This is a genomic window from Pseudoponticoccus marisrubri (assembly GCF_001482405.1).
Classification (GTDB): Bacteria; Pseudomonadota; Alphaproteobacteria; order Rhodobacterales; family Rhodobacteraceae; genus Pseudoponticoccus; species Pseudoponticoccus marisrubri.
On the sequence record NZ_LPXO01000009.1, the window covers coordinates 56066 to 112011 of the forward strand.

Sequence of the window (55946 nt, forward strand, 5' to 3'; positions counted from 1 at the left end):
GTTGCCCTGCGCATCCACCGCGACCACCCCGCCCGAGCCGTCATTGGGCGCGAGGTCCTGCATCACCACGTGGTGCGCCGCCTGGTCCAGCGTCTCGCCCAGGTGGCGCATCCGCGCGCCGATCTCGGCCCCGGCGCTCCAGCGGATGAAAACCTCGCCATGGCCCGTGCCCGAGACCGCGCAGGTGGCGTTGTCGGCGAATGTGCCCGCGCCGGGGATCGGCGTGTCGCCCACCCGGCCCGGCAGCTTGGCGGTCATCCCGCCGGTCGAGGTCGCCGCCGCGAGGTTGCCCGCCCGGTCACAGGCCACCGCGCCCACGGTGCCGTGGCGCCGCGCGGGGTCGTCGTCATCCTCGCCGCGGGCGCGCATCTCCAGCGTGCGCTGCAACGAATCCCAGCGCGGCTGAGTGAAGAAATAGTCGCGGTCGCCGAACGCCAGCCCGGCCTCGCGCGCCAGCTCCAGCGCGTTGGGACCGATCAGGCAGACATGCGGCGTACGCTCCATCACCGCGCGGGCCAGCCGGATCGGGTTCTTCGGCCCGAAGATGCCGGCCACGGCGCCTGCGCGCCGATCGGACCCGTCCATCACGCAGGCATCCATCTCTTGCTGGCCCTCGGTGGTGTAGACCGCACCGCGCCCCGCGTTGAACAGCGGCTCGTCCTCCAACGCGCAGACCGCTTCCGTCACCGCGTCCATCGCGGCGCCGCCGGCGCGCAGCACCGCCTCGCCCGCCTCAAGCGCGCGGGCGAGGCCGTCGTGATAGGCCGCCTCGCGCTCGGGCGTCATCTTGGATTTCAGGATGGTTCCGGCGCCGCCATGCAGGGCCAGCGCGTAGGGTCTGTCGGTCATGTCCGCCTTTCCGCCCGCTTGGTCGCGCGGGGTCGTTTCAAGATGTCCCTGTCTCCGATCATGCGTGGCCGCCGTCAACCGACAGCACCTGTCCGCTGATCCAGCCCGCCTGCGGCGCGGCCAGGAAGCAGACCGCCGCCGCGATGTCGGCGGGCGTGCCCAGCCGGCGCATGTGGATGCCCTGCAGCACGGCCTGCTGTTTCTCGGGGCCGAAGGCCTCCCACTGTTTCGCGGTGGAGGGGTTCGAGATGACGAAGCCCGGCGCGACCGAGTTCACCGTGATCCCCGCCGGGCCCAGCTCCAGCGCCAGCTGCCGGGTCAGCCCGACCAGCGCGTGCTTGGCCGCGGCATAGGCCTGGATGCCGGTCAGGCTGGGCCGCAGACCCGCCCCGGACGAGATGGTGACGATGCGCCCCGCGCCGCGGGTCTTCATGCCCGGCGCCACGGCCTGCGCGCACCACATGGCGGCATCGACATTGGCCTGAAAGATCGCCTGCCAGTCGGGCGTGTCGATCTCTTCGATCGGGCGGCCCACCTGCCCGCGCACGCCGCCGGCCGAGCAGACCAGCCCGTCGATCCGGCCATGCGCGCCGATCACGTCGGCCATGGCGGCATGGGCGCCCTCGCGGCTGCCCAGATCGGCCACGTGCCGCGTGACACCGCCCAGCCCGGCCATGCCGTCCGCGTCGATATCCACCGCGCCCACCGTGGCGCCCGAGGCGACGAGCCGCGCGCAGATCGCCGCGCCGATGCCCTGCGCGGCCCCGGTCACGGCAAATACCTGTCCCGAAAGATCTAGCTGCATACCGCCACCAATTCGTCGACCAGGTCGGCGGATTGCGCGCTCCGTCCCGCCTCGATGTCGTGGATCAGTTCGATCATGCGCACCAGCACCGGCACCTGCAGCCCGTGGCGCTCGGCGATCTCGACCATGATGCCCATCTGCGCATCGACCTCGGTCTTGCGTTTGCGCACGGCGAGGTCGCGCCAGATGCCGGAATGCGTCTTGGCGGTCTTGCGATTGTGCGCGATCATCCGCTCCATCGCCACCTGCATGCCCTGCGCGTCGCGCAGGCGGAAGGCGTCGGGGTCGAACCCGTTGAAGCCCAGCGGCGACACGCCCTCGGCCGCGGCCAGCGCCATCACCTCATGCCCCAGCGCCAGGTAGGCGGCGCGATGCTCGGGGCGGGCCATGGCGTCGGACATGCTGTCAGGCGTCAGCGCGGTGCAGAAGAGCAGCGCGCCATAGCCCATCTTGCCCCAGAGATAGCCCCAGATATTGTCGGTCAGCACGGCGTCGGGTTCGACCACGCGCAACATCGCGTGGATCTCGCGCGCGCGCTCGGTCAGCGTTCCGTCCAGCTCGCCCACCGCGACGGCGGCGCGGTTGCCATAAAGGATGCGGCCCGGCTCCAGCCAGTCGGCGCCGTAATTGACGAAGCAGCCGACGGTCTTCTCGGCCCCGATCCGCGCGGCGATCACCTTCTCATTCAGCCCGTTCTGGGCCGAGACAACATGCCCGCCGGGGGCGAGATGGGGCAGCAGCTGGTCCAGTGCGGCCTCGGTGTGATGCGCCTTGACGGCAAGGATGATGCGGTCGAATTGCCCGCGCAGCGTGTCCGGGGTCGAGGCCGGCAGGACCTGGGTGAATGCCTCGACCGGGCCCTCGATCTGCAGGCCGGGGCCGGACATGGCGGCGACATGTTCGGCCACGATGTCGACCATGTGCACGTCGTGCCCCGCCCGGGCAAGATAGGCGCCGAGGATGCCGCCGATCGCGCCGGCGCCCCAGATCAGCGTGGTCATGCCCAGTCGCCTTCCAGCAGGGCGCGGGTCTCGGCCACGGCGGTGGACCACAGCCGGTCCATCACCTCGTCGGGCTTCTGGTAGTCGCCGCCATAATTGCCGTCGCCCACCAACTGCCGCACCGCGGCGGCATTGCGGTCGCGCAGCCGGTCGAAGGGCACGAAGGGCTTCTGCTCATCGGGCTGCGTCCGGCCGGGCAGCCGCGTCCAGGGGAAGTTCTCCATCCAGCTGGCATGGCTGGCCACCGGGTCGATCTCCTGCACGCAGGCCCAGGTCTGCGGCGCGCGCCACCAGTCGTGAAAGCGGCAGCGGGCGCCGGGATTGTCCTCCATCCACTCCATCGTGGCGGGTTGCACTGGGCTGTTGCCGCCATGGCCGTTGACGATCAGCACCCGGCGGAACCCGGTCTTGTAGAGCGAATCCAGCACGTCGCGCACCAGCGCCGCATAGGTGGTCAGCCGCAGCGAGACGCTGCCGGGGAAATCCATGAAATAGGGGGTCAGCCCGTAGGGTATGGCCGGGAACACCGGCACGCCCAGCGGGTCGGCCGCATCGGCGCCGACCTTCTCGGACAGGATCGAATCCACCGAGAGCGAGAGATAGGCATGCTGCTCGGTCGAGCCCAGCGGCAGAACGCAGCGGTCGTCGGTCTCGAGGTAGCGCTCCACCTCGAACCAGTTCATCTCGGCAATTCTCACGTCACGGGTTCCTTCTTCTTCAGCTTGGCGCGGGCCACCTCGATGGCGGGCAGCAGGTCGCGCCGGACGGACTGGTTGTCGGGGGTGTGGCGGTACTCGAAGGCGGTCAGCCCCTCGGGGATGTCGCGCAGCAGGTACTCGGCCCCGGTGGCGTAGATCAGCACGTCGGCCCGGGCCAGCGCGCGCTCGGCCCCCTCCTCGCCGCGCACCACCATGGCCACCTCGGGCACATGTGGGGCGAAGCGCATGATGCCCGCCTTCATGATGGTCAGGAATTCGGGGAAATAGGTATAGCCCACCACCCGCGCCTCGGTCGGGATCGAGGCCAGCGCGACGCGCGTCGCCTCGTTCGGGATCAGGGTCAGGTCGAAAACCGGGCGGTCGGGAAACAGCGCCTGCACCTGCGGGCGCAGCGTGTGCGGCGCGACGATCATCTCGACATCCTCGGGCGGTGCCTCGGCGATCTCGGACAGGGTGGCGGCCCGGATCGTGTCGCCCTCGTCCAGGCAGGGGCGGATCGCGGCGGCATAGGCTTCGGTCGCGTCGTGGAAATTGCCCACCATCAGCAGCCGCATCGGCGCGCCGCTTTCGGGCCGGGCCATGGACAGGCGCAGCGCGAGCTCGGCCGGGCCGATGCCGCATTCGCGCCCCAACCTGACCAGCTCGGCGATCTTGCGGTCGAGCAGGCGCAACCGTGCACCGCCAGCCGCGCGCGCCGGCGCGGCGCCGCTGACGAAGGTGCCCGAACCGACCCGCGCCTCGATATGGCCGGCCTCCTGCAGGGTGGAATAGACGCCGCTGACGGTGACGGGCGACAGCCCGCAGCGCGCCGCCATGCCGCGCACCGAGGGCAGGCGCGCGCCCGCGGGCAGGTCGCCATTGGCGATGCCGAACTCGATCGCGCCGCGCAGCTGCACCGAAACGGACACGGAACTGCCCCGGTCGATCGCCGTGACGATCCGGTCCAATGCCTGTTCCAACTGTGCCTGCGTATCGGTCATGCTGTAACACTTGCCGAAAAATTCGGGGCTGCCAAGGGAAATTTGCGCTGATTTTCCGGGCGCTGTATCAGATGTTGCAAGGAAAGGTGGAAAACCGTTTCAAAACTGTCTTGACCGATTCAAATTTTCGGCCCTAGTGTTTCATCATAATGTAACACAGGGAGACCAAGATGACATTCACCCCCCTTCGCGGTGCCGTTGCCGCCGTGGCGCTGATCGCCGCCATGCCCGCCGCGGCCGAGGATCTGGTGATCGGCCTGCGCGCCGGCCCCGATTCCATCGACCCGCACTGGTCCACGCTGGGCAGCCAGGCCGAGGCGCTGCGCCATGTCTATGACACGCTGGTGGACGTGGACGACAAGCTGCAGCTCAAGCCCGGGCTGGCCGTCTCGTGGGAGCCGATCGACGACACGACCTGGGATTTCAAGCTGCGCGAAGGCGTGAAATTCCATGACGGCACGGATTTCACCGCCGAGGATGCCAAGTTCTCGATCGAGCGCATCCCCGAGGTGACCGGCCCGATGTCGATGACGCTCTACACCAAGTACGTGGACAGCGTGGAGATCATCGACGACTACACGCTGCGCGTGCACACGAAGGGCATCGCCCCGGCCCTGCCCAACGACTTCACCCGCCTCTTCGTGGTGCCCTCGGAAACCGGCATGGAGGCCGGCAACGAAGAGTTCAACTCGGGCGAGAAGGCGATCGGCACCGGCCCGTTCACCTTCGTGTCGTGGCAGCCCAAGGGCGACCTGGTGCTCGAGAAGTTCGACGGCTGGTGGGGCGGCGAGGTCGCCTGGGACACCGTGACCCGCAAGGAGATCCCCGATGACGCCGCCCGCGTCGCCGCGCTGCGCTCGGGACAGGTGGACCTGATCAACTACGTGCCGGCTTCGGACTACCTGTCGATGCAGAACGACAGCGACCTCGAAACCTTCGTGTCGGATTCGGTCTACATCCTGAACGTCCAGCCCAGCCAGGCACAGCCGCTGCCGCAGAAGGTGCGCGTCAACGGCGAGGAGATCGACGACAACCCGCTGGCCGACCTGCGCGTGCGCAAGGCGCTGGACCTGGCCATCAACCGTGACGTGCTGGTCAATGTCGTGCTGGAAGGGCTGGGCACGCCCGCCAACCAGCTGATGCCCGAGGGCTTCTTCGGCTATACCGACGAGATCGGCGCCAAGCCCTATGACATCGAGCAGGCCAAGGAACTGCTGGCCGAGGCGGGCTATCCCGACGGGTTCGAGATCGACTTCACCTGCACCAACAACCGCGTGCCCGGCGATGCTGTGGTCTGCGAAGCGCTGGCGCAGATGTGGTCCCGGCTGGGCCTGACGGTGAACGCGCAGGCGCTGAACGGCACGGTCTTCTTCCCGGCGGCGGCGCGCAAGGAATACTCAATGGCGATGTCGGCCTGGGGCACGCTGACCGGCGAGGCCGCCTATACCTACGGCGCCATGATCCGCACGCCGGATGCCGAGAAGGGCTTTGGCAACTTCAACCGCACCGACTACTCGAACCCCGAGTTCGACGCGGTGTTCGACGAGGGCGCGCAGACCCTCGACGCCGAGGAGCGCCGCGCGCTCTATGAAGAGGCCTCGCTGATCGCGATGGAAGACCGCGCGCTGATCCCCACGGTGATCCTGCAGACCGTCTGGGCCGCCGATGCCGACACGCTGGATTTCACCGCCCGTGTCGACCAGGAGACCCGCGCCTACGAGATCATGCCCGCAGAGTGATCCAGTGACGGGGGGGCCGGGCGATCCGGCCCCCCTGCCTTCTTCCCCCGCCGTCGCCAGAATAGGGAGTGACATGCTCGGTTATCTCATCCGCAGGCTCGCCCAGGCGGTGGTCGTGGTCTTTGCCATGTCGATCATCGTCTTTGTCGGCGTCTATGCCATCGGCAACCCGATCGACGTGCTGATCGACCCCGGCGCCACGCAGGAGATCCGCGCCAAGCTGATCGCCCAGTACGGGCTGGACCAGCCGCTGTGGCGGCAGTATTTCACCTTCCTTGCCAACGTGGCCCAGGGCGACATGGGCACCTCGATGGTCTACAACATCCCCGTGGTGGACCTGGTGTTCTCGCGCCTGCCCGCCACGCTGGAGCTGGTCCTCGTGTCGATCATGATCGCCACCTGCATCGGCATCCCGGCCGGGCTCTATGCCGGATACCGCCCCGACAGCATCGCCGCCAAGGCGATCATGGCCCTGTCCGTGCTGGGCTTTTCCGTGCCGACCTTCTGGATCGGAATGCTGCTGATCATGACCTTCGCGGTGAATCTCGGCGTGCTGCCCTCGGGTGGGCGCGGCGACGTGGGCAGCTTTCTGGGCATCAACACCTCGCTGGCCACGCTGGATGGCTGGAGCCACGTGATCCTGCCCGCCATCAACTTGTCGCTGTTCAAGATGGGGCTGATGATCCGCCTGACCCGCGCCGGCATGGTCGAGGCGATGCGCACCGATTACGTGAAATTCGCCCGCGCGCAGGGGCTGACCGACCGCGAGATCATCTTCAGCCACGTGCTGCGCAACATCTCGATCCCGATCGTCACCGTCTTCGGGCTGGAGCTGGGATCGACCCTGGCCTTTGCCGTGGTCACCGAGAGCGTCTTCACCTGGCCCGGCGTCGGCAAGCTGATCATCGACTCGATCCTGCAGCTCGACCGGCCGGTGATGGTCACCTACCTCGTGCTGGTGGTGATCCTCTTCGTGCTGATCAACCTCGTGGTCGACCTTGTCTATGCCCGTCTCGACCCTCGCGTGCGCCTGAAAGGAGGGGCCTGATGTCCGACACCCTGAGCCCCGAAAGCGCGACCCTGGCCACCCCGGCCGCGGCGCGCACCGACAGCCGCGCCACGCGGCTGCGCAACTTCTGGTCGGATTTCCGCCGCTCGCCGGTGGCGGTGGTGTCGCTGGTCGTGATCGTCGTGCTGGCCGCGCTGTCCTTCGGCGCGCCCTGGGTGGTGCCGCAGAACCCCTATGACATGGCCAGCCTCGACTGGCTGGACGCCTTCCTCGCCCCCGGCACGGTGGGCTCGGGCGGCTACACCCACCTTCTGGGCACCGACAATGCCGGGCGCGACATGCTGTCGGCGATCTTCTACGGGCTGCGCACCAGTTTCGTCATCGGGCTGAGCGCCGGGGCGCTGGCGCTGATGGTGGGCATCTGCGTGGGCCTCAGCGCGGCCTATTTCGGCGGCCGGGTGGAAAGCCTGCTGATGCGCATCGTCGATCTGCAGCTGTCGATGCCGGCGATCCTGCTGGCGCTGGTGCTGGTCGCCATGCTGGGCCAGGGCGTGGCGCAGATCATCCTGGCGCTGGTCGTCGCGCAATACGCCTATTTCGCCCGCACCACCCATGGCGCCGCCACGGTGGAGCGCGGCAAGGACTATATCGAGGCCGCCCGCTCGACCCCGCTGCCCACGCGCCGGGTGCTGTTCCGCCACCTGCTGCCCAACGTGCTGCCGCCGCTGATCGTGGTGGCCACGGTGCAGGTGGCCAGCGCCATCGCGCTGGAGGCGACGCTGTCCTTCCTGGGCGTGGGCCTGCCGCTGACCGAACCCTCGTTGGGCTCGCTGATCTCGAACGGGTTCAAGTACATCCACACGGACCGCACATGGCTGTCCATCTACCCGGGGATTTTCCTGATGATCACCGTCGTTGCCATCAACCTCGTGGGCGACCAGGTGCGCCACGTGCTGGACCCGAGGAACCAGCGATGAGCGGCGCCGCGCTGGAGGTCCGGGGCCTGACCACCCGGTTCGAGACCCGCGGCGGCATGGTGACCGCGGTGAACGATGTCAGCTTTTCGGTCCAGCCGGGCCGGATCATGGGGCTGGTGGGCGAGAGCGGCTCGGGCAAGAGTGTCACCGGCTTCTCGATCCTCGGCCTGATCGACAAGCCCGGCGAGATCTCGGGCGGCGAGGTGCTGATCGACGGCGAGGACCTGCGCCGCATGACGCCCGACGCGCTGCGCCGGATGCGCGGGCGGCGCGTGTCGATGGTCTTCCAGGACCCGATGATGACGCTGAACCCGGTGCTGCGGGTGGGCGACCAGATGGCCATGGCGGTGCGCGTGCATGACCGCGTGTCCAAGCGCGCCGCCTGGGAGCGCGCCCGCGCCGCGCTGGAGACCGTGGGCATCCCCGCCCCGGCCGAGCGGCTGCGCGCCTATCCGCACCAGCTGTCGGGGGGGATGCGCCAGCGCGTGGCCATCGCCACCGCGCTGCTGCACCGCCCCTCGGTCATCATCGCCGACGAGCCGACCACCGCTCTGGATGTCTCGATCCAGGGCCAGATCCTGGCCGAGGTGCGCCGGCTGGCCGACGAGACCGGCACCGCCATCGTCTGGGTCACGCATGACCTGGCCGTGGTCTCCTCGCTCGCCGACGACATCTGCGTGATGTATGCCGGGCGCATCGTGGAGAGCGGCACCGCCGAGGCGGTGATCGGCGCGCCGCGCCATCCCTATACGCGCGGTCTGATCGACAGCGTGCCTTCGCTGCACCCGCCGGGCCAGCCGCTGCCGCAGATCCCCGGCGCCACGCCGCAGCTGTCGCACCTGCCGGCGGGCTGCCCGTTCCGGCCGCGCTGCCCCAAGGCCAGCGATCTCTGCCGGACCGATCCGCCGCGCTTCGGCCGCGACCACCCGGTGCTGTGCCACCATCCCCTGACCGAGGAGCCCGCATGACCCTGCTGTCCGTCGAGCGCGTGTCCAAGCGCTTTGCCAAGACGCCCGGCCTGCTGGGCCGCGCCATCGACCGGCTGACGGGCGAAAGCTCGGCCGAGACGGTGCATGCCCTGACCGGGATCGACCTGTCGGTCGCCCGCGGCGAGGTACTGGGCCTTGTGGGCGAATCCGGCTGCGGCAAGTCCACGCTGGGTCGCATCGTGGCGGGCATCCACACCCCGACCGAGGGGCGCGTGACGCTGGACGGCCAGCCCGTCGCCCGCGACCGCGGCAGCAACGTGCAGAAGCTGACCACCGCGGTACAGATGATCCACCAGGACCCGTTCGCCAGCCTCGATCCGCGCATGAAGGTGGGCGAGACGATCTCCGAGGGGCCGCGCCTGCACGGCATCTGGAGCGCCGCCGAGACGCCGGCCCGCGTGCAGGCCCTGCTGGAGCAGGTCGGGCTGGAGGGCGCTTATGCCAACCGGCTGCCACACCAGTTCTCGGGCGGGCAGCGCCAGCGTATCGCGATTGCCCGCGCGCTGGCCATGGCGCCGGAACTCTTGGTGCTGGACGAGGCGGTCGCCTCGCTCGACGTGTCGATCCAGGCGCAGGTGCTGAACCTGTTCATGGACCTGCGCAAGCGGCTTGACCTGACCGCGCTGTTCATCAGCCACGACCTGTCGGTGGTACGCCATGTCTGCGACCGGGTGGCGATCATGTATCTGGGCCGGGTGGTGGAACTGGCCGGGGCCGAGGATCTCTATGCCGCGCCGGCCCATCCCTATACCCGCGCGCTCTTTGCCTCGGTGCCGACGCTGGGCACCGGCCGCGCCGCCTTCCAGCCGATCAAGGGCGAGATCCCCTCGCCACTCGACCCGCCCTCGGGCTGCGCCTTCCACCCGCGCTGCCCCTTTGCCGGGCCGCGCTGCCGCGCGGAAGTGCCCGCGCTGACCTCCAGCGAGACGGGCCAGGTGGCCTGCCATCTCAACGATGGTGGCACCGGCGCGGAAAGGGACGCGGCATGAGCACCTTCGAGACGCTGACCGGCCGGGTGAACGACGTGCTCTGCGCGGTGAACGCGCTGCAATGGGATGCCCGCGTGATGATGCCGCCGGGCGGGGCCGAGACGCGCGGCCAGCAGATCGCCACGCTGAAGGGCCTGGCGCGGCAGATGATCCTGGCCCCCGAGATGGGCGACGCAGCCGAGGCCGCGCTGGAGGCCGCCACGACCGAGACTGACCACCGCGCGGCGCAGGCCGTGCTGGAGGCGCGCGCCTACCATGCCCGCCTGCCCGCGTCGCTGTTGCAGGCGCAGGCCGAGAGCGCCGCCATCGCCAATGCCGCCTGGGTCGAGGCACGGGCGCGCTCGGATTTCGCGATCTTCCGCCCGCACCTGGAACGCTCGGTCGCGCTGGCCCGGCAACAGGCCGAGGCGCTGGGATATGACGGCCACCCCTACGATCCCATGGTCGACCTGTTCGAACCGGGCGAAACCGCGGCCTCGCTGAGTGCGCTCTTCGACGAGCTGCGCGCGGGGCTGCGGCCGATCCTCGATGCCGCGCTGGGGCGCCCTGCCCCGCGGCGCGACTTCCTGTTCCGCGACTTCCCCGTCGCCGAGCAGCAGCGCTTCTGCCACGAGATCGCCGGCGCCATGGGGTTCGATTTCGACCGCGGCCGCCTGGACACCACGGTGCACCCGTTCGAGATCAGCCAGACGCGCAACGATGTGCGCATCACCTCGCGCTGGACCCCCGGCTACCTGCCCATGGCGATTTTCGGCAGTCTGCACGAAACCGGCCACGGTTTGTACGAACTGGGCGTCGACCCGGGGCTGACCCGCTCGGTCCATGCCACCGACCTACGCGGGCTCTACGCGGTGGGCGGCACCAGTTTCGGCATGCATGAAAGCCAGTCGCGGTTGATCGAGAACCATGTCGGCCGGTCGCCCGCCTTCTGGGCGCGGCATTTCGGCCGGCTGCGCGATACCTTCCCCGAGCAGTTGGGCGACGTCACGCTCGAGGATTGGCTGGCCGCGATCAACTGCGCGCAGCCCGGCTTCATCCGGATCGAGGCGGACGAGCTGACCTATGACCTGCACATCATGCTGCGGGTGCGCATCGAGATGGCGCTGATGGATGGCAGCCTTGAGGTGGCCGAGGTGCCCGGCGTCTGGGCCGAGGCGATGGCGCAGGATCTTGGCCTGAAGGTGCCCGACGATGCCCGTGGCTGCCTGCAGGACGTGCATTGGTCGCACAACTACTTCGGCTCCTTCCCGACCTACACGATCGGCAACCTGACCGCCGCGCGGCTCTTTGCGCAGCTGCAGCAGGACCCGGCCATCGCCACCGGCCTCGCACAGGGCGACTACGCGCCGCTGCGCAGCGCGTTGCAGGCACAGGTCTGGAGACATGGCCGCGCGCGCAGCCGGCGCGAGCTGCTGGAGACCGCCGCGCCCGAGATCGGCGAGACCGAGGCCTATCTCGCACACCTGCACGACAGGTTCGCCGCCTGAGCCGCCTTATGGCCGATTTCCGCGCCCCCCTTGGGCGCGGGCACAGCTCTAGGGGCCATGGCGTCGCGGATCACCAGATCCGAACCGCACGCCCGCAGAGCGGAAATCCCCATCGTTTCAGCGCATTGAAAGACGGGCTTTGCGCGCTGCGCGAAGGGCCCTGCCAGGCTACTTCGCCCCGGGTGCCATGCCCCCATCACGGCGTTCACGCGGTCAGATCCACACCATGTCAAAGGGCGTTGCTGGTCTTGGCATGCAGACGTAGAGGGTGACCGCGGCCAGACCTCAGGCGGCCGCAACTGAACAACAACACGAACGAGCAGATCTTGACCGTCAATCGTTTCCTCGTTTCGGCTGCCTTTGGGCTGAGCATTCTGGCACATCATGGCGCGGCGGAGGGGCGGGAGAACCCGGCCAACCGCTACCTGGACGCCTTCACGCCCCATCAATCCGCCTCTTGTCCCGTTGTCACGGACCAGATCGCGCATTTTGTCCATTTCGCCCGGGACAGGGCAGGCATCGAAGGGCATCCCTTGTTGGATCACGAGGCCTTCGGGGGGCACAGATCATGTACTCCTGGCGCGATCTCGAGCCTGAGCGCGGGGTTTACGACTTCTCGATCATCGCCGAGGATCTGGCCTATCTCGACAGCCATGACAAAGGGCTTTGGGTGCAGTTGCAGGATGCCTCGTTCATGCCGACCCATCGGCCCGTCCCCGACTATCTGTTGACGGATGAATTCGGCGGAGGCGTTGCCGCTCAGCTGACCGAGGACGGCGATTTTCAAGGCTGGGTTGCGCGACGTTGGGACCTAGCTGTCGCGGAACGGTTCGACGCGCTGATTGCGGAACTGGGCAAGGAATTCGACGGGCGCAGCGCGGGAATCAATCTCCAGGAAACCGCCATCGGGGTGGCCGGCAACGCCCCCGGTTTCGCGCCCGAACACTACGCGGCGGCCATCCGGGCGCGGATGGATGTGCTCGGGGCGGCTTTCGAGCGTTCACCGGCGATCATCTACGCGAAATTCATGCCCGACGAATGGCTGCCGTGGCAGGACGAAGGGTATCTGCGCAGCATCTACACTCTCGCGGCGGATGCGGGCGTGGGTCTTGGCGCGCCCGACCTGCTTCCCACGCGCAAAGGCCAACTGAACCACGCCCTTGGTCTGCTGCACGAACTCGCACCTCCGGTGCCGCGCGGCATTGCCGTGCAGGACGGCAACTATATCGGAGAGACGGGCTCCAAGGCCATTCAGGACAAGAGGCCAAACATCGTGCCGGCCCTGGTGAGTTTTGCAGATGACTTCCTTGACCTCGATTACATGTTCTGTGTCAATCAGCCGCCCTATTTCGAAGAGGACGTGCTGGGGTGCTTCCCGGCCGATCCGTAGCGCGGGCACAAATGACGGAGGTGATGGGTGCGATGAGCGAGTGTTCTCCACAAGAATGAGAGCCAAGCGATGACACGCCCAACCCACAATGCCGATAATTGGGCGCGGAAAACGGATACCCTTTACCCGAAATAATCAGGCGGCTCCCTCGGAAGAGCAGCAATAGAGACCCGTTGCGATGCCGCTGCGTCGACAGGTTCAAGCGAGCGTCAGCTCGTCTCCTATAGCCCCAAGCGCGACCATCGCCATGAACTCGACGGCAAAACCCTTCACTCCCCCGCCACGCCGTTTTTTCCGCCATCCTTGACGGCAGGCGTGACAGGATGCCTTGCTCTCGAGGATCGCCTCACTCACCGACCCCCGCGGCGCGGCCGCCATGTCAGCTCAGGGAAACGAGCACCCGTGATACGGCTTCTACGTCGTAGATGCCTTTTCGCGTGTCCCGGAGTGGCAGGCGCAGGCAGGGGATGCCGTGGTGCCTTGTCACCGCGTCGCAGTCGGCGTGAGACACGGAGCGGTCGCAGAGCACGTGGGTCATCAGCGTCTCGGTGCCCGCATCCGGACCTGCATCGCGCTGCATCGGATCGAGGATCGCCCGGACCTGTTCGGACAGCGTCAGGCCGGGGGCTTCCGGGTCGGGGCCGAGGCTGGGCAGGTAGACCTTGGGGATGCGGCACCGTGCCACCGTGCGCCCGACGCCGGTGGGCAGAAGATTCGCGATGACGGAAGAATAGAGGCTGCCCGGAGGGTAGCAGATCAGCTCTGCCTGTTCGATCAGGCGACGGTTGCGTTTTGGCAGGGCGACCTCCACCGGGGCGCCCGTGCCGACATCTTCGACCAGGAACAGCTCGGCAACGGGCGCGTCAATCGGCGCAAGCTCCTTGCCGGTCAGCGCCCGCTGCCCCAGCACCGTCTGACCGGTCTCGAGCGTGGCGCCGAGATGCAGGTTCTCGTCGACGATGGCACGCACGATCCCGCGCACATCGACCATCTTGGACATCATGAACAGCACCGGCTCCAACGCACGCCCGTGGCTCAGGTAGCCGCCGGCGAGGATCAGGTTGCCGATGCTGGCGTTGCGATAGTCGAACCCCTCGGGCACGGCATCGAGAAAGCTGTCGAGCTGGGCACAGACAAGCTGGCGCATCGGCCTGGCGATGGCGGACATCAGCGGGTGCTTGCCGCGCCGGAGCCTGTCGACCATGTCGCGCAGTTCGGCCCGCGACGCGTCCGCCGGCAGCCGGCAGCTGAAGAGCGCGTAGACATCCGGCTGACCCAGCACCGTCTCGTCCGCCAGTGCCATCAGCCGCGACCGCAGATCCCCCACCGCCGGCATGTCGAAGGCCAGCCGCAATTCCTGCGAGCTGCCGCCGCTGTCGAAGGGCGTGATCAGGTGCATCGTGTTGTAGCTGTAGCGCTTCAGCCGCCGGGCGATGCCGTTCAACGCGCTGCCGCCGCTGAAGAACAGGATGCGCGGCCCGAGATGCGGTGCGCTTTGCGCACGTGCGACGCGCAGATCGTCGGGCAGCATCACCTGTCGCGTCAGCGTGATCGGGCTTGGTTTCATGGTCCTGCCTGGCATTGGCCCCTTTGCAACGGACGCGCGTTGGGCCATAGGACCGTTGGACACGCCGCTCCTCAATACGACAGCCGCGCGGCGCTGTCATCCGTGCCCGAGGAGCCATCACGACGTGCCCCGATCCGATGCCCGGCCCGACGCCATCACGGAGAACATGTCCTTCCTGCTCGCCGAGCTGGACGGTCAGCTGGCCCGCCTGGTCACCTATTTCGGCGCGCCGCAAAGTGCGGTGGCGGCGCAGCTGATCCAGCGCGCCGGGTATTCGAGCAACCTTGCCGGGCGGGTGCGCAAGGCCTGCCTTGCCGCGATGCTGCGCAAGAAATCCGACGAGGCGCGGCGCCTGCGCCTGCAGGGCATCGACACGGTGGCGCGCAACCTCGACCTTTTGTCACGGCTCGGGCGGCGGGCCGTGGACCAGGCCGAGAAGACCCGGAAGATCAAGCTGCTGCGCGCCGACACCTACGTGGCGCCGCTGACGCTGGTGCGCAAGACGGTCGCCTGCATCCAGGAGGCGCTTGACGGCCAGGACAGCCGGCTGGCGGTCCGGATCGGACAGGCGCGCGGCGAGATCGACACGTTCCACGACCGGCTGTTCCGCACCTACACCCGCGACATGGCCGAGACGAAGCACACCGAGGATCTCGCCTATGCGCTGCTTGCGCTGAACGAGGTCTCGCGCATGGGCGAGGCGCTGGAGGCGATCTCCGAGGCGCTTCTGTCGATCAATATCGGCCAGACCGTGCAGTTCGAGCGCTACTTCACCCTGCGCAGCGTGCTGGCCGGTGTCGCGGGCGACGAGGATGACGAGATCAGCCTGAAGCCGCTGGCCGAGACCCGCTCCGGCTCGGCCATCTCCAGCGTCGAGATGCGCGATCGCAAGGGGCGCTCGGTGGCGGCGGTCTTCAAGGATGGCGACAAGCGCAAGGTCAAGGAAGAGCGCGTCGGCGTGAAAAGCTGGAACTCGGTCTATCCCGGTCTCGCGCCGGAGATCCTGTCCTATGAAAAGAACGGCCAGTCCGCCGCGCTGCTGATCGAACATCTCGATGGCGAGACCTTCGAGGATATCGTTCTGGGGGGCAGCGACGCGGCGCTCGCCACTGCGCAGAAGGCGCTGCACAAGACCGTGCGCGATATCTGGCGGACGACGCTGACGGACGAGCCCGCGCAGATGGCCGCGATGGAGCAGCTGGCGAAGCGGATGAAGGATGTCATCCGGTTGCACCCCCGGCTGGTGCCCGGCGCGCAGACGATCAATGGCGTGCTACTGCCGGGCCTGCCCGCGCTGATCGACCGCGCCCAGGCCCGCGAAGCCGCGCTGCCCGCGCCCTTCTCGGTCTACATCCACGGCGATTTCAACCTCGACAACGTGATCTACGATCCGGTCGCCGCGAAGATCCGGTTCATCGACCTGCACCGCTCGCGCTACATGGATTACGTGCAGGACGTGTCGGTTTTCATGGTGTCCAATTACCGGTTGCAGGTGCTGGACGCCGCCACGCGCGCGCGCATTGCCGGGGTTGCCGTGGCCATGCACGAGATGGCCGAGAAATTTGCAAGGCGGCAGAAGGACGGCACCTATCACTATCGCCTCGCACTGGGGCTGGCCCGCAGCTTTGCCAGCTCGACCCGCTTCGTGGTCGATGCGGATCATGCGCGCCGGATGCTCCTGCGCGCACGGTATATCCTCGAAACCGCGCTGGCCGTGCCCGAGGGGCGCGAGGCGCGGTTCAAGCTTCCCGTGAAGGACCTGTTTCATGACTAGACGTATCGGGGTGATCGGCACCCCGGGAAAATGGTCGACCGAGACCCTTGCCGACGCTTTTGCCGACCGCACCGGATACCGCCAGGTGATCGACATGGGGCGGGCCATGCTCGACCTTGATCAGGGGCGGCTGCTCTGTGACGGTGTGGATCTGTGCCAGCTTGACGGGCTGGTGCTGAAAAAGGCGGCCGAAGAATACAGTGCTGATGCGCTCGACCGGCTGGAGATGCTGCGCGTGGCCGAGGCCGCCGGGGTGCGCGTCTTCTCGCCGGCCGAAGCCGTCATCCGGCTGATGGACCGCCTCGCCTGCACGGTGACCCTGCGCAACGCGGGCATCCCGATGCCCAGGACCGTCATCACCGAGGATGTGGGCGCGGCGCGCGAGGCGCTGGAGCGTTTCGGGGCAGCGGTGTTCAAGCCGCTCTTCTCCACCAAGGCGCGCGGCATGGTGCTGCTCGAGGCCGGGGCGCCGGACGCCGAGACGCAGATCGCCGCCTTCAAGGCCGCGAACCCGGTGATGTATGTCCAGCAGAAGGCCGACCTGTCGGGCGAGGATCTGGGCATGGTCTTCCTGGATGGCGACTATGTCTGCACCTATGCCCGCGTCAGCCAGACCGGCGCGTGGAACACGACGATTCATTCGGGGGGAAAATACGCGCCCTTCGACCCCTCGCCGGAGCTGATCGACCTGGGCCGCCGTGCGCAGGCGCCCTTCGGTCTGACCTTCACCACGGTGGACATCGCGCTGACACCCGACGGGCCCATCGTCTTCGAGGTGTCCGCCTTTGGCGGCTATTCCGGTGCGCAGAAGGGCTGCGGCATCGACGCGGCGGCGCTGGTGGCCAATCACGTTCTGACGCAGGTCTCGACATGACGCTGTCCGACATACTCGACCATCTTGACCTCTCGGCGGCCGGCGATGCGCCGTTCGGCCTGCGCGTGGGCCATGTGGCGCTGAGCATCCACGCGCCCGAGCCGCTGCGCAGCCGCCTGATCGCCTATTTTGGCGAGACGGTCGGTGCGCCGGAAGGCGGCGCACGGGTTCACCTGCTGGAAGGCCAGTGCCTGCCCGGGAACCTGTCCTGGACGGATTGGCAACGTGAAGGGGGCAAGAGCGGGCGCAAGGATGCGATTGTCGATCTCGACACTGCGCGGCTGATCCGCAAGGTCCGGAGCGGCGTGACCTTCGTGCAGGCGCCGGGCGTGGCCATTGCGCTGGGTCCGCTGGAAGCGAATGAGAGCACCGTCATCAACTTCATCAACACGCAGGTGTTGAACGCCTGCCTGCGCGCGGGCTGGCAGCTGGCCCATGCCGCGGCGGTGACGGACGGGGCGCGCACGCTTGCGATCTCGGGCCTGTCGGGCGGGGGCAAGTCCACCTCGATCCTGCGCATGATGGAGCTGCCCGGCACGCGGTTCCTGTCCAATGACCGGGTTCTGATCAAGGGCGACCCGGCCCGCGCGCTTGGCATCCCCAAGCATCCGCGCATCAACCCCGGCACGATCCTCGGCAATCCGCGCCTGCACGGAATGCTCTCCGAGACCCGCAAGGCGGAGCTGCGCGCCCTGCCGCCGGACGAGCTCTGGGCGCTGGAGGACAAGCACGACCTGATCATCCCCGAGATCTACGGCCCCGGCCGGATGCGCCTTGACGGGCCGTTGACCGATTTCTGGGTGCTGAACTGGTCGCATGACACCAAGCAGGCCACGCGCGTGACCCCGGTCACGCTGGCCGACCGGCCGGATCTTCTGAGCGCGATCATGAAAAGCCCCGGCCCGTTCTACCAACACCCTTCCGGTGCGTTCGAGCCGAACGGCAACACGCCGGATCCCGCGCCCTACCGTGCCGCGCTGTCTGACGTGACCGTGTGCGAGGTGTCTGGCCGGATCGACTTTGACGCCATCGCGAAGGCCGGCGCGGGGCTGTTTCATGACTGAGCGCTACCATGCCGTCTTCCGCCACGGGGCGTATCACCAACAGGCGGGCGTGCCCTCGGCCCGCCAGCCCTGGGCCCTGACCGATGCAGGTTTGCAGCAGGCGCGGGACGGGGCGCAGCTCCTGCACGACATGCTGCAGGACCATGGGCTGGCCCTGGCGCCGGTGATCCATAGCTCGCGCCAGCTTCGGGCGTGGCAGACGGCGCAAGCCCTTGCCGAGGGTCTGCGCGCCCTTGGCCACGAGATCGCCGAACTGCGCCAGACCTCTGCCCTGGCCGAGCGGGGGCTGGGCTCTGCCGCGAACCTGACCGTGGCGCAGATCGAGGAGGCGCTGGCCGCGGATCCGCGCCATGCGCCGCCGCCCGTTGGCTGGAAGTCCGACAGCGACTACTGCCTGCCCCTCGAAGGGGCCGAGAGCCTGATGATGGCCGGGGCGCGGGTCGCGACCCATCTGGAGCAGGCCGGCCAGCCGGGCAGCGTGACGATCCATGTCGGCCATGGCGCGTCCTTCCGCCATGCCTGCTACCACCTCGGGCTGCTGACCCGCGATCAGATCGCGCGGTTTTCCATGTTTCATGCCCGACCGTCACTGATCTGTCATGGAGCGGATGGTAGATGGCGCCACATGGCAGGTGCGTGGAAAATCAGGGAACCGCAATCCGACCCGAAGGATTGACCCTGCAAGCGTCATGGGGGAGCCGGCATGGACGATCTTGGAAACCTCACCGCGACGGATCCCGTGCTGCCCCCGATCCTCGACAGCGATGCCGGCACCGCGAACCTGCCCCGGGCGCTTGAGCCCTGGGCAGACGCCACCGCCCGTCCCGTGGCAGAGTGCCTGACGCGCGCCCGCAGCCATGGCGGCTGGCATTGGCCCGAGCGTCCGGTGGTCTTCGTCTCGGATCCCCATGCCGATGCCGAGGGCTTCCTGCGCTCGCTCATCGCCGCAGGGGCCATCCATCGTAACCACGGGCGGATCGCGCTCACCCCGTTCGGCCGCAAGGCGCGGATCGTGCTGGGCGGCGACACGCTGGACAAGGGGCCAAGCAACCTCGCGCTTCTGGATGCCATTGCCGAGGTGCTGAACACGGGGGCAGAGGTCACCATCCTGGCGGGCAATCATGACCTGCGCATGCGCCTGGCGATCGGGTCCGTCCGCGGGTCGCGCACGGCGCTCACCGAACATCTTTTCGTGCGCATGGGCCGCAAGATCTTGCCTGCCCTGCGCGAGGTCCTGCACCGTTTCGTCACGCCCGATCACATGGCCGCCCTGCCGTCGGAGGCCGCCTGCAAGGCCCGCCTCATGCCGGGCCCGGACTGGTCCGACCGCTTTGCCAGGGCCGCGCGCAAGGAGCTGCGTCCCGAGGTCATCGCCCGGGAAATCCGCAAGCTCGAGCAGAAGCACGCCAAGTTCGAGCGGGACCGCGCCCGCATCGGCCTGAGCCACCGCGAGCTTCTGGCCGCGCTGCTGAAATGCCACGACATCTTCCTCGAGGCGGGCGGGCATTACGCGTGGTTCTTCGACCGGATGCAGGTCGTGGCGCGGTCTGGCTCGCTGCTCTTTGTCCATGCGGGTCTGTGCGACGAGATGGCGGTGGCGCTGGTGCGCGACGGTGTCGATGCGGTGAACGCGGCCTATGCCCGTGCCGCCGAGAGTGCCGCGCCCGGGTTCTATTTCGGTCCGCTCGCCAACCTCGTGCGCACGAAATATCGCGCCTCCGACTGTGCCCTGACCGCAGCCGGTGTCGAGACCCTGAACCGGGCCGGGCTGCACATGGTGGTGCAGGGTCACGTGAACAATCACGCCGGTCAGCGCCTGCTGGCCAAGCAGGGTCTGCTGCATCTCGAGGCCGACATCACGCTGGACCGTGCCTCTCGCGCACTCGAAGGGCTGGACGGCATCGGGGCCGGCGCGACCTTGATCTTTCCCTCCGGGGATGTGATCGGTCTGAGCTGCGACCATCCGCGCGCCAAGCATTTCGCCCCCGAGCGTCTGGCCGCGCACTGACAGCTTGGCAAGGACCCCCGATGAGCAATGACAGGCGTTTTTCCCACGAGTCCCTGCAGGACGCCAAGACGATCAAGACATTGCTGACCGCGCTGTCGAAAGGGTTTGCCAAGGGCGAGATGACCCTTGGCGATGACGAGGAGGAGTTGGTGCTGCAGCCGGCAGAGCTGATGACCCTGCGGTTGAAGGGCGAGCGCGTCGACGGTCGCTGCAGCGTGAGCCTGCGCGTCAGCTGGGCCGACCCCGAAGCGCCACAGACAAGCCCGAACGGGAAGCCGCGCATCGGGAGTTGACCGTCAGGCGGCTGCTGCGGAGAGAGCTGGCACCCCAACGGGTCGGGTCTCTCACCATCACCCGGATGACCGTCAGATCCTCGACAGGACTAACCCGCGCGCGCGGGGGATGAGGGGCGCGGTCACGTGCGATCGTCGCCTGCGCGGAACGCCGTCCAATCGACGCGATCGACCCAGGCCGAGGCGCCCAGTGCGAGCACTTCGCTGCCCTCTCGCGCGAACCGCAAGAGATCGTCATGCATGCAGGTGCCGCCCGCTTCGGAGACGAGCAGCAGGCCCGCGGCGGCGTCCCACAGGTTGAGATGTCTTTCGTAATAGGCATCCGACCGGCCCGCCGCCACGTTCAGCAGTCCGATGCAGGCCGCACCGCTGCGCCGGTAATCGGCACCCTGCGACATGATCCATTTCAGCTGGTCGAGATGTCGCGCAAGGTCGGTCCGCGTCGAGTAGCCGAGTTGCACGATGGCGACGGGGTGGTCCAAGACGGCCGCCATCGGCACGCCCCCGAGAAATGCGCCACCGCCGCGCACCGCCTGTGCCAACAGCGCAAGATCCGGGCAGGCCGTCACCCCGTGGGTGATCTTGCCGCCCTCGACACGGGCGATGCTGACGCCCCAGTCGGGCAGGCCCTTGAGGTAATTGGTCGTCCCGTCGATGGGATCGACAACCCAGAACAGCTCGGATGCTGCGCCGCCCTCTTCCTCTCCGAGCACCGTCTCGCCGGGAAACGCGGCGGCGATGCGCTGGCGGATCAGGCTTTCGACCGTCCGGTCGGCCGCCGTGACGAAATCCATCTCGCCCTTTGCCGAGACGAAATCCGCCGGCGCATCCTTGCGCAACGCCTGCGCCAGCCGCCCGGCCTCCTCTGCCAGTTCGGCCGCGAAGTCCAGGATCCGATCCGGTGTCATGACGGCTCTCCCCTCGTGGTGGCGCGGTGGACCGGCGCGATCCGGATACGTCCTGTTTCGAAAGGCCGCGACGGATCGGCGATGCGTTTCAGGATCAGCTTGACGGCCTCGACGGCAGCGGCTTCCGAGGATTGGTGAATGGTCGACAGGCTGTTGGACAGCCAGCCGGCCTGCGGAATGTCGTCGAAGCCCAGCACCTGAACCTCGCCCGGGACCGAAACGCCATGCCGCAGGCGCAGCCCGTCAAGAAAGCCCAGGGCAATCAGATCCGTGGTGCAGAAAACCGAGTCGGCGCGGCTCTGCCGCAGGAAACTGTCGGCGGCGGCAAGCCCGGCCTCGTAGGTCTGGTTCTCGATCTCGATGATGTCGACCCCGCCCCGGCAACAGGCGGCGAAGGCCCGGGCCCGTCCCAGCACGGAATAGGTCCGATCCCGCGGTTGCAGCACGGCAAAGCGCTGCCCCCCGCGTTCGTGCAGCATGTCGAAGGCCATGCGCCCCGAGGCCTCGATGTCGATCAGCACCCTGTCGGCCCCTTCTAGGGTCGGGTCGCGGTTGATCAGCACGACCGGCACCTTGAGGCTGGCGCATTCCTCGATGATGCCGCTCGACGGCGTACCCGAGGTTATCATCATCCCCGAGACCGAATAGTTCAGCAGCCGCTCGACGAGGCCGGTATTGTCCTCGCCGCCCTCGGTCGTCAGCAGGATCGGGGTGAAGCCATGCGAGAGCAGCTCGCGTGATGCGGCCCGGACCTGTATCGCGCGGTAGGGCGTGTCGAGCCGCGAGGCCACGAGACCGACAAGCCCGGAAGTGCTGGACTGCAGGGAGCGGGCGAGGAAGTTCACCCGGTAGCCCAGTTCCCGCGCCGCCTCGATCACCTTCTTGCGCGTCTCCTCCGACATCCGCCCCTGACCGGAAAGCGCCCGGCTGACCTGGCTGCGGTGCACGCCGGCCCGTCTGGCGACGTCGAAAGACGTGGGCTTGCGGGGCGTGTCAGGCATGTGCGGGGAACTTTTCGGCCAGGAAGTCCCGGAAGAGAAAGGGGAAATGCAGGTTGACGATATCCGGTCGGTGGGTGGCGATCTGTTCGAAATGCGTGCGCTTGTTGCCCATGTAGGCGAGCATCGAGCGTAGCCCCAGGTCACGGCAGGTGGCAATCTGCGTCAGGTCGTCCTGCAGGGTGAACTCGATAATCTCGGGGTTGAACGCGCGGGCCGCCTCCAGCGAGGGCACGTCCTGCAGCCGCACCGACAGCCGCGCTTGGGGGCAGAGCGCGCGCAGCGCGTTCAACCGGTGCAGGTCGTAGGCCCAGAAGAAACAGCGCTCCAACATGCCGGCGGCGTTGATCGCGGCCAGCGTGGCTGCCGGGTCGGCATCCTTCAACTCGACATAGAGCTGCCCGCCGTAGCGTTTCGCAATGTCGAGGATCTCGGCGAATTCGGGGATCCTCTCGCCGGCAAAGAACGGGTCGAAATGACTGCCGGCATCGAGGGCGCGCAGATGCTCGAAATCGTACCATGTGGACGAGCCGCGCCCGTCGGTGCAGCGGCTCAACTCGTCATCGTGGAAGACATAGACACGGCCGTCGGCACTCGAACGCAGGTCCAGCTCGACATAATGGAAGCCCGCGGCAAAGGCGCAATGCGTCGACGGAAGCGTGTTCTCGGGCGCGAACTCGCAGGCCCCGCGATGGCAGGTGATCTCGACGGGCCATTCGGCGGGCGGCCGGAACGGATGGACAAGCTCGGGCCGGTCCGAGCAGATGCCGAGCACGGGCAGCTTGCACAGGACGGCCATCCGGTCCGGGTCCTCCTCGTGCCACAGCACCACCTTCTGACCCCGCTTCCGGCATTCGTCGAAGAACTCCGGCGTCAGCGCGTCCTGCGGGCGCTCCATGCGCTCCCAGCAGAGATGGATGATATCGGCCCCCTTGGCATATTCGAACGGCTCCGCACCAAGCGGAACGAGGACCGCGCGGGGATAGGGACATTGGGCGGCATCGAGCATCTCGGCAGAGGCCGGGTCGAACGCGCCGAGTATGGCCCGTTCGACACCATGCGCCCTGAGCGCCTTCATGACCGGGATCGTGGCCTCCCGATCCTTGATATCGGCGTAAATTCCCGCCCCCGTCTCGACGGCCAACGCCACGACCGACAGGAAGGGAACGGCGGGGACATTCTGGGCCCGCGCTTCGGTCGCGATCTGCTCGGCAGTCAGGTCGCGGAGCCTCTTGCCGTCCGGCAGGGCCGCGTCGTGATAGGTGATCAGCGTGCCGCAGGCGGCAGAGCGGATATCGACCTCCCAGAAATCGGCGCCAAGCCGCGCCGCCTTCTCGTAGGCGGCAAGGCTGCAATCGGCGGCATAGGCAGAGGCGCCGCGATGGGCGATGGAATACGGGCGGGAGGGGGTCAGCCAGTCGCTCACAGCCGTACCTCCTGGCGATCGAAACAGAGAAGTTCGGCAGCGTCATAGCCCCAGTCGACCGTCTGACCGGGCCGCAATCCCGAGCCGGCAGGCTGGACCGAGCGGATCATCCGGCCCGACGGCAGCGCTATGTCGAAGAGATCCTCGCGGCCCTGTGTCTCGACGAACCGCACCTCGCCCGTCAGGCCGGTGCCGAATTGCGGGCCCACATGCTCGGGGCGCAGACCGATCTCGGCGCAGGCCTTCGGGGCGCCGAAGCATGGCAGATCCTCCGGCGTGACGAAGGAGATCGGCGGATTGCCGAGAAAGCTCGCGACGAACTTGTCCATCGGGTCGCGATACATCCGGGTCGGCCCGTCGATCTGGACGATCCGGCCGTTGTTCATCAGCGCGATCCGGTCGCACATGGACATGGCCTCGACCTGGTCATGGGTGACAAGGATCGCCGTGAGCCCCGTTTCCTGCTGGATTCGGCGGATCTCGGAGCGCATCTCCAACCGCAGCTTGGCGTCGAGATTGGCCAGCGGCTCGTCCAGCAGAAGCACATCGGGGTTGCGCACCAGCGCACGCGCCAGCGCCACCCGCTGCTGCTGCCCGCCCGAAAGCTGCGCCGGACGCCGGTCCAGCAGCGTCTCGATATGGACGAGCTCGGCCATTTCGCCCACGCGGCGTCGGATCTGGTCCTTGTCGGCTTTCTGCACCTTCAGCGGGAAGGCGATATTGTCGAAGACCGACATGTGCGGATAGAGCGCGTAGTTCTGGAACACGACGCCAACATTGCGGCGTTGCGAGGGCAGTCCGGACACGTCGCGCTCGCCGAACATCAGCCGCCCCTCGTCGATCCGGTGGATGCCGCAGATCGCGAAGAGCGTGGTGGACTTGCCGCAGCCCGAGGGGCCGAGCAGCGCGATCATCTCGCCGCTGGCGACAGAGAGGTCCATGCCGCTGACAACAGGGGTGCCGTCGAAACGTTTCGTGAAACCGATCAGGTCGAGTTGCATCAGCCCTTTGAACCTCCGCCGTAGATGTTCATGAGTTTGTTCTGGAAGATCACGTAGATGACGACCACCGGCAGGGCGTAGAACAGGCCCACCGCCTTGAAGAGGTCGAAATCGGCCTTGGTGTCGTCGAGGATCAGCGCCTGCATGTAGGTCGCCAGCACCTGCGCATCGGAACCGGGCGCGAGGACAAGCGGCAGGATGAATTCGGACCAGCCGGAGAGAAAGGAGAAGATCAGGATCGCCATCAGCCCGGGCTGCACCTGCGGCAGGACCAGCTGCCACCAGACGCGCAGGCGCGAGGCGCCGTCCTGCACGCCGGCCATCTCGATCTCCCACGGGACCGTGTCGTAGAAGCCTTTCATGATCCAGATGCCGAAGGGAAGTTCCAGCGCCGTCTTGACGATGATGACGCCGATCAGCGTGTCATACAGGCCGAGGATCTGCAGGATCAGGAAGATCGCGATGATGAGCGTCACCGTCGGAAAGGCATGCAGCACGATCAGACCGGCAAGAAAGAACCCCCGGGCCGGGAAGTTGAGCCGCGAGAGCGCATAGCCGGCGGTCAGCGCGATGGCAGTGACGACCGTGGCCGTCGTGGTCGCGAAGATGAAGGTGTTGAGCGTCACCCGCCAGATGCCGGCGCGGCCGGTGTCCAGCTCCTCCCAGAGGAAGCGGAAATGCTCGAGCGTGAAGCCGCTGGGGATCAGCGAGCCGGGCTGTTTCAGCGTGAAGCTGTCGACGACCTGGAAGACCAGCATGATCAGCAGCGGCGTGGAGAAGATGCCGAGGACAAGCAGGATCGGCCAGTTCCGGTAATTGTGTCGCATTGGCTTATCCCTCGATCAGCGGCTTGCCGACAAGCTGGCGGAAGTTGAACAGGCGCAGGTAGAAGAGGCTCGCGAGGATGCCGATGATCACCAGCACCAGCGCAAAGGCCGCGCCCAGACCGTATTGCAGGTTGCCGCCGTAATTGTTCAGCGCGGTGTGATAGGCGGCCAGCGCCCAGACCTCGGTCGCGCGCCCCGGCCCTCCATCGGTGGCCAGCAGGATGTACTCGAACGAGGTCAGCAGCGAGAGCGTCTGGTAGGCAGTGGTGAACAGGATCGGCCAGCGCAGCTGCGGCAGGATGATGTAGCGCACCTGTTGCCAGCGGTTCGCCCCGTCCACCTCGGAGGCGTGCAGCATCGACGCCGGAATCGCCCGTATGGCCGAGGCAAAGAGGATCATCCCCATCGACGCGCCGACAAAGCCGTTGATGAGCACGATGGTCGTCCAGGCATGGGTGGGGCTGTCCAGCATCCAGTTCTTCGGGCTCATGCCGAACCAGCCGGTGACGGTGGACAGGAACCCGGTGTCCCAGGTGAACCATTTCCACATCAGCACGTAGAGCACGGGCGGCAGGATGCGCGGCAGGAACCAGATGGCACGAAAGGTCGCCGCCTGGGCGGCCGGAAGGTAGAAGGTCGAGATTGCGAGGAACAGCCCGAAGCCCACGTTGAAGCTCAGGGTGAAGGCGACGTAGATCGCAGTGTTGGCGGCATAGCGCCACGTGGATGGCAGGGTGAAGAGCAGCTCGACGTTCTCGGTCGTCCAGACCCAACCGGTATAGGCCTGCGCGGTGATCTGGTCGTGATCCCGCGGGGCGATGCCGCCCGCAGTGAGGGCGGCACGGAATTCGGCCTCGGTGCCAAAGCGTTCGTTCAGGACAGACCGTTTGAACAGTTCGGCCGCCGCCTTGCGGTCCCTCGTCTTGCGGATGCGGTTCTGACGCAGGTCCTTCAGCGCGCGCTCGACATCGCGGCGCGTGGCAAAGCTCTCGCCGCCATGCAGCCTTGCGAACTCGTCGGCGGTCTCCTGGTCGATCTGTGCCGCAAGTGCGGCGAGCCCCTTTTCGTCGACCGCGTAGCCGGCATCTTCGAGCTTTTCGAGTGTCGCGTCGGGCAGACCCGCATCGCCAAGCGCGCGCAGGGCGCTCTTGTTCAGCATGTAGTCGCCGCCCGTGATCCCGGTCGCCGTACTCATGTTGGTGAAGGCGAAGAACCCGGTCATGATGACAGGCGCAAGGAAGAACAGGGCGATGACGAGCAATGCGGGCGCGAGAAATCCGAGCCCGAGCCAGTTCATGCGTTTCATGAGCCGCCTCCGTTTGGCGAGAGGAAGGGGGCGGCGCACCGCCCCCTCTTGCGTCGATCTCAGCGAACGATCAGTTCGTCGCCCAGCTTGGCCTTCAACTCGGCCTCGACCTCGGCAACCGCGTCGGCCGGCGACTTGACGCCGGTCCAGGCCGCTTCGAGCCCCTTCCACATGGTCTCGGAGAAGGCACCGTACTGGACGTGGTTCGGCTGGGCATTGGCCGTGCCGAGCAGGCGCTCTGTGGCCTCGGACGCCCAGAGGTCATTTGCATAGAGCTCGATATTCGACTGCTGATGGGTGATGCCCAGATGGGCCGACTTGATCGCGTGCAGCGCGTTCATCCGCGGCTCCGAGGCGATCTTGACCAGCTGCGCGGCGATGTCTTCCAGATCATCCTCGGCCTGGTCGGTGATCAGGTACACCAGCGGATGGGTGATCGTGTTCGCGCGGCCGTCCGCGTTGCCGGCGGGGATCAGCGAGAACTCGATCGTGCCGAAAAAATCGTCATTGCCTTCCTTGCCGGTGTAGCGGGCAAAGTGCCAGGTGCCGCCATGCCAGAGCGCAGCCTTGCCGTTGGCGACCTCGTTGTACCACTGGCCCCAATCCGTGCCGATATGGTTCTTGCGGGTCACGCCGGCTTCGACGCAATCGACGAAGAACTGATACATCGCTTCCATCGCGGCCTTGTCCAGCACCAGCTTGCCGGTGTCGGGGTCCTGCAGCACGCCGCCGAAGGACTGGTAGAACTGGGCGTAGTCCGGGCCGTTCGAGACGCGCGGATAGAAGCCATAGCCTTCCTCGACCAGACCGGCATCCACGGCCTTCTTGGCATCCTCGAGCACGTTGGCCAGCGTGTATTCACCGGCGGCAACCTTTGCGGGCAGTTCGGCGATCTGCTGGTCGGTATAGCCGATGCCGCGCATGGTCTCTTTCCAGAAGAAGAACGGCCGGCTCTCGGCATCCTGCGGCAGCCCCCACTGAATGCCGTCGAAGGCGGCGATTTCCATCAGGTTGTCGTAGATGTCGTTCAGCGGCCAGGCGTCCATGTCGAGGTAATCCTCGACCGGAACGATCAGTCCGGCCTGCGACCAGGGCGCGATGTCCAGATGCGAGGTGACGACGATGTTCGGCGCCGTGCCGGCCTCGGCCGCCAGCGTCACGGCCTGCTTGAAATCGTCCCAGCCGCCGAAATCGCGTTTCTTCTCGACGGTGATGTTGAGCTCTTCGCCTTCGATGGCGCGCTCGCGCATCAGCATGTCGGCCGCCAGCTCGATGGCATCCATCCGGTAGCTGTCGGCCTCGTTCGAGCCGCCGGCCCAAACGGTGATGGTGACGTCTTCGGCCAGCGCGGCGGTGCCGGCACAGACCAGCGCGGTCGAGGCGAGGATGTTACGCAGAATGGTCATTGCAGTGTCCCGATCTGAGATAGGAATGAAAAAGGGCGTGAGCACACGTGTGCGCGCCTTGAATTAAGCGACGCCTGTAACAGGTCCTTGACAGCCAGATTGCCGATTTCTGACAAATTCGACCCCGCGCGCCGAAGGCCGCAAGGAAACGGCGCCGGAGATTTCTCGGTCGCGTGACGCCTGCAATCTGACGGGTCTCGATGGACGCGCGTCAAGGCCCAGGCCTGATCCGCCCCCACTGGCTGGCCCGGCCCAGATGCCGATGCACGCTTTGCCCGATCTGCCCCGGCACGCGGGACCATCGCAATCCGGGAGACCTCCCCGGTCATGGACGCCCTGCTTCATTTGTCGGACCAACGCCCGCAGGGCGGTATCGCTTCTTGAAGCGGAAGGTATCGGCTGCAACAGGAAGACGTCAGTCGAAGCGCTCGACGCGAAGCCGCGTAACCGTGGGTCACCCCATCTGCTTGTCAAACATCGAAAACACCCTGACAGAGCCGACCAAGGTGTTCCCAACCCGACGGATACTCCATATTCTTCGTCCCACGATTTGCCCGGACCCCAAGCCATGAATTCACCGCGACCTGCTTCCGTTCCCGAACAGCTCACCAAGCGTGAGGTGGCGGAAATCGCGATCCGTAACGCCATTGAAACAGGGCTTTACAAACCCGGTCGGATCATCAGCCAGCGGCAGATCGCCGAAGACCTCGGCCTAGGCGTCACACCGATCCGCGAGGCGGTGCTGGTCATGATGGGCAACGGCATCGTCGACCGCCACAAGCACCATTCGATCAAGGTCAGCGAGATCGACGAAAAGCGGCTGCGTGAGATCTTTGGGGTCCGCCGCATCCTCGAAGAGCAGGCGGTGCGGCTCGCTGCCGAAAAGGCAACGCCTGAGCTGATTGCCCGGCTGCGGCAGCTGAACCGGCGGTTGGAGGTGATGGAGGCCGCCGATGGTGCGGACGCGATTAACCCCATCGACCGCGACTTTCACACCGCGATTTTTAATGCCCGGGAAGCGCCCCCGTTCACGCCCGACCCGGCAGGCTGATGAGGCCGGCTTCGCGGTCCAGCAGGCGGCGGGCGGTGGTGCGGATGGTCTCGGCGGTCAGGCCGGCCTCTTCGTACATCTGGGCGGGGCTGGCCTGGTGGATGACGCGGTCGGGCAGCGTCATGGGGCGGATCTTCAGCCCGGCATCCAGCAGCCCGCCCCGCGCCAGCGCGTGCAGCACGACCGAGCCGAAGCCGCCCTCGGCCCCGGTCTCCAGCGTGATCAACCCCTCGTGGTGCCGCGCGAGCTGGGTCAGCAGGTCGCGGTCCAACGGCTTGGCAAAGCGCGCATCGGCCACGGTGACGCTGATCCCCTCGGCCTCGAGCATGGCGGCGGCCTCCTGCGCCTCGGCGAGCAGCGTGCCGTAGCTGAGCAGCGCGAGCGTGCTGCCCTCGCGCAGCACCCGGCCCCGTCCGATGGGCAGCGCCTCGCCCCGTTCCGGCAGGGCCACGCCGGTGCCCGCGCCGCGCGGGTAGCGGAAGGCGATCGGCCCGGCCTCATGCGCGGCGGCGGTGGCCACCATGTGCATCAGCTCGGCCTCGTCGGCCGCGGCCATCACGGTGAAGCCGGGCAGGTTCGACAGGTAGGCGATGTCATAGGCGCCGGCATGGGTGGCGCCGTCAGCGCCCACGAGCCCCGCGCGATCGATGGCGAAGCGCACCGGCAGGCCCTGCAGGGCCACGTCATGCACCACCTGGTCATAGCCGCGCTGCAGGAAGGTCGAATAGATCGCGCAGAAGGGCTTGAGCCCGGCGGCCGCCATGCCGGCGGCAAAGGTCACCCCGTGCTGCTCGGCGATGCCCACGTCGAAGACGCGGCCGGGAAATCTCTCGGCCATGATATGCACGCCGGTACCAGACGGCATGGCCGCGGTGACCGCGACGATGTCGGGATCGCGCGCGGCCTCCTCGGTCAGGGCCTTGCCGAAGACGCTGGTATAGCTGGGCGCGTTGGGCGTGCCCTTGGCCTGCGTGCCGGTGGCCACGTCAAACTTGGCCACGCCGTGATACTTGCAATCAGCCGTCTCGGCCGGGCGATAGCCCTTGCCCTTGACGGTGCAGCAATGGATCAGCACCGGCCCGATGGCGCGGGTGCGCGCGGCGCGCAGCACGGTCAGCAGCTGGCCCATGTCGTGGCCGTCGATCGGGCCCATGTAGTCGAAACCCAGCTCGTCGAACAGCGTGCCGGCCCCCTGCCCCGTCACCAGCTGCCGGGCGCGGCGTGCGCCGTCGCGCATGGGCGGCGGCATCATCGACTCGAAACCCTCGGCCAGCGATTTCATCTGCACCATGGGGCCGGTGGCATAGAGCCGCGACAGGTAGCTCGACATCGCGCCCACCGGCGGGGCGATGGACATCTCGTTGTCGTTCAGGATCACGAAGAGCCGCCGCCCCTCGTGGCCCGCATTGTTCAGCGCCTCGTAGGCCATGCCGGCGCTGATCGCGCCGTCCCCGATCACCGCGATCGCGTCACCGGTGGGCCGGCCCATGTCGCGCCCCACCGCGAACCCCAACGCCGCCGAGATCGAGGTCGAGCTGTGCGCCGCGCCGAACGGGTCATGCGCGCTCTCGTCGCGCTTGGTGAAGCCCGACAGCCCGTCCTTCTGGCGCAGGGTGCGGATGCGGTCGCGCCGCCCGGTCAGCACCTTGTGCGGGTAGCACTGGTGGCCCACGTCCCAGACCAGCTTGTCGAAAGGGGTGTTGAAGACCGCGTGGATCGCCACGCTCAGCTCGACCACGCCGAGCGACGAGCCGAGATGCCCGCCGGTCTGCGACACGGCCGAGATCACCTCCTGCCGCAATTCGCCCGCGAGCCGCGCCAGCGTTCGGTCATCCAGCGCACGCAAATCCGCGGGGCCGGCGATGCGGTCGAGCGTGGGCGTCAGGGGACGGGTCATGGCAGGGCTCCTTCAGACGCAGCGCGGCATGGCTGCACAGGGTGCCCGGGGGTCCGGCCCGTTCCGGGCAGAGGGTGGCGGCGGCGGCACCACGCGACACGAAGGGGTTTCGCGTGGTGCCTTGCTCCTGTCGCCAACAGGAAGGTTCGGGGGTGTCCCCCCCTGCTCCCGGCCCCCATGAGACTGCAAGGGCCGGAAGTCTCGGCGGCGGCGGGCCGGGATCGCGACGGATCCCGGCCCGACCGTCATTCGCTGGCCTCGGCCTCCTCGGCCTCGGCTTCGGGCTCGGGGTAGACCGGCGCCCCGGTCGTGGCCAGTTCGGGCCAGTCGCGGATCACGTTCAGCCCCTGCAGCGGCTGCTGATAGCCCTTGTGGCAGGTCTTGCAGGCCGCCTTGGGCGCGTCGGCATGGATCGGGCCCAGCCGCTCGGGCGGGTACTCGTCCTTCAGCGGCACGAGGTAGTCGTTGTTGATCTCCTGCACCATGCCGATGCCGAGGCTCTCGGTGCCCCATTGCGGCGTCACCTGCGCGCCGTCGTAGAAGGCGCGGCTGTTGTGGCAGAAGACGCAGTTCACGCCCAGCGAGTTGCTGACATAATTCATCAGCGCGAAGGTCCGCTCGGCATCCTGCCAGGTGGGCACGTCCGGGTCGGACGGGCTTTCGGCGACGCGGCTGTCGAGATTGTGCACCCCGATGATGCCGTAATCCAGCAGGTAGGTCTCGAGCGCGTCGGCCGGCAGCGAGGTGTATTGCGAGCGCAGCGTCGCCCGGTTCTGCACCGCGCCCCAGCCATCCATGGCCTGCACGACCGGCGTGATCTTGAACCAGATGTCCGAGGGCACGTTCTGGCCGCGGTGGCAGGTGAAACAGGTCACGCCGACCTGCTTGTTGGCGTTCACGTGCCCGTCCCAGCCCTCGTTGATGGCCTGGGTCATCTGGATCATGCGGCGCGCGACGATCTTGGTATAGAGATTGTCCTCGCCATAGGTCTCCAGCCCGCCCTCGCCGTGGCAATAGGCACAGCCCTGATCGGGCGCGACCCAGGTCGTCATGGCGGCCATCAGCCGGTTGAAGTTGGCATCCGTGAGATCGCCCAGCACCTGCACGTTCTCGTAGATGTCACCGGCCAGCTCCTCGCCCTCTTCGGGGATGTAGGGCGGGTTCTCGAACACCTCGTCCCGGTCGGGATCCGGCGTGGCGAGATCGGCCTTGAACTCGGGCACCGACATGCCGGTGCCGCGCGGGCCGGTCTGCAGGCTGTCCGTGGCGAAGGGCTGGCCGAAGCTGACCAGCATCGCCGCCACGAAGACCGCCGCCCCCACGGCCCCCACGAGCACCGCGGGGCCGTAGATATCGGTCGGATTCTTGCTGTTCCAGTCGTTGAACCACTTGGGAAGCATCGTCCTCACTCCTGACCGATGAAGGCTTCATAGGACCCGTAGGCCTCGTAGCCGTAGCTGCCGTCATACATGGGCGCGAAATTGTGCTCCTGTGCCCAGATGAACCAGTTGTCCACCACGGTGCCGGTCAGCAGGATCCCGATGCCGCCGGTGATCGGCGTGAGCACGGCGAACCACCAGGCCCAGCGGTGAATGCCCTCCATGGTGGCGTTGAACCCCATGGTCCAGCGCCAGAACAGGGCGGCGCGCTCGGTCGCCGTGCCACGGTCGACGATCTGTTCCAGCTCGCGGTCGCCGCCATAGCGGGTCACGGCCAGGATCGTCGCGCCATGCATGGCGAAGAGCAGGACCGAACCATAGAGGAACACGATCGAGAGGCAGTGGAACGGGTTGTAGTAGAGGTTGCCGTAGCGGATCGAGAAGGCCGTGGTCCAGTCGAGATGCGGGAAGATCCCGTAGGGCACCGCCTCGGACCACGATCCCATCAGCACCGGCCGGAACAGGCCCAGCACCAGGAACAGCCAGATGGCGCTGCCGAAGGCCCAGAAGACGTGCTTGCCCATCTTCTGCTCGGCCGCCAGCTGCCAGGACCGGTACCACCAGGCCATGACCGAAAACAGCAGGAAGAAGCTGGCGATGATGTACCAGCCGCCATCGTTCAGCGGCGGGATGGACAGGCCGTATTCGGGGCTGGGCGGCTCCAGCGCCAGCCAGAACAGCTGCCGCAGGAATTCCGGGATCGACCAGTCGACCTGCGCCAGCATGTTGAAGCCGATGATGTTCAGCCACACGATGCCCGACGCGATCGAGACGACGCCCGCCATGCCAAGGTTGATCGGACCCAGCTGCGCATTGCCGAACCAGCCCAGCAGGTTCGAGAACCCCGCCCCGGTCGAGCGCTCCTCCATCAGGGTGCCGTAATCGTCGGTCCCCATCTCGGCCGGTCCGCGGACCTGCACCTGGGTGAAGATGTTCTGATATTCGACGCTCATTGGCTCAACCCCGCCATCGGACCCCAGATCGGCAGCTCGAGCCACCAGTTCCACCATTCCGGCCAGCCCTTGGTCCAGACCGGGCCCGAGATGATGATGCAGACCGCGCTCCAGAAGCCGGCATTGATCGCCAGCAGGAAGCCCAGCCGGTGAATGCCCAGCGTGCCCACCGAGTAGCCGATGAAGTCACGGAAGAACGTGTCCTCGTGATCGGGCGTCTTCATGATCTCGCCCTTCTCGGGATTGGCCGCCGAGAGGATCAGCCCGCCATGCAGCGCCAGCGCCAGCGTGGTGGTGAAGAACAGCGTCACCGCCAGCATGTGGGCCGGGTTGTAATGGAAATGCAGGTAGGCGTAGCCGGTGTTCGACACCCAGTCGAGATGGCTGAAGATGCCGTAGGGAAAGCCGTGCCCCCAGGCGCCCATCAGCAGCGGCCGGAAGATGACCAGCGTGACATAGGCGAAGATCGCCACGCTGAAGGCGAAGGGCACGTGATAGCCCATGCCCAGCTTGCGGCAGATCTCGACCTCGCGCAGGGCCCAGCTGACGAAGCTGGCCGTGGCGCAGATGGTGATGAATTGCCACAACCCGCCCTCGTTGAGCGGCGCGATGGCCAGCCCGTAGCTCAGGTCTGGCGGTGCAATGTTGATCAGCCAGGGGTTGTAGGTGCCCTGCTGGGCGGCCCCCCAGAAGATCAGGATCGTGCCCAGAAGGGCGAAAAACGCCGTCGTGACCCCGAAGAAGCCCACGTAAAAGGGCCCCACCCAGAAGTCGAACAGATCGCCGCCGATCAGCGTCCCCCCGCGGACGCGATATTTCTTTTCGAAGCTGAGCAATGCCATCTTCTAATCTCCGCGTTTGGCGGCGCTCGATGCGAGGCCGTCTTCCTTCAATCGTCCGGTTCGCCGCGGGCGGGCGGGCCGCCCGCAGCAATTTCATTGGGCTGAAAAGCCGTCGTATTCACTCAGATGCGGCGGCGCGCGACGCAGCGGCATTCTCGAACCAGTTCACACCGTTCGACAGCACCACCAGGTGAATCATCACCGCCAGCAGGAAGAGGAAGACGCCCTGTGCGACAAACACACGGCGCGGATCGAATACGAGCCAGATCTTGTAGAACTTCGCCATATCCATTTCCTCAGAACCACGGAGCCCAGATGTAGGTCGCGAGATGGGCAACCACTGCGACCGCAACGAACAGCCAGAGGCCACTCATGTAGACGGAGTGCAGCTCCTGGGCTTGTTCGTCGGTCAGACCTGTGAACGACAGATCGGTATTTTCAGACATGCACTTTCCTCCGGAACGTCATGCTGACGCCGCACCCCCTGCGGCCGGGTTGGTGGGGGCTGCCCCCCCGCCGGTTCTGTCCACCCCTCGGGGGCGGCCAGGCTTGCGGCCCGCCGGGATCCGGCAGGCACATGGGAACGGCCCCTGTCAGGCCGTGAAAAGAAGCGGCGTGATCCGGTCGGCCTCGGCCCAGGCCCGGGCCAGCGGCCCGCGCATGTTGAGCGTCCGACGCTGCGCGATGTCGACGACCCAGCGGACCGTCGAGAAGGGCAGCGCGGCCAGGAAGATCAGCACGAAATAGGTGTGGAACTCGGCCCCGCGACGACGCGGTGCGCGGTGCGGAACGTCTGAAGTGAAATCGGCCATGGTCATGCCTCCTTGGAGCTGTGCCGCGCCGCGGGCGCGACCGACAGAACGGTTTCGATGCCGACCCGTTCGGCACCGGTGTCCAGCGCCGCCTGCTCGGCGGCGTCACGGTATTGCTTGGCGGCCGAGATCCGGGTCAGCACGGGATGTGCCGCCACGATCCGGTCAAGCTCGGCCTGCGCGTCTTCGTCCCAGGCCATGTCGCGGCGCAGCCGCGTCGGCGTGGCGGGGGCGGCATCCATCTCGGTGCCCAGCGGCAGGATGTGGAACAGCGCGTCGAACAGCCCGTTGCAGACCTCCTGCAGCAGGTAGGTCGCGCCGGCATAACCCATGAAGGGCGTGCCGGTGTGCCGCCGGATCGCCGCGCCGGGAAAGCTGGCCGGGATAAAGGCCGGTTTCGGCCCGTGCCCCGCGGCCAGCTCGGCCAGGTACATCTTCTCGTTGATCGAGCCCATCAGGATCAGCGGCCGGTGCTCGGCCAGCAGGCTGCGCACCGCGTCATTGTCGGTCTTGGCGCCGGCCACCCGGGCCACGGCAAAGGCGCAGGGCAGGCCCAGGTCGCCTTCCAGGAAATGCCGGATGCCGCGGGCATAGGTCTCGTTCGCGACGATGCCGAAACTGGCCGTGGCAAAGAAATCCTGCGTGACCGAGCGCCAGAGATCCCAGACCGGCTTGATCGTGGAATGTTTCTCGCGCGCGATGAAGGGTTCGGGGTCGAGCCCCAGCATCTCGCCCAGCGTGCGCAGGAACTTCGTGGTGCTGTCGATGCCCACCGGCGCCTGCAGGTAGGGCTTGCCCAGGACCTCGCAGAGGCCGCGGCCGAACTCGCGATACATGCAGATGTTCACATCGGCATTCACCAGCCCGCGCATCTCGGCCAGGTGGGCGCCCAGCGGCATCACCATGTTGACCTCGGCGCCGATCCCCTCGACCAGGCGCCGGATCTCGGCCAGGTCGCTGGGCATGTTGAACGTGCCATACATGGGGCCCAGGATGTTGACCCGCGGCGCGGCGTCTTCCGCGCGCTTGGCCTCTTTCGGCATCCGTCCCTTGGTCATGCCGAACTCGGTGAAGAGCCAGGTCATGGCGCGGTCGGCGGCCTCCCACTGGTCCTCGTCGATGGTGCGCGGCAGGAAGCGCTGGATATTGGTGCCCTGCGGCGTCACGCCGCCGCCGATCATCTCGGCGATGGAGCCGGTGACGACCACGGCCGGCAGAGCGGGGTCCAGCACCTTCCACGCCCGTTCCATGGCGTCCTCGGTGCCCTTGCCCATCTCGTCCTCGCCCAGCCCGGTAACCACGATGGGCAACTCGTGCGGGGGCAGCGCGTCGGTATAGTGCAGCACGCTGGTCACCGGCAGGTTCTCGCAGCCGACGGGCCCGTCGATCACCACCTGCAACCCCTTCACCGCGGTGAAGGCATAGACGGCACCCCAGTAGCCGCCGGCGCGGTCATGGTCCTGGATCAGCATGGGCGGACCTCCGGGTCGGAGGCGTGCGGAACGCCGATCAAGTCGACCACCCGGCGCGCATGCGCCAAGCCCGACCTCCCACCCGGGAGGGCTTTTGTCGGCACAGTCGTCGAGAATGCGGCGACGGGGCCTTCAAGAGCAGACGTCTTGACTGCGGCATGGCCCACCCGAGGTCGGGCGTGGCGCATACGCGCCTGACCGTGGCAACCGGAAGGGAAAGCTGCGCGTTCGGCATCGCCAAACGTTGCCTCGCGGCATGTCTGATGTTCCGTGAAAACAGCCCTCATATCATCTGCTCCGCCTTGGCGGCGCGGGCCTGCTTTTCCAGCTTCTTGGCATAGCGCTCGCGGAACTCCGGGTGGCGGTTGGGATCGCCCTCCCAGACACCGGCGGTCTCGCCCGCGCCCACGTCCTCGAAGAAGTCGCGCATGGCCTCCATGCGTTCCTTGCCGGCAATGGCCGCGCCGACCACCTGCGACAGGCTGCCGGCCCCGGCCGGTCCCATCAGCGGACGTGCCGAGATCAGGTTGGTGAAGTAGAGCGCCGGGATCCCCATCGCCTTGGCCTTCTGCACGACCGGCGTCGTGCCGATGGCCAGGTCGGGCCGGATCGCCTCCATCGCCGAGAGGTCATCCTCGAGCGAGGCGCGGAACACCACCTTGGCGCCATGCGCCGCCAGCCACTCCGCATCCGCGGCCGAGAACCGCGTCTTGGGGCAGGCCGTTCCGACATAGGGCACGCGCGCGCCGCTTTCGATCAGCAGCCGCGCAACCAGCAGTTCCGAGCCCTCGTAGCCCGAGACCGTCACCGTGCCGTCGATCTGCGCACCGGCCAGAGCGCCGCGCACCGCGGGCACAAAGGCGTTCTGCGCCGCGGCCACCTTGTCGGCGGCCAGCCCGAAAGCGTCGCCGATCGCGGCCAGCCAGTCGGCGGTCCCCTCGACCCCCACGGGGGCGGAGCCGAGCACCGGGCGGCCCGCCGCCTCGAACTCGCGGATGGCCGAGGTGTAGAACGGATGGATCGCCGCCACCGCGCCGCAATCGAGTGCGGCATAGAGCTCGCGCCATTCGCGGCAGGGCACGACCGGCCCCGCGGCCAGCCCCATCGGCGCCAGCATGCGCCCGATCATCACCGGGTCGGCCGGGAACATCTCGCCCAGCAGGGTGACGGTGGGCAGCTCCTGCCGGCCGCCATCGGGCGCCGCGACCGGCCCGGCCTGCACTTCCTGGCGGGCATAGTTCAGCATGGCGCCGGCCAGCACGTCCTTGGCCTCGGCATGGGTCGGGATGCCGAAGCCCGGCACGTCGATCCCAACGATGCGCACGCCGTCGATCTCGTCGGGCAGCAGCCGCAGCGGCACGCCCGAGGCGGTGGGCACGCAGAGATTGGTGACCACGATGGCGTCCAGCTTCTCGGGATCGGCCAGCTCGTGCACGGCGGCGCGGATGTCCTCGAAGAGCTTGCCGGTGACCAGCGTCTCGGAGTTGAACGGCACGTAGCCGACCGAGCGGCGCGCACCGTAAAAATGCGACACGAAACTGAGCCCGTAGACACAGCAGGCCGAGCCCGACAGCACGGTGGCCACGCGGCGCATGCGCAGCCCGACACGCAGCGACCCGAAGGCGGGACACATGCTCTGCGGCTTGTCATGCGGGCCCTGCGGGTAGTCGCGGGCGTATTGGTCGAGGATCTCGGACTGGCCGGCGGCGCGCGCGGCCTTGTCCATCTCGGCGGTGGAATGGCAGCCCATGGCGCCCCCGGCCGAGGCCTGCTCGGGCGCTTGGGTGGCGCGCTCGGACTCGGTCGTCAGGACCGGCACGGCGGCGGCATCGTCGTAGACGGTCTCGCTCATGCCGCCTCTCCGCCGCCGCCAGTGTCGCGGATGTCGCGCAACAGGCGTTCGATCTGCTCGGGGCGGGCGCGGGCCAGCATGGCGCGCACCTCGCGCAGCACGGTGTCGCGATCAGGCGTCGTCATAGATCACCTCGAGGCTTTCGCGCGGCGCGGCATTCTTGCCCCGCATGTCGCTGTCGGTGGCGGGCTCCAGCGTCACGCCGGCGCCGGTCTCGGATCCGTCAAACAGGTTCAGCAGCCCGTCCTGGTCCAGCGGCGCCGGCCGCACCGGCGGCGCATCCGAGACGTTCAGCCCCAGCTCGGCAAAGAGCGGGCCCCAGTGGCTCTCCATCGTGCCGACGATCTGGTAGTTGGCCGATTTCTTGCGCAGGTCGTCATCCTGCGGGATGCTGGCCAGCACGGGGATGTTCACCGCCTCGGCAAAGGCCTGCGCCTCGCCGGAATGGTCATCCTTGTTCACCACAAGACCCGCGACGCCGACATTGCCGCCCAGCTTGCGGAAATACTCCACCGCCGAGCAGACATTGTTGGCCACGTAAAGCGACTGCAGGTCGTTCGAGGCGACCAGGATCACCTTCTGCGCCATGTCCCGCGCGATGGGCAGGCCGAAACCGCCGCAGACCACGTCGCCCAGGAAATCCAGCAGCACGTAGTCGAAATCCCAGTCGTGGAAGCCCAGCTTCTCCAGCAGCTCGAAGCCGTGGATGATGCCGCGCCCGCCACAGCCGCGGCCCACTTCGGGACCGCCCAGCTCCATGGCGAAGACGCCGCCGCGCTTGAAGCAGACATCGCCGATGGCCACCTCCTCGCCCGCCAGCTTCTTCTTGGTCGAGGTCTCGATGATCGTCGGGCAGGCCTTGCCACCGAAGAGCAGCGAGGTGGTGTCCGATTTCGGATCGCAGCCGATCAGCAGCACGCGCTTGCCCTGCTCGGCCATCATGTGGCTGAGGTTGGCCAGCGTGAAGGACTTGCCGATTCCGCCCTTGCCGTAGATGGCGATGATCTGCGTCTTCTTGGTCGCCTCGGTCGGCAGCACGTCGGCCAGGTCCTCCTGCGCCTCGTCGCGCAGGCGTCGGTCGAAATCGCTCAGATCGGGCACTTGGCCTTTCTGCACGTCGTCCTTCATGCTTGGTCCTTCCAGTCGATGATCATTTTCAGGCAGGCGGGATCGCCGAAGGCCGTGGCATAGGCCGCCTCCGCATCCCGCGCCGCGCTGCGATGGGTGATGAGGCCGTCCAGCGACAGCGCGCCGGCCTCGAGAAGGGCGCGCACCGCCTGCAGATCCTCGGGCGCCCATTCCGCCGCGACCCGCAGCCGGGCCTCCTTCATGAAGGCAGGCGGAAAGGCGAATTGCAGCGGTTGCGCGTAGAAGCCGGCCAGCACGATCTCGCCGCCCCGGGTCAGCCGCCCGACCAGCGTGTCGAGCAGCCCGGCATCGCCCGAGACATCGTAGATGGCGCCGTAGTCGCGGCGCGGATCGGCGTCCGGAGTCAGCACCTCATAGCCCTCGGCCCCGCCCTGGCGCAGGGGGTCGATCTCCCACACGGTGGGGGGCGGACCGCCGGCGGCCAGGGTCAGCCGTGCCAGCAGCCGGCCCAGAACGCCATGGCCGACGATCAGCTCGGGCAGATCGGTGCGCAGGCCTGCCAGCGCGTGCCGCGCCGTGGCCGCCAGCGCCAGCAGCGCCGCCTCGGCACCAAGGCCCGAATCGACACGGGCCACCCGGGCGGCCGGCGTCACCATGTGGCTGGAGGCCGCGCCGAACAGGCCGAACGCGCCCTCGTAGCAATTGGCACCAGGGACAAAGACACTCTCGCCCACGCGAAAGCCGCTCTCGGCCCCGGCCTCGACCACCTCGCCGGTGGCCTCGTAGCCGGGCACCAGCGGATAGCCCATGCCGGGAAAGGGCGGCATCTCGCCGGTCCAGAACAGTTTCTCGGTGCCGGTAGAGATGCCCGAATGCCGCGTCTCGACGACAAGGTCGGCGGGACCGGGCGCGGCCAGCGCCAGCGCATCCAGCGACAATTGCCGCGGGCCATGCAGGCAAATGGCGTGCGTTTGCATGATCTCCCTCCCCCTCGTCGTGGCGATTCGCGGCGGGTCGCTCCAACCCGGGTCTTGCACCACGCTGTCAGTTTAACCTGACACATCCGCATGTCAATCGGTACTGACAACTCATGTGTCAGGCTGGCTTAACAGCCTCGACGCAGGCCGTGACATAGGCCCGGCGCGGGCGCGGCGCGCGAATCGCATCGAACCCGGCAGCGCGGCACAGCGCGCCGATCTCCTCGGCCGAGCGGGTGCGCCCGGTGCGCATGGCCAGCGTGTAGAAGGCGAAATAGAGATCGGTCTGCGGATCGGGACGCGTCCCGCCCGACATGGGCTCGGAAATCACCAGCCGTCCGCCCGGCTCCAGCGCGTCGAAGGCCGCGCGCAGCAGCGCCGCCACCGTGTCATCGGCGTGATCGTAGAGCACCCGGACCAATGTGATCACATCTGCGCCGCGCGGCAGCGGGTCGTCGCGGAACGAGCCGGGCACGATCTCGACCCGGTCGGACAGGCCGGCGCGGTCGAACCGGTCGCGGGCGCCCGCAACCACCGCCGGCAGGTCGAACAGGACCAGCTGGGCCCCCGGGGCCTGCGCTGCCGCCTCTTCGAGGAAGGCGCCCGTGCCGCCGCCCACGTCCATCAGCCGCCTTGCGCCGCGCAGGTCCACCTGTGCCAGCGTGTCGCCGGCCACCAGGCGCTGCGACTGGGCCATGACCTCGGAATAGGTGGCGGCCACCTCGGGATCGGCGGCGCCCTCGGCGCCAAAGACATAGGGCCAGAAGGCGGCCAGCTCGGTCTCGGCCCCGCCGCGCAACAGCGCCACGGGATCACCCATGTCGCGGTAGAAGGCGCCGTGATGGCGGATCATCGCCTGCAGCCCCGGCACGCCGGCCAGCGCCGCGCCCTGCCGGGTCAGCGTCACGCAGCCGTCGCGGCGCTGCCGCAGCAGCCCCAGCGCCACGCCCGCGCGGATCAGCAGCGCCATGCGCTCGGGGCTCAGCCCGCTCTCCAGCGCCAGTTGCGCCACCGGCGCGGGCCCGGCCAGCAGCCGCTCGGGCAGGTCCAGCTCGACCAGCGCCAGCAGCGCCTGCGAGCGGACGAAGCCCTGCACGATGTCGAATAGCTGCGCGCCGTCACGCCGGGCCAGCCGCCGCAGCAGCGGCCAACGGGCCGCGCGCCGCTGGAAGCCGGGATCGGCGATCAGCCGGGTCAGCCAGCCCGCCCCGGGCCGGCGCATGGCCCCCTGCCCCGCCACATCCGCCACCGGTCTAGCCCCGCGCGGCGGCCACGGCGGCTTGCGGGATGATCTTCTGCGCCGTCAGCGTGACCATCTGCGCCAGCGCGGCCTCGCCCGGGCAGGACGGGATCGAGGCGATGGCCCCGCCCAGGATGTCCTTGAGCCGCGACATCGCGCCGTCGACGCCCAGCTCAGCCACCGCGTTGGGCCGGCCATGCAGATCGTCCTGCCCCACCGGCTTGCCCAATTCCGAGACATCGCAGAGCGCGTCGCGCAGGTCGTCGGCCACCTGGAACGCGGCGCCGATCCGGTCGCCCAGCTCGAACCAGGGCTCGGCCTCCTGCCCCGCCGCGATCGCCCCCATCTGGGTGGCGGCGGTGAACAGCGCCCCGGTCTTGGACCGGTGATAGGCAGCGAGGTCGATCTTGTCCTCGCTCTCCCAGCCCTGCCCGGCGCAGATCCCGCCGGGCATGCCGGTGCGCTGCGCCAGCGTCAGCACCAGCTGCGCGGCGCGCGCCGCATCCACCGTGCCGGTGCGGGCCAGCACCTCGAAGGCGAGGATGATCAGGCTGTCGCCGGTCAGCACGGCCAGCGGCTCGCCATAGGCGCGATGCACCGAGGGCTTGCCGCGCCGCAGGGCCGCGTCGTCGAAACAGGGCAGGTCGTCATGCACAAGGCTCGCACAGTGGATCAGCTCCAGCGCGGCGGCCGCGGCATCCGAGACATCGGGCCGGTCATCGCCGCAGGCCAGCGCGACCGACAAAAGGATGGTGGGCCGGATCCGCGCGCCGCCCGGCGTGGTCGCGTAATGCAGCGCCGAGGCCAGCTTCTGCGGCACGGCCTCGCCGCCCGGGCCTTGCGCGCGGCCCTGCCCATGGGCGATGGCGCGCGAGACGGCCGCATCGATGCGTGGTTTCAGGCTCATGATGGCGGACCTCCCGGGCGATGACGGCGCGGGGTGATCCGCCCATCGTCACCATTACGTGACATGCATAGTGTAAATCAGACTGGACACTTTTTCGGATCGAGTCAATCATCGCGTCATGGAACACGCCGCACCCGACAGGTTCGACCGTCCGGCCGCGCTGGTCATCGGCGCCGGCGTCGGCGGGCTGGCCACGGCCATGCGGCTGCAGGCGGCCGGCTGGCAGGTCGACCTGTTCGAACGCGCCGCCCATCCCGGCGGCAAGATGCGCGCCCTGCCCTCGGCCGCCGGACCGGTCGATGCCGGCCCCACCGTGCTGACGCTGAAACCGGTCTTCGAGGATCTCTTCGCCACCTGCGGCGCGCGGCTTGATACCTGCGTGACGCTGACACGGCAGGAGGTGCTGGCGCGGCATTTCTGGCCGGATGGCGCGCGGCTCGACCTCTCGGACGACCCCTCGCACAATGCCCGCGCGATCCTCGCGATGGCCGGGCCGGCCAATCGCCGCGCCTACCAGCGCTTCGAGGCCGAGACCCGCGCGCTTTACGATGCGTTCGACGGGCCCATGCTGCAATCGCCCGATCCCAGTCAGCGCGACCTGGCCGGCGCGGTGCTGCGCGACCCGCGCCTGATCGCCGCGCTCTCGCCCCACGCGACGCTGGCGGCACAGCTGGCGCGGCGCTTTCCCGATCCGCGGCTGGCGCAGCTTTTCGGGCGCTACGCCACCTATGTGGGCGGGATGCCGACCCACGCGCCGGCCCTGCTGGCGCTGATCTGGCAGGCCGAGGCGCGCGGCGTCTGGGTCGTCGAGGGCGGCATGGCGCGGCTGGCCCGCGCGATGGCCGACCGGCTGGTCGCGCTTGGCGGGCGGCTGCACCTCGACAGCCCCGTCGCCCGGATCGAGACCGAGGGGGCCCGCGTCACCGGGCTGACCCTGCGCTGCGGCACCACGCATCGCGCCGACACGGTGGTCTTCAACGGCGATCCCCGTGCGCTGGCGCTGGGGCATCTGGGCGCGGGCGTGTCCCGCGTCGCGCCGCAGGCCGCGCAAGAGCCGCGCAGCCTCTCGGCCCGGGTCTGGAGCTTTGCCGCCACGCTGCGCGGTCCCAGCCTGCTGCATCACAACGTCTTTTTCGGCGCCGCCCCGCGCGCCGAGTTCGCCGATCTCGCCCGGGGCGCCATGCCGGCCGACCCCACGCTCTATGTCTGCGCGCAGGATCGCGGCACCGGCCGCGCCACGCCGGACGGTCCCGAACGGTTCGAGATCATCCTCAACGCAGCGCCCCTGACCACGGCGCGGGATGTCCCCGACGAGGCCGCCACATGCCACCAACGGACCTTCTCCACCCTCGCCCGCTTCGGGCTCTGCTTCGACCCGGAGCCGGGTCCCGAGGCGCTGACCACGCCGCGGGACTGGGACAGCCTGTTTCCCGCGAGCGCCGGATCGCTCTACGGGCAGAGCCCGCACGGGCTGACGGCCAGCCTGCGCCGGCCGCGGGCGCGGACCCCGGTCAAGGGGCTCTGGCTGGTGGGGGGCGGGGTCCATCCGGGGCCAGGGGTGCCGATGGCGGCGCTCTCCGCCCGGCATGCGGCCGCGGCGATCATGGCGGACCGCGTTTCGACCTGAAGGTCCCGCCCGACGGCTATGCCTGGTGGTACGTGGACGGGATCTCGCAGGACGGGCGCCGCGCCGTCTCGGTGATCGGCTTCATCGGCTCGGTCTTCTCGCCCTGGTATCGCTGGTCGGGGCGGCGCGACCCGGAAAACCACGTCTGCCTGAACGTCGTCACCTACGGGCCCGGCGGCAAGTTCTGCATGACCGATCGCGGCCGCAACGCCCTGCGCCAAAGCGCCCACAGCTTCACGGTCGGCCCCTCCTCGATGCACTGGACGGGCACGCAGCTGGACATCCACGTGGACGAGGTCGCCGCCCCGCCGCAGATCGGCCGGTTGCGCGGCCGCATCACCCTGCGCCCCTGCGCGCTCAGCGGGGTGGAGCTGCCCCTGACGCCCGACGGGGCGCATGTCTGGCGCCCCTTCGCGCCGGTGTCGCGGATCGAGGTCGATCTCGGGCCGGGCGGACAATGGCAGGGGCATGGCTATTTCGACGCGAATTTCGGCACCCGCGCGCTGGAGGCCGATTTCGACTACTGGACCTGGGGGCGTTTTCCGACGCCGGACGGCGCGCTCTGCCTCTATGACGCCACGCGGCGCGACGGCAGCACGCTGGCCCAGGCGGTGCAGTTCGACCGAACGGGCGCGGCCGAGCCCGCCCCGCTGCTGCCCAAGGCGCGGCTGCGGCGCAGCCTCTGGGCCGTGCGGCGCGAGACGCGGGCCGATGCCGGGCACCGCCCGAAACAGAGCCTCGCCATGCTGGATGCGCCCTTCTACACCCGCGCGGCGGTCACCACCCGCATCGACGGGCACGAGTCGCTGGGCGTGCACGAGGCGCTGGACCTGCGCCGCTTCCGCAGCCCGCTGCTGATGCCGATGCTGGCCATGCGCGTGCCGCGCCGCGCCCGCTGGACCCATCGCGACTGAGCCCCGCGCCGGGGCTCAGCGTGCCATGGCCGGGGGGTTGTTCGCCGCGTCGGGGTTCAGCCGCCACACCGCGCCGTTCAGCGCGCCGGCCACGCTGACCCAGGCGAGATAGGGCAGGAACAGCGCGCCCGAGAGCGCATCCACCTGCCACAGCGCCACCATCGTCGCCGCCACAGACAGCCACAGCGCGCCCAGCACGGCCATGCCGGCCTTGATCTGCTTCAGCCCGAAGAAGACCGGCGTCCAGAGCGCGTTGAGCGCGATCTGCAGCGCCCAGAGCGCCATGGGCAGCCCGGCCTGATCGGTCACGGCGACGCGCGCGGCGGCGGCGGCCATGCAGATGTAGAGCGTGGTCCAGGCCACCGGGAACAGCCAGTCCGGCGGGGTCCAGGAGGGCTTGGACAGGTCGCGATACCACGGCCCCGGCGGAAAGATCGCGCCGGTCGTGCCGGCGGCGAAACAGGCCAGCAGGAAAATGACGAAAAGAATCCAGATCATGCGGGCGAGGTAGCGCGTCGGCGCGCGTCCAGCAAGGCCGCCCGGCGGGCCGCGTCCCGTTCGGCCAACTGCGAGAAGGTCGACAGCAACCCGTCGGACCAGTCGCCCCGGCTCTCGGGATGCGCGGCGGCATCGACCAGAAAGGCGGTTTCGCGCAGCGGCGGCGCGTAGATCAGCGCCGAGCGCGGCAGCACGCAGGAGGTGCCCGCCCGCAGCGTGGCCAGCGCCAGCCACGCGGCCTTCTGCGCCTTCGAGGTGCGCGCGCGGCGCGTGATCGAGTCGAAACCCTGCGCCCGCAGCCGCCCGCCGATCCCGGCATAGATGTAGCGCGCGGCGAAAATCCCCGGCCGCGCGCTGCGCGGCAGGCCCTGCACCCCGGCCTCGGACCTTGCATAGAGATGCTCGGCCTCGTGATGCAGGCGCCGCACCAGTCGGCAGAGCGCCGGGTCGGGACGCGGATCGGCCAGCAGCCGGTCGGGGTCGATCCCGGCCTCGTCCAGCCAGTCGCGCGGCAGGTAGAGCCGCCCTTCGCGTGCATCCTCGCCCACGTCTCGGGCGATATTGGTCAGCTGCATGGCGACGCCCAGGTCGCAGGCCCGCGCCAGCACCTGCCCGTCGCGCACCCGCATGAGCACGCACATCATCGCGCCCACGGCGCTGGCGACACGGGCGGAATAGGCGCGCAGCTCAGACAGGGTGGCATAGCTGCGCCCCTCGGCATCCCAGGCCAGCCCCTCCAGCAGCGCCTCCGGCAGGGCGCGGGGCATCTCGAATTCGCGGATCACCTCGGCAAAGGCACGGTCGGCGGGCGCATCGCGCGGCGTGCCGGCATAGGCCAGGTCCAGCCGGTCGCGCAGCGCCAGCACGGCAGCGGCCTTTTCCTGCGTCAGGTCCACCGCGTCATCGGCCAGCCGGCAGAAGGCATAGAGCACCAGCGCAGGGTCGCGCACTTCCCGCGGCAAGAGCCGCGAGGCGGCATGAAAGGACAGCGAACCGTGCCGGATCGCCTCACGACAATGGGCGAGATCGGCCTCTCTCATCGCGCTTCCTGCGGGTCGGGTACCAGCTGCGCCAGCACCTCGGCGCTGGAGATCACGCCGGGCAGACCGGCGCCGGGATGCGTGCCCGCCCCGACGAGGAACAGCCCGTCCACCTCTTCGCTGACATTGTGCGGCCGGAACCATGCGCTTTGCAGGATCCGCGGCTCCAGCGAGAAGCCCGCGCCATGCGGTGACAGGTACCGGTCGCGGAAGGTCTCGGGCGTGAACACCTCGGAGGCGGTCAGCTGCGCGCCCAGCCCCGGCAGCAGCTCGCGCTCCAGCACCGCCTGCACGCGCTGGCGGTAGGGCTCGGCCTGTGCCTGCCAGTCCACCGGATCGTCGCCGCCCAGATGCGGCACGGGCGAGAGCGCATAGAACGTGTCGCCCCCCTCGGGCGCGACGCCCGGGTCGGTGACCGAGGGGCGGTGCACGTAAAGGCTCATGTCCTCGGACAGCTTGCCCTTCAGGAAGATGTCGTCGATCAGCCCGCCATAGCGCGGCCCGTTCAGGATCGTGTGATGGCCCACCTCGGGCCACATCCCGCGCGTGTCCTTGGTGCCGAAATACCAGACGAACAACCCCATGGACCAGCGCGACCGCTTCAGCCGCTTCGGCGTCCAGCGCCGCCGCCGGTGGTTGCGCAGCAGCCGGTCATAGCTGTGCCCCGCATCGGCGTTCGATACCACCAGATCGGCGATCACATGCGCGCCCGAGCCCAGCCGCACGCCGGTGCAGCGCCCCTTCTCGACCGTGATTTCGTCGACATCCGTCTCCATCCGCATCAGCCCGCCTTGCCCTTCGACCACGCGGGCCATGGCCTCGGCGATCGCGGCGACCCCGCCCATGGCGTAATGCACGCCGAAGGCCGCCTCGAGATGGCTGACAAGGATATACATCGAGGTCACCCGGAACGGGTCGCCCCCGATGAAGAGCGGGTGGAACGAGAACGCCATCTGCAGCCGCGGATCGCGGAAGCGCCGCGCCGCATGGGCATGGACCGAGCGGTCGGCGCGCAGCATGGCAAAGCGCGGCAGCACCTTGAGCAGGTCCGTGAACCGGTGCATCGACCGCCGGCCCAGATCCTCGAAGCCGAACTCGTAGCGCTCGAGGCTGTCCTTGAGGAACCGCTCGTAACCCGCCACGTCGCCGGGGCTCAGCCGCGCCACCTCGGCCCGCATTTTCTCGGGATCGCCCGAGGCGGCAAAGCGCGACCCGTCGGGCCAGCGGATCTCGTAGAACGGCTCCATCGGGCGCAGGTCGACATCGGCGTCGAAATCCCGCCCGCAGGCGCGCCAGAGCTCGCGGAAGACCTGCGGCACGGTCACGATGGTCGGGCCAAGGTCGAAGCGGTGCCCGTCGCGCCACAGCGCCGAGCCGCGACCGCCCGGCACGTCCAGCCGGTCGATCACCGTCACGCGGTAGCCCTTGGCGCCCAGCCGCATCGCCGCGGCCAGCCCGCCCAGCCCGGCGCCTATCACGATGGCATGGGGCGCCGTGGCGCGACGGGCCAGCGCGGGCAGCGAGGGGTCAACACGTGTCATCATGGGGAAAGGCTACACCTGTCAGGCAAAGTTGACAATCTGCCATCGCTCTCTTTTCACGCCCGCCTCCACATGTCAGAGTGAGTTGACACAACCACAGGGCCCGGAGTCGTTCATGCAGACGGTCACGATCAGCTTTTATCGTTTCGAATCAGTGGCCTCGCGGTTCTGGCCCTTCGGGATGATGGCCCTGACCGGGCGCCACCTGCGCCGGGTGCCCGATCTGGGCTTCTGGAAGCTCTGCGGATCGGGCACGGGCGAGGGGTTCACCCCCACCGCCCTGCCCTCGGTCTACGCGATTCTCTGCACCTGGCCGGACCGCGCCACGGCCGAGGGCAGGCTGGCGCATCACCCCGTGTTCCGGCGCTACGCGGCCCGCGCCGACGAGGCCTGGACCCTGTTCCTGGCGCCCACCAGCGCGCGCGGCCAATGGTCAGGGCAGGCCCCCTTCGTGCCCGGGGCGCCGCCGCCCTCCGGCCCGCTTGCCGCGCTGACCCGCGCCACGATCCGGCGCAGCGCGCTGCGCCCCTTCTGGGGTCGGGTGCCCGATATCAGCGCGGTGATCGGGCAGGATCCCAACGTGGTCTTCAAGATCGGCATCGGAGAGCTGCCGCTGCTGCACCAGGTCACCGTCTCGGTCTGGCCCGATGCCGACAGCATGGCCGCCTTCGCCCGGGCCGACGGCCCCCATGCCCGCGCCATCCGCGCGGTGCGCGACGGGCGCTGGTTCCGCGAAGAGCTCTATGCCCGGTTCCGCGTCCTGGGCGACCGGGGCAGCTGGCACGGCACCAGCCCGCTGGCCGGACTGGATCTGGCAGCATGAGCAGTTTCCCCTTCTCCGCCATTGTCGGACAGGACGCGATGAAACGCGCCATGGTCCTGACCGCCATCGAACCGCGCCTGTCGGGCGTGCTGGTCTTCGGCGACCGCGGCACCGGCAAGAGCACCGCGGTGCGCGCCCTGGCCGCGCTGCTGCCGCCCATCGAGGCGGTGCGCGGCTGCCCGGTCAACGCCGCCACCCGCGCAGACAGCCCCGACTGGGCCGAGGGCGTGACCGACACGGTCGAGACCCGCCCGACCCCCGTGGTCGACCTGCCGCTGGGCGTGACCGAGGATCGCGTCACCGGCGCGCTGGACATCGAGCGCGCGCTGGTCGACGGGGTCAAGGCGTTCCAGCCCGGCCTGCTGGCGCAGGCCAATCGCGGCTATCTCTATATCGACGAGGTCAACCTGCTCGAGGATCACATCGTCGATCTCCTGCTGGACGTGGCGCAATCGGGCGAGAATGTGGTCGAGCGTGACGGGCTGTCGATCCGCCACGCCGCGCGCTTCGTCCTTGTCGGCTCGGGCAACCCCGAAGAGGGCGAGCTGCGCCCGCAGCTGCTCGACCGGTTCGGCCTCTCGGTCGAGGTGCGCTCGCCCTCGGATATCGAGGAGCGGATCGAGGTGGTGCGCCGCCGCGACGCGTTCGAGACCGACCCGCAGGCCTTCCACGCCGAATGGGGCCCGCGCGACGCCGAGATCCGCGACCGCATCCTCGCCGCGCGGGCGGCCTTGGCACGGATCGACACGCCCGAGGACGCGTTGCGCGACTGCGCGCAGCTCTGCATCGCGCTGGGGGCCGACGGGCTGCGGGGCGAGCTGACCCTGCTGCGCGCCGGCCGCGCGCTCGCCGCCTATGACGGCGCGACCGCGCTGGGGCGCGCGCAGATCCGCGCCGTGGCCCCGCTGGCGCTGTCGCATCGCCTGCGCCGCGATCCGCTGGACGAGGCCGGATCGGTCGCCCGCGTCACCCGCGCCGTGGACGAGGTCCTGTCGTGACAGAGGCCGCGGCCCTGTCCGACTGGCAGCGGCTGCACCTTGCGCTGCGCTGCTTGGCGGTTGCGCCCTCCTCCCTGGGCGGCATGGTTCTGCGCGCCCGCGCCGGTCCGGTTCGGGACGCGGCGCTGGCGCTGCTGGACACCCAGCCCGGCCCCGTGGTCCGCCTGCACCCCGCGATGACGGCCGATGCCCTGCAAGGCGGGCTCGACCTGACACGCACCCTGCAAGAGGGGCGCCCGGTGCAAAGCCCTGGCGCCCTGTCGCGGTCCGGGACCTTTGTCCTGGCCATGGCCGAGCGCTGCCCGCCCGAGATGGCCGCCCTGCTGGCACAGGCGCTTGATGCCGGGCTGGACGGCCCGCTGGTCCTGCTGGACGAAGGCGCCGAAGAGGGCGAGACGCCCCCTGCCCTGCTGGCCGAGCGGCTGGCTTTTCAAGTCGACCTGACCGGGTTGGCGCTGGCCGATGCTGTCCCCGCGGGGACAGGTGTTGAAATTCCGTTCCAATCGCGTGCGCCCAGTTCACCCGGCGCCAGGTCCGACATACCCGTGGAGTCCGGCCCTGTCCCCGCGGGGACAGAAGCCACCCGCCTCACCGCGCTCGCCGCCAGTTTCGGCATCGACAGCCTGCGCGCCCCGCTCTTCGCCTTGGCCGCCGCCCGCGCCCTGGCCGGTGGCAGCCCGGTCACCGAGCGGCATATGGAGCTCGCCGCGTTGCTCACCTACCCCTCACGCGCGACGCGCCTGCCGGAGCCTCCGGCCGAGGACCCCGCGCCTCCCGACCCCAGCCCAGACACGCCCGAGCCTTCGGAGACGCAACGCCCCGAGGATCTGCCGCAGGACATGCTGGTCGAGGCGATCCGCGCCACAATTCCGCAAGGACTGCTGGAGCAGATTGCACAGGGCGCCTCCCGCACCGCCAAGGGCTCCGGCGCCGGACAAAGGCGCAAGGGCAACCGCCGCGGCCGGCCCCTGCCCTCGCGCCCGGGACGCCCCGGCAATGGACAGCGCGTCGACCTGACCGCCACCTTGCGCCGCGCGGCCCCTTGGCAGAAGCTGCGCGGCGCCACGGATCGCCCGATCATCTGGCCCTCGGATCTGTGCCTGAAACGCTACGAGGACCGCTCGGACCGGCTGCTGATCTTCGCCGTCGACGCCTCGGGCTCGGCCGCGCTGGCCCGGCTGGCAGAGGCCAAAGGCGCGGTGGAACTGCTGCTGGGCGAGGCCTATTCCCGTCGCGACCACGTGGCCCTGATCGCCTTCCGCGGCAGCACCGCGGACCTGCTGCTGCCGCCCACGCGGTCGCTGGTGCAGGCCAAGCGGCGGCTGTCCGCCCTGCCCGGCGGCGGCGGCACCCCGCTCGCCACCGCCCTCCAGACGGCCGGCGAGTTGGCGGTGACCGCGCAGGCGCACGGGCTGTCGCCGACGCTGGCGCTGTTCACAGACGGGCGGGCCAACGTGGCCCTGGACGGGCAGGGTGACCGGCCCCGCGCGCAGGCCGATGCGCACAGGCTGGCTCGCTGGCTGCGCGAGATGGCGCTGCCGGGGATCGTGCTGGATGCCGGGCGCCGACCGCATCCCCCGCTGGCCGAGCTGGCGGCCACGCTGGGGGCCCGCTACGTGCCGCTGCCGCGCGCCGATGCGCAGGCCCTGGGCGCCACGATCCGCGACGGGCTGGGCTGAGCGATGCGCTGGCCGCCGCCGCCCGACTGGCCCTTCGCGGCGCAGTCGACCCGCATCCCGCTGCCCCCGCATGAATGGCACGTGCAGCAACTGGGCGACGGGCCATTGCTTGTCTTGCTGCACGGCGCGGGCGGCGCGACCCATAGCTGGCGCGGGTTGGCGCCGATCCTGGCAGAGCGCTTCCGGCTGGTGATGATCGACCTACCGGGCCACGGCTATACGCGGTCGCCGCGCGCTTCACGCTCGGGGCTCGACGCGATGGCCGAGGACGTTGCCCGGTTGATGCAGATGCAGGGCTGGCAGCCCCGGGCCGTGATCGGGCACTCGGCCGGGGCGGCCGTCGCGTTGAGGATTTCTTTGGATCTGTCCCCGCGGGGACAGCGATTCGCCACGGTGGGGATCAACCCGGCGCTGACTCCGTTCGAAGGTGTCGCCGGCTGGCTGTTCCCGGCCATGGCGCGGCTGCTGGCGATCAACCCGCTGACCCCCAGCCTGTTCACGCTGCGCGGCGGCTCGCCCCGGCAGGCGCGCAAGCTGATCGAGGGCACGGGATCGACGCTCGACCCCGAGGGGTACCGGCTTTATGCGCGGCTGCTGGGCGACCGCGACCACGTGAACGGGGCGCTTCAGATGATGGCGCGCTGGTCGCTGGACCGGTTGCTGGCCGAGCTGCCAAGGCTGGAGGCACCTGCGCTGTTCATCACCGGAGACCGCGACCGCGCCGTGGCGCCCAAGGTGGCCGACCGCACGGCGGCCCGGATGCAACGGGCCGAGGTCACGCGATTGGACGGGCTGGGCCACCTGGCCCATGAAGAGGATCCGCAAAAGGTCGCCGACGAGATCCTGTCCTTCCTCGACCGGCCCAACACGGGCGCCTGACGCGGGCCGCCCACATGAAAAAGGCCCGGGCGCCTCACGCGCACCGGGCCTTGAATTGGCTCATCGAATCCCGCGAGGGGTTACTGTTCCAACCGGTCCAGCAGGGCCTGCACGGCTTCTTCCAGCACGTGCCGGTCGAGGCTGCTGAAATCGCGATCCATGCGCAGCTCCAACCGCCCATCGGCCAGCGTGCACTTGGCCACATCGCCGCCGGGGCGCGAGAGCTTCATCACCGTGCGCGCCGAAGAGGTGGCAGGCTTTTTCGGCTTGGCGGCCGCGCGTTCGGGGGCCAGCCATTTCTGCAGAATGGCCAGCTCGTTCTCGACCGTCTTCTCCAGCAGCATGCGCAGGTCGTCGCGAATGCGCTCGGCCAGGCCCGGCTGCTCCTCGATCCGCTTGACCATGTCCAGCCCCAGCTTGCGCGGCACGGCATCGGCATGGGACATCATCACGCCGATTTCCGAGACGAAGGTGGTGAAGTGCCGGATGTAGGAGCGCTTCTGCCGCCCGGCCGAGGCAAAGAGCAGGTCGGCCGCCTCGAAAGGCGTCAGCTCCGGCGTGTCGGGATCGCGCGCATAGTTGAGCGCCAGCGTCGCCATCTCGGCAAAGGAGATGTCGCGGCGGATCAGGTTCTCGTCCACCATCTTGCGGTAGAGGTGGTCCAACTCGTCGCCCGGGGTCTGCACATGGGCGGGGATCTCGGCAAAGCGGTCCTCGCCCGTCTCGGCATGAAGCTCGGCAAAGGCCATCAACCGGCGATAGCCCTGGATCAGCTCGAACCGGTCGCCGGCGGCCTCGACCCGGATCGGGTTGGACAGGCCGATGCGCCGGATCGAGGCCTTGAGCTCTTCCATCTCGGGATCGCGGGTGGCCGAGCGGTCGCGGCTGAGCTTGGTGGCGTCGACCAGGTCCAGCGGCACGGTGCGCATGATCAGGCCGGCCTGTTTCAGCGCGACATATTCATGCGCCAGCCGGTCATTCTCGGCCCGGATCGCGGCCTCGGCCTGCTGGCGCCCGGCCAGCGCCTCGGCATTCTCGGTGATGGCGGCGGCCATCGGACCGCGGCGGCCCGGGGCAGGGGGGTCCTTGGACTCGGGCTCGACCGGGTCGGCCTCGAACTCGATCTCGAACATGCGGCGTTTGCGGCTCATCTTACGCGGCCTCCTCGGCATCCATCTGGTCCCAGCTCGCGGTCAGCGTGGCCTTGAACTCGTCATAGGCGCGGTCGAAGGAGCCGCGCGCCCGGCGCCAGGTCTCGCGGGTCATCTCGCGATAGTCGGTTTCGTAGATCGAGTTGAGGAAGCGGCCGGACTGTTCGACGGCGCGGGTCAGCTCGATCGGGTGCTCGGTCATGCGTGGGCCGAAAACCTTGCCAAAGGCTGACTGCATCGCGCGGTGCAACTCGTTGTTGGGCTCGAACCGGGTCAGCAGGAAGCGCACGTCGAGAAAGGCCTTGGGCAAGGGCAGGGTACCCGGCGGCAGCAGGCCCTGGAACTGCGACAGGTCGTCCAGCGCCTCGGAAAGCTGGCCGATGAAGGAGGTCGTGCTGTCATATTCCCAGTAGCCCGGTCCCGAGGGGATGTAGAGCACGTCGGCGGCGAAGACGGCGTTCATGCTCTGGTAACCAATGGCGGGCGGGCAGTCGAAGAGGATCAGGTCGTAGCTGTCGGCCGGGATCTGGTCGAGATAGCGCGCCACCGCGGCGAAGAAGGACCACTCGGGGTTGAGGTGCCGGTACTGCGCGCTGGCGAACTCGACGAAGGCCGCGTTGGCACAGGAAGGGATCAGGTCGATGGTCGACCAGGCGGTGGGCTTGACGAAATCCGTCACGCGCAGGTCCATCAGCCCCATCTCCTGGATCGAGGCGGGGATGCGGCGGCGGGGCAGGGCGGTGCCCGATTCCGCCCCGCGCGCGCTGGCGTTCATGCGCTCGGTCTCACGCGCGAGGTCGCGGGCCATGATGCCCCAGACGGTGTATTCCTCGGCGATGTCGGTCAGGCCCATGGAATGGCTGAGCGTGGCCTGCGGGTCGAAATCGACGCAGAGCACGCGGTAGCCGTCCAGCGCGGCGGCATGGGCGAAATGCAGCGCCACGGTGGACTTGCCGGCGCCGCCTTTGAAATTGGCGATGGCGGCGCGGATCGCGCGGCGCCCGGCGGGCCGGGGCGGCATCAGCGACCGGCGGTTGATGCGCAGCTTGCGGCGGATCTCGTTGACCTCGTCAAGGCTGTACCAGCGCTGGCGGCCGTCCTCCTCGACCTGCCCCTGCGGCAGGCTGGGGTCGGCGGCCATCTTGCCGCGCAGGGTGGACTGGTTGACCTTGAGGATCAGCTCGGCCAGCTCCCACGAGGAAAAGCGGCGCAGCGTCTTCTCGCGCTCGGGCGAATAGGTCTGGCGCCGGATCGCGCCCTGCATCTTGAGCGACTGCGCCTGCAGCGCCTTGAGGTCTTCATGGGTGAACATGGGGCCTGTCCCTTTTCTTGATCGCTGTCCCCGCGGGGACGCTCTTTGCTGCCTGTTCGGAATTTACGCCGGATTTGCAAAAAACGCAAAAGGCAATATCGTAGATCAGGGCTTTTTCGGAATCTGCGTTTTCCCTTGTGCCCCAAGGGCTTTGCAGGCGCTGACCGATTCGGACGGGCAGGGGGTCCGACGGGCCCCGGCGCTGGACAGACGGGCGAGATATTGGGGGACTCCGAACCGTGTCCCGCCACCGATTGGGGGACAGAACGGCGCGAATGGGGGACAGACAGGCTGTCCTCCAATACCAGAGATACCTTTTCTTCGAAATGGAATGGGGATGAGCCTGGGCGGCCAAGCGACTCTTTTCTTGACAGAATCGCGTTTCCGGACGCAAATCAGGACACGGTCGGAAAAGACGCCGCGACAGACGGCTGAGCCGGCCGGACCGCAAGAGCGGTGAGGCAGCCCCGAGGCTTCGGTGGAAAGGCAAGGACAGTGATGCAAGTGGCACGCCCCGTCGGTCGCGCGGCGGCTTCCCGGAAATACGATCTGCTGACCGCGCTGGGA

53 protein-coding genes (2 of these 53 running past the window's edge) are annotated in these 55946 nt (G+C 68.5%); 21 read left to right on the forward strand and 32 right to left on the reverse strand.

Annotated features, from left to right (window positions below; genetic code table 11):
- The 5 genes in view from AVJ23_RS14620 to AVJ23_RS14640 are tightly spaced (at most 58 nt apart) and all read right to left on the reverse strand, a layout consistent with a single transcriptional unit that may run on beyond the window.
- Positions 1-849, reverse strand: the 5' portion of a protein-coding gene (locus AVJ23_RS14620) for an isoaspartyl peptidase/L-asparaginase family protein (protein WP_058862954.1). It extends 90 nt beyond the left edge of the window; only the first 849 of its 939 coding nucleotides appear in the window; its start codon is at positions 847-849; its stop codon lies beyond the left edge, outside the window.
- Positions 850-907: 58 nt separating this feature from the next.
- A complete protein-coding gene (locus AVJ23_RS14625) occupies positions 908-1654 on the reverse strand; it encodes an SDR family NAD(P)-dependent oxidoreductase (RefSeq protein ID WP_058862955.1) in 747 nt (248 codons plus the stop codon).
- Positions 1645-2655 (reverse strand): ketopantoate reductase family protein, encoded by a 1011-nt coding sequence (locus AVJ23_RS14630; protein WP_058862956.1) that lies wholly within the window; start codon positions 2653-2655, stop codon positions 1645-1647. Before AVJ23_RS14630 ends, AVJ23_RS14625 begins: the two co-directional genes overlap by 10 nt.
- Positions 2652-3353: a creatininase family protein gene (locus AVJ23_RS14635; RefSeq protein ID WP_058862957.1), complete on the reverse strand. Its 702-nt coding sequence runs from the start codon at positions 3351-3353 to the stop codon at positions 2652-2654. Before AVJ23_RS14635 ends, AVJ23_RS14630 begins: the two co-directional genes overlap by 4 nt.
- On the reverse strand, positions 3350-4354 hold the full coding sequence (locus AVJ23_RS14640) for a GntR family transcriptional regulator (protein ID WP_240484663.1): 1005 nt from the start codon (positions 4352-4354) through the stop codon (positions 3350-3352). The genes AVJ23_RS14635 and AVJ23_RS14640 overlap by 4 nt, the downstream gene beginning before the upstream one ends.
- A 170-nt stretch (positions 4355-4524) precedes the next feature.
- Between AVJ23_RS14640 and AVJ23_RS14645 the strand changes: the two genes are divergently transcribed.
- From AVJ23_RS14645 to AVJ23_RS14675, 7 genes are all read left to right on the forward strand, one after another.
- Entirely contained in the window at positions 4525-6093 is a 1569-nt protein-coding gene (locus AVJ23_RS14645; RefSeq protein ID WP_058862958.1) for an ABC transporter substrate-binding protein, read from the forward strand.
- 73 nt (positions 6094-6166) lie between these two features.
- Positions 6167-7141, forward strand: coding sequence for an ABC transporter permease (locus tag AVJ23_RS14650; RefSeq protein ID WP_058862959.1), 975 nt, complete (start codon positions 6167-6169; stop codon positions 7139-7141).
- Positions 7141-8079 (forward strand): ABC transporter permease, encoded by a 939-nt coding sequence (locus AVJ23_RS14655; protein WP_084794610.1) that lies wholly within the window; start codon positions 7141-7143, stop codon positions 8077-8079. Before AVJ23_RS14650 ends, AVJ23_RS14655 begins: the two co-directional genes overlap by 1 nt.
- On the forward strand, positions 8076-9047 hold the full coding sequence (locus AVJ23_RS14660) for an ABC transporter ATP-binding protein (protein ID WP_058862960.1): 972 nt from the start codon (positions 8076-8078) through the stop codon (positions 9045-9047). The genes AVJ23_RS14655 and AVJ23_RS14660 overlap by 4 nt, the downstream gene beginning before the upstream one ends.
- Entirely contained in the window at positions 9044-10057 is a 1014-nt protein-coding gene (locus AVJ23_RS14665; RefSeq protein ID WP_058862961.1) for an ABC transporter ATP-binding protein, read from the forward strand. The genes AVJ23_RS14660 and AVJ23_RS14665 overlap by 4 nt, the downstream gene beginning before the upstream one ends.
- Complete coding sequence (locus AVJ23_RS14670) at positions 10054-11544, forward strand: carboxypeptidase M32 (RefSeq protein ID WP_058862962.1); 1491 nt, start codon at positions 10054-10056, stop codon at positions 11542-11544. Before AVJ23_RS14665 ends, AVJ23_RS14670 begins: the two co-directional genes overlap by 4 nt.
- Positions 11545-12112: 568 nt before the next feature.
- Entirely contained in the window at positions 12113-12934 is an 822-nt protein-coding gene (locus tag AVJ23_RS14675; protein WP_205626865.1) for a hypothetical protein, read from the forward strand.
- A 379-nt stretch (positions 12935-13313) separates the two neighbouring features.
- On the opposite strand, the gene AVJ23_RS14685 is transcribed toward AVJ23_RS14675, so the two are convergent.
- On the reverse strand, positions 13314-14501 hold the full coding sequence (locus tag AVJ23_RS14685; protein WP_058862964.1) for a GAK system CofD-like protein: 1188 nt from the start codon (positions 14499-14501) through the stop codon (positions 13314-13316).
- Positions 14502-14625: 124 nt separating this feature from the next.
- Here AVJ23_RS14685 and AVJ23_RS14690 point away from each other — a divergent pair, with 124 nt between their 5' ends.
- Genes AVJ23_RS14690 through AVJ23_RS14715 form a run of 6 tightly spaced genes read left to right on the forward strand, consistent with a single transcriptional unit; the run spans position 14626 to position 20514 of the window.
- The gene (locus AVJ23_RS14690; RefSeq protein WP_240484664.1) at positions 14626-16275 is read left to right on the forward strand and encodes an aminoglycoside phosphotransferase family protein; all 1650 of its coding nucleotides are present in this window, start codon (positions 14626-14628) and stop codon (positions 16273-16275) included.
- Positions 16268-17149 carry a GAK system ATP-grasp enzyme gene (locus AVJ23_RS14695; protein ID WP_058862965.1) on the forward strand — a complete coding sequence of 294 codons (882 nt, stop codon included), beginning with the start codon at positions 16268-16270 and terminating at the stop codon, positions 17147-17149. Before AVJ23_RS14690 ends, AVJ23_RS14695 begins: the two co-directional genes overlap by 8 nt.
- The gene (locus AVJ23_RS14700) at positions 17146-18213 is read left to right on the forward strand and encodes an HprK-related kinase B (protein ID WP_058862966.1); all 1068 of its coding nucleotides are present in this window, start codon (positions 17146-17148) and stop codon (positions 18211-18213) included. Before AVJ23_RS14695 ends, AVJ23_RS14700 begins: the two co-directional genes overlap by 4 nt.
- A complete protein-coding gene (locus tag AVJ23_RS14705; RefSeq protein ID WP_058862967.1) occupies positions 18206-18889 on the forward strand; it encodes a histidine phosphatase family protein in 684 nt (227 codons plus the stop codon). The genes AVJ23_RS14700 and AVJ23_RS14705 overlap by 8 nt, the downstream gene beginning before the upstream one ends.
- Positions 18890-18916: 27 nt before the next feature.
- Positions 18917-20221, forward strand: coding sequence for a metallophosphoesterase (locus AVJ23_RS14710; protein WP_058862968.1), 1305 nt, complete (start codon positions 18917-18919; stop codon positions 20219-20221).
- 20 nt (positions 20222-20241) lie between these two features.
- A complete protein-coding gene (locus AVJ23_RS14715; protein WP_058862969.1) occupies positions 20242-20514 on the forward strand; it encodes an amphi-Trp domain-containing protein in 273 nt (90 codons plus the stop codon).
- Positions 20515-20636: 122 nt separating this feature from the next.
- Here the strand turns inward: AVJ23_RS14715 and AVJ23_RS14720 are convergent, their stop codons facing one another.
- The 7 genes from AVJ23_RS14720 to AVJ23_RS14750 are packed head-to-tail and all read right to left on the reverse strand — an operon-like array spanning position 20637 to position 28386.
- Entirely contained in the window at positions 20637-21422 is a 786-nt protein-coding gene (locus AVJ23_RS14720; protein ID WP_058862970.1) for an inositol monophosphatase family protein, read from the reverse strand.
- Entirely contained in the window at positions 21419-22423 is a 1005-nt protein-coding gene (locus tag AVJ23_RS14725; protein WP_084794612.1) for a LacI family DNA-binding transcriptional regulator, read from the reverse strand. The genes AVJ23_RS14720 and AVJ23_RS14725 overlap by 4 nt, the downstream gene beginning before the upstream one ends.
- Positions 22416-23846, reverse strand: a complete 1431-nt coding sequence (locus tag AVJ23_RS14730) for a glycerophosphodiester phosphodiesterase (RefSeq protein ID WP_058862972.1) — start codon at positions 23844-23846, stop codon at positions 22416-22418. Before AVJ23_RS14730 ends, AVJ23_RS14725 begins: the two co-directional genes overlap by 8 nt.
- Complete coding sequence (locus tag AVJ23_RS14735; RefSeq protein ID WP_058862973.1) at positions 23843-24847, reverse strand: ABC transporter ATP-binding protein; 1005 nt, start codon at positions 24845-24847, stop codon at positions 23843-23845. The genes AVJ23_RS14730 and AVJ23_RS14735 overlap by 4 nt, the downstream gene beginning before the upstream one ends.
- Positions 24847-25674, reverse strand: coding sequence for a carbohydrate ABC transporter permease (locus AVJ23_RS14740; protein WP_058862974.1), 828 nt, complete (start codon positions 25672-25674; stop codon positions 24847-24849). Before AVJ23_RS14740 ends, AVJ23_RS14735 begins: the two co-directional genes overlap by 1 nt.
- A gap of 4 nt (positions 25675-25678) precedes the next feature.
- Entirely contained in the window at positions 25679-26980 is a 1302-nt protein-coding gene (locus AVJ23_RS14745; RefSeq protein ID WP_058862975.1) for a carbohydrate ABC transporter permease, read from the reverse strand.
- Positions 26981-27039: 59 nt separating this feature from the next.
- Entirely contained in the window at positions 27040-28386 is a 1347-nt protein-coding gene (locus AVJ23_RS14750; protein WP_058862976.1) for an ABC transporter substrate-binding protein, read from the reverse strand.
- 568 nt (positions 28387-28954) lie between these two features.
- Between AVJ23_RS14750 and AVJ23_RS23095 the strand changes: the two genes are divergently transcribed.
- Positions 28955-29437, forward strand: a complete 483-nt coding sequence (locus tag AVJ23_RS23095) for a GntR family transcriptional regulator (protein ID WP_169795945.1) — start codon at positions 28955-28957, stop codon at positions 29435-29437.
- Here AVJ23_RS23095 and dxs read toward each other — a convergent pair.
- From dxs to AVJ23_RS14820, 14 genes are all read right to left on the reverse strand, one after another.
- Complete coding sequence (gene dxs / locus AVJ23_RS14760) at positions 29415-31334, reverse strand: 1-deoxy-D-xylulose-5-phosphate synthase (protein ID WP_058862978.1); 1920 nt, start codon at positions 31332-31334, stop codon at positions 29415-29417. The genes AVJ23_RS23095 and dxs overlap by 23 nt on opposite strands.
- A gap of 245 nt (positions 31335-31579) precedes the next feature.
- Positions 31580-32734: a photosynthetic reaction center cytochrome PufC gene (gene pufC, locus AVJ23_RS14765; protein WP_058862979.1), complete on the reverse strand. Its 1155-nt coding sequence runs from the start codon at positions 32732-32734 to the stop codon at positions 31580-31582.
- A 5-nt stretch (positions 32735-32739) separates the two neighbouring features.
- The gene (pufM, locus tag AVJ23_RS14770; protein WP_058862980.1) at positions 32740-33726 is read right to left on the reverse strand and encodes a photosynthetic reaction center subunit M; all 987 of its coding nucleotides are present in this window, start codon (positions 33724-33726) and stop codon (positions 32740-32742) included.
- Positions 33723-34568: a photosynthetic reaction center subunit L gene (gene pufL / locus AVJ23_RS14775; protein WP_058862981.1), complete on the reverse strand. Its 846-nt coding sequence runs from the start codon at positions 34566-34568 to the stop codon at positions 33723-33725. The genes pufM and pufL overlap by 4 nt, the downstream gene beginning before the upstream one ends.
- Before the next feature lie 118 nt (positions 34569-34686).
- Positions 34687-34854 (reverse strand): light-harvesting antenna LH1, alpha subunit, encoded by a 168-nt coding sequence (pufA, locus tag AVJ23_RS14780; RefSeq protein WP_058862982.1) that lies wholly within the window; start codon positions 34852-34854, stop codon positions 34687-34689.
- 10 nt (positions 34855-34864) lie between these two features.
- Complete coding sequence (gene pufB / locus AVJ23_RS14785; protein ID WP_058862983.1) at positions 34865-35014, reverse strand: light-harvesting antenna LH1, beta subunit; 150 nt, start codon at positions 35012-35014, stop codon at positions 34865-34867.
- Between the two features lie 147 nt (positions 35015-35161).
- Positions 35162-35380 carry a cytochrome PufQ gene (gene pufQ / locus AVJ23_RS14790; RefSeq protein WP_058862984.1) on the reverse strand — a complete coding sequence of 73 codons (219 nt, stop codon included), beginning with the start codon at positions 35378-35380 and terminating at the stop codon, positions 35162-35164.
- A 2-nt stretch (positions 35381-35382) separates the two neighbouring features.
- On the reverse strand, positions 35383-36852 hold the full coding sequence (bchZ, locus tag AVJ23_RS14795; RefSeq protein WP_058862985.1) for a chlorophyllide a reductase subunit Z: 1470 nt from the start codon (positions 36850-36852) through the stop codon (positions 35383-35385).
- Between the two features lie 283 nt (positions 36853-37135).
- Complete coding sequence (gene bchY / locus AVJ23_RS14800) at positions 37136-38704, reverse strand: chlorophyllide a reductase subunit Y (protein WP_058862986.1); 1569 nt, start codon at positions 38702-38704, stop codon at positions 37136-37138.
- Positions 38701-38829, reverse strand: coding sequence for a hypothetical protein (locus AVJ23_RS23495; RefSeq protein ID WP_276203217.1), 129 nt, complete (start codon positions 38827-38829; stop codon positions 38701-38703). Before AVJ23_RS23495 ends, bchY begins: the two co-directional genes overlap by 4 nt.
- Positions 38816-39832 (reverse strand): chlorophyllide a reductase iron protein subunit X, encoded by a 1017-nt coding sequence (locus tag AVJ23_RS14805; RefSeq protein ID WP_058862987.1) that lies wholly within the window; start codon positions 39830-39832, stop codon positions 38816-38818. Before AVJ23_RS14805 ends, AVJ23_RS23495 begins: the two co-directional genes overlap by 14 nt.
- Positions 39829-40770, reverse strand: a complete 942-nt coding sequence (gene bchC / locus AVJ23_RS14810) for a chlorophyll synthesis pathway protein BchC (RefSeq protein WP_058862988.1) — start codon at positions 40768-40770, stop codon at positions 39829-39831. Before bchC ends, AVJ23_RS14805 begins: the two co-directional genes overlap by 4 nt.
- 118 nt (positions 40771-40888) lie before the next feature.
- Positions 40889-41992, reverse strand: coding sequence for a methyltransferase (locus tag AVJ23_RS14815; RefSeq protein ID WP_058862989.1), 1104 nt, complete (start codon positions 41990-41992; stop codon positions 40889-40891).
- A 31-nt stretch (positions 41993-42023) separates the two neighbouring features.
- Positions 42024-42917, reverse strand: a complete 894-nt coding sequence (locus AVJ23_RS14820) for a polyprenyl synthetase family protein (RefSeq protein ID WP_058862990.1) — start codon at positions 42915-42917, stop codon at positions 42024-42026.
- A 118-nt stretch (positions 42918-43035) separates the two neighbouring features.
- Here AVJ23_RS14820 and crtD point away from each other — a divergent pair, with 118 nt between their 5' ends.
- Together crtD and crtC are read left to right on the forward strand one after the other, a co-directional pair.
- The gene (gene crtD / locus AVJ23_RS14825; protein WP_058862991.1) at positions 43036-44544 is read left to right on the forward strand and encodes a 1-hydroxycarotenoid 3,4-desaturase CrtD; all 1509 of its coding nucleotides are present in this window, start codon (positions 43036-43038) and stop codon (positions 44542-44544) included.
- Positions 44545-44576: 32 nt separating this feature from the next.
- On the forward strand, positions 44577-45458 hold the full coding sequence (gene crtC, locus AVJ23_RS14830; RefSeq protein ID WP_496197020.1) for a carotenoid 1,2-hydratase: 882 nt from the start codon (positions 44577-44579) through the stop codon (positions 45456-45458).
- Positions 45459-45473: 15 nt separating this feature from the next.
- On the opposite strand, the gene tspO is transcribed toward crtC, so the two are convergent.
- The 3 genes from tspO to AVJ23_RS14845 are packed head-to-tail and all read right to left on the reverse strand — an operon-like array spanning position 45474 to position 48540.
- Positions 45474-45956, reverse strand: coding sequence for a tryptophan-rich sensory protein TspO (gene tspO / locus AVJ23_RS14835; protein ID WP_058862992.1), 483 nt, complete (start codon positions 45954-45956; stop codon positions 45474-45476).
- Complete coding sequence (gene crtB / locus AVJ23_RS14840) at positions 45953-46996, reverse strand: 15-cis-phytoene synthase (RefSeq protein ID WP_058862993.1); 1044 nt, start codon at positions 46994-46996, stop codon at positions 45953-45955. Before crtB ends, tspO begins: the two co-directional genes overlap by 4 nt.
- The gene (locus AVJ23_RS14845) at positions 46993-48540 is read right to left on the reverse strand and encodes a phytoene desaturase (RefSeq protein ID WP_058862994.1); all 1548 of its coding nucleotides are present in this window, start codon (positions 48538-48540) and stop codon (positions 46993-46995) included. Before AVJ23_RS14845 ends, crtB begins: the two co-directional genes overlap by 4 nt.
- 112 nt (positions 48541-48652) lie before the next feature.
- Here AVJ23_RS14845 and crtA point away from each other — a divergent pair, with 112 nt between their 5' ends.
- Genes crtA through bchO form a run of 4 tightly spaced genes read left to right on the forward strand, consistent with a single transcriptional unit; the run spans position 48653 to position 52916 of the window.
- Positions 48653-49360, forward strand: coding sequence for a spheroidene monooxygenase (gene crtA, locus AVJ23_RS14850; protein WP_058862995.1), 708 nt, complete (start codon positions 48653-48655; stop codon positions 49358-49360).
- Positions 49357-50358 (forward strand): magnesium chelatase ATPase subunit I, encoded by a 1002-nt coding sequence (gene bchI / locus AVJ23_RS14855; protein WP_058862996.1) that lies wholly within the window; start codon positions 49357-49359, stop codon positions 50356-50358. Before crtA ends, bchI begins: the two co-directional genes overlap by 4 nt.
- On the forward strand, positions 50355-52037 hold the full coding sequence (locus AVJ23_RS14860; protein WP_084794618.1) for a magnesium chelatase subunit D: 1683 nt from the start codon (positions 50355-50357) through the stop codon (positions 52035-52037). Before bchI ends, AVJ23_RS14860 begins: the two co-directional genes overlap by 4 nt.
- Positions 52038-52040: 3 nt before the next feature.
- Complete coding sequence (bchO, locus tag AVJ23_RS14865) at positions 52041-52916, forward strand: alpha/beta fold hydrolase BchO (RefSeq protein WP_058862997.1); 876 nt, start codon at positions 52041-52043, stop codon at positions 52914-52916.
- Between the two features lie 80 nt (positions 52917-52996).
- On the opposite strand, the gene AVJ23_RS14870 is transcribed toward bchO, so the two are convergent.
- Positions 52997-54067: a ParB/RepB/Spo0J family partition protein gene (locus tag AVJ23_RS14870; RefSeq protein WP_058862998.1), complete on the reverse strand. Its 1071-nt coding sequence runs from the start codon at positions 54065-54067 to the stop codon at positions 52997-52999.
- 1 nt (position 54068) lies between these two features.
- Positions 54069-55379, reverse strand: a complete 1311-nt coding sequence (locus AVJ23_RS14875) for an AAA family ATPase (protein ID WP_058862999.1) — start codon at positions 55377-55379, stop codon at positions 54069-54071.
- A gap of 498 nt (positions 55380-55877) precedes the next feature.
- Between AVJ23_RS14875 and AVJ23_RS14880 the strand changes: the two genes are divergently transcribed.
- Positions 55878-55946, forward strand: partial view of a hypothetical protein gene (locus AVJ23_RS14880; protein ID WP_058863000.1) — the 5' portion only. 615 nt of this gene lie beyond the right edge of the window; only the first 69 of its 684 coding nucleotides appear in the window; its start codon is at positions 55878-55880; its stop codon lies off the right edge, out of view.

Excerpts from the sequence above, each read along its gene's own strand:
- AVJ23_RS14625 (WP_058862955.1), bottom strand. The coding sequence starts at position 1,654 with ATGCAGCTAGATCTTTCGGGACAGGTATTTGCCGTGACCGGGGCCGCG.
- AVJ23_RS14630 (WP_058862956.1), bottom strand. The coding sequence starts at position 2,655 with ATGACCACGCTGATCTGGGGCGCCGGCGCGATCGGCGGCATCCTCGGC.
- AVJ23_RS14640 (WP_240484663.1), bottom strand. The coding sequence starts at position 4,354 with ATGACCGATACGCAGGCACAGTTGGAACAGGCATTGGACCGGATCGTC.
- AVJ23_RS14645 (WP_058862958.1), top strand. The coding sequence starts at position 4,525 with ATGACATTCACCCCCCTTCGCGGTGCCGTTGCCGCCGTGGCGCTGATC.
- AVJ23_RS14650 (WP_058862959.1), top strand. The coding sequence starts at position 6,167 with ATGCTCGGTTATCTCATCCGCAGGCTCGCCCAGGCGGTGGTCGTGGTC.
- AVJ23_RS14655 (WP_084794610.1), top strand. The coding sequence starts at position 7,141 with ATGTCCGACACCCTGAGCCCCGAAAGCGCGACCCTGGCCACCCCGGCC.
- AVJ23_RS14660 (WP_058862960.1), top strand. The coding sequence starts at position 8,076 with ATGAGCGGCGCCGCGCTGGAGGTCCGGGGCCTGACCACCCGGTTCGAG.
- AVJ23_RS14665 (WP_058862961.1), top strand. The coding sequence starts at position 9,044 with ATGACCCTGCTGTCCGTCGAGCGCGTGTCCAAGCGCTTTGCCAAGACG.
- AVJ23_RS14670 (WP_058862962.1), top strand. The coding sequence starts at position 10,054 with ATGAGCACCTTCGAGACGCTGACCGGCCGGGTGAACGACGTGCTCTGC.
- AVJ23_RS14675 (WP_205626865.1), top strand. The coding sequence starts at position 12,113 with ATGTACTCCTGGCGCGATCTCGAGCCTGAGCGCGGGGTTTACGACTTC.
- AVJ23_RS14685 (WP_058862964.1), bottom strand. The coding sequence starts at position 14,501 with ATGAAACCAAGCCCGATCACGCTGACGCGACAGGTGATGCTGCCCGAC.
- AVJ23_RS14695 (WP_058862965.1), top strand. The coding sequence starts at position 16,268 with ATGACTAGACGTATCGGGGTGATCGGCACCCCGGGAAAATGGTCGACC.
- AVJ23_RS14700 (WP_058862966.1), top strand. The coding sequence starts at position 17,146 with ATGACGCTGTCCGACATACTCGACCATCTTGACCTCTCGGCGGCCGGC.
- AVJ23_RS14705 (WP_058862967.1), top strand. The coding sequence starts at position 18,206 with ATGACTGAGCGCTACCATGCCGTCTTCCGCCACGGGGCGTATCACCAA.
- AVJ23_RS14710 (WP_058862968.1), top strand. The coding sequence starts at position 18,917 with ATGGACGATCTTGGAAACCTCACCGCGACGGATCCCGTGCTGCCCCCG.
- AVJ23_RS14715 (WP_058862969.1), top strand. The coding sequence starts at position 20,242 with ATGAGCAATGACAGGCGTTTTTCCCACGAGTCCCTGCAGGACGCCAAG.
- AVJ23_RS14720 (WP_058862970.1), bottom strand. The coding sequence starts at position 21,422 with ATGACACCGGATCGGATCCTGGACTTCGCGGCCGAACTGGCAGAGGAG.
- AVJ23_RS14725 (WP_084794612.1), bottom strand. The coding sequence starts at position 22,423 with ATGCCTGACACGCCCCGCAAGCCCACGTCTTTCGACGTCGCCAGACGG.
- AVJ23_RS14735 (WP_058862973.1), bottom strand. The coding sequence starts at position 24,847 with ATGCAACTCGACCTGATCGGTTTCACGAAACGTTTCGACGGCACCCCT.
- AVJ23_RS14740 (WP_058862974.1), bottom strand. The coding sequence starts at position 25,674 with ATGCGACACAATTACCGGAACTGGCCGATCCTGCTTGTCCTCGGCATC.
- AVJ23_RS14745 (WP_058862975.1), bottom strand. The coding sequence starts at position 26,980 with ATGAAACGCATGAACTGGCTCGGGCTCGGATTTCTCGCGCCCGCATTG.
- AVJ23_RS14750 (WP_058862976.1), bottom strand. The coding sequence starts at position 28,386 with ATGACCATTCTGCGTAACATCCTCGCCTCGACCGCGCTGGTCTGTGCC.
- AVJ23_RS23095 (WP_169795945.1), top strand. The coding sequence starts at position 28,955 with ATGAATTCACCGCGACCTGCTTCCGTTCCCGAACAGCTCACCAAGCGT.
- dxs (WP_058862978.1), bottom strand. The coding sequence starts at position 31,334 with ATGACCCGTCCCCTGACGCCCACGCTCGACCGCATCGCCGGCCCCGCG.
- pufC (WP_058862979.1), bottom strand. The coding sequence starts at position 32,734 with ATGCTTCCCAAGTGGTTCAACGACTGGAACAGCAAGAATCCGACCGAT.
- pufM (WP_058862980.1), bottom strand. The coding sequence starts at position 33,726 with ATGAGCGTCGAATATCAGAACATCTTCACCCAGGTGCAGGTCCGCGGA.
- pufL (WP_058862981.1), bottom strand. The coding sequence starts at position 34,568 with ATGGCATTGCTCAGCTTCGAAAAGAAATATCGCGTCCGCGGGGGGACG.
- pufA (WP_058862982.1), bottom strand. The coding sequence starts at position 34,854 with ATGGCGAAGTTCTACAAGATCTGGCTCGTATTCGATCCGCGCCGTGTG.
- pufB (WP_058862983.1), bottom strand. The coding sequence starts at position 35,014 with ATGTCTGAAAATACCGATCTGTCGTTCACAGGTCTGACCGACGAACAA.
- pufQ (WP_058862984.1), bottom strand. The coding sequence starts at position 35,380 with ATGGCCGATTTCACTTCAGACGTTCCGCACCGCGCACCGCGTCGTCGC.
- bchZ (WP_058862985.1), bottom strand. The coding sequence starts at position 36,852 with ATGCTGATCCAGGACCATGACCGCGCCGGCGGCTACTGGGGTGCCGTC.
- bchY (WP_058862986.1), bottom strand. The coding sequence starts at position 38,704 with ATGAGCGAGACCGTCTACGACGATGCCGCCGCCGTGCCGGTCCTGACG.
- AVJ23_RS23495 (WP_276203217.1), bottom strand. The coding sequence starts at position 38,829 with ATGACGACGCCTGATCGCGACACCGTGCTGCGCGAGGTGCGCGCCATG.
- AVJ23_RS14805 (WP_058862987.1), bottom strand. The coding sequence starts at position 39,832 with ATGAAGGACGACGTGCAGAAAGGCCAAGTGCCCGATCTGAGCGATTTC.
- bchC (WP_058862988.1), bottom strand. The coding sequence starts at position 40,770 with ATGCAAACGCACGCCATTTGCCTGCATGGCCCGCGGCAATTGTCGCTG.
- AVJ23_RS14815 (WP_058862989.1), bottom strand. The coding sequence starts at position 41,992 with ATGCGCCGGCCCGGGGCGGGCTGGCTGACCCGGCTGATCGCCGATCCC.
- AVJ23_RS14820 (WP_058862990.1), bottom strand. The coding sequence starts at position 42,917 with ATGAGCCTGAAACCACGCATCGATGCGGCCGTCTCGCGCGCCATCGCC.
- crtD (WP_058862991.1), top strand. The coding sequence starts at position 43,036 with ATGGAACACGCCGCACCCGACAGGTTCGACCGTCCGGCCGCGCTGGTC.
- tspO (WP_058862992.1), bottom strand. The coding sequence starts at position 45,956 with ATGATCTGGATTCTTTTCGTCATTTTCCTGCTGGCCTGTTTCGCCGCC.
- crtB (WP_058862993.1), bottom strand. The coding sequence starts at position 46,996 with ATGAGAGAGGCCGATCTCGCCCATTGTCGTGAGGCGATCCGGCACGGT.
- AVJ23_RS14845 (WP_058862994.1), bottom strand. The coding sequence starts at position 48,540 with ATGATGACACGTGTTGACCCCTCGCTGCCCGCGCTGGCCCGTCGCGCC.
- crtA (WP_058862995.1), top strand. The coding sequence starts at position 48,653 with ATGCAGACGGTCACGATCAGCTTTTATCGTTTCGAATCAGTGGCCTCG.
- bchI (WP_058862996.1), top strand. The coding sequence starts at position 49,357 with ATGAGCAGTTTCCCCTTCTCCGCCATTGTCGGACAGGACGCGATGAAA.
- bchO (WP_058862997.1), top strand. The coding sequence starts at position 52,041 with ATGCGCTGGCCGCCGCCGCCCGACTGGCCCTTCGCGGCGCAGTCGACC.
- AVJ23_RS14870 (WP_058862998.1), bottom strand. The coding sequence starts at position 54,067 with ATGAGCCGCAAACGCCGCATGTTCGAGATCGAGTTCGAGGCCGACCCG.
- AVJ23_RS14875 (WP_058862999.1), bottom strand. The coding sequence starts at position 55,379 with ATGTTCACCCATGAAGACCTCAAGGCGCTGCAGGCGCAGTCGCTCAAG.